49 protein-coding genes (2 of these 49 running past the window's edge) are annotated in these 57,671 nt (G+C 71.3%); 25 read left to right on the plus strand and 24 right to left on the minus strand.

Annotation, left to right across the window (positions count from 1 at the left end; all coding sequences use genetic code 11):
* Positions 1-239, plus strand: the end of a protein-coding gene (locus OG371_RS32220) for a nucleotidyltransferase family protein (protein WP_329059261.1). It extends 286 nt beyond the left edge of the window; 239 of the gene's 525 nt are visible here — the last part of the coding sequence; its start codon lies beyond the left edge, outside the window; it ends in the stop codon at positions 237-239.
* 9 nt (positions 240-248) lie between these two features.
* Here the strand turns inward: OG371_RS32220 and OG371_RS32225 are convergent, their stop codons facing one another.
* On the minus strand, positions 249-545 hold the full coding sequence (locus OG371_RS32225) for an FAD-dependent oxidoreductase (RefSeq protein WP_329059262.1): 297 nt from the start codon (positions 543-545) through the stop codon (positions 249-251).
* Between the two features lie 107 nt (positions 546-652).
* Between OG371_RS32225 and OG371_RS32230 the strand changes: the two genes are divergently transcribed.
* The 6 genes from OG371_RS32230 (at position 653) to OG371_RS32255 (ending at position 8,372) form a co-directional block, all read left to right on the plus strand.
* Entirely contained in the window at positions 653-1,591 is a 939-nt protein-coding gene (locus OG371_RS32230) for a GNAT family N-acetyltransferase (RefSeq protein ID WP_329073333.1), read from the plus strand.
* Between the two features lie 93 nt (positions 1,592-1,684).
* Positions 1,685-3,172, plus strand: coding sequence for an FAD-dependent monooxygenase (locus tag OG371_RS32235; RefSeq protein ID WP_329059264.1), 1,488 nt, complete (start codon positions 1,685-1,687; stop codon positions 3,170-3,172).
* Positions 3,169-3,789, plus strand: a complete 621-nt coding sequence (locus OG371_RS32240) for a TetR/AcrR family transcriptional regulator (RefSeq protein WP_329059266.1) — start codon at positions 3,169-3,171, stop codon at positions 3,787-3,789. The genes OG371_RS32235 and OG371_RS32240 overlap by 4 nt, the downstream gene beginning before the upstream one ends.
* Before the next feature lie 123 nt (positions 3,790-3,912).
* A complete protein-coding gene (locus tag OG371_RS32245) occupies positions 3,913-4,665 on the plus strand; it encodes an SDR family oxidoreductase (protein WP_329059268.1) in 753 nt (250 codons plus the stop codon).
* On the plus strand, positions 4,662-5,435 hold the full coding sequence (locus OG371_RS32250) for an SDR family oxidoreductase (protein ID WP_329059270.1): 774 nt from the start codon (positions 4,662-4,664) through the stop codon (positions 5,433-5,435). The genes OG371_RS32245 and OG371_RS32250 overlap by 4 nt, the downstream gene beginning before the upstream one ends.
* A 258-nt stretch (positions 5,436-5,693) precedes the next feature.
* A complete protein-coding gene (locus OG371_RS32255) occupies positions 5,694-8,372 on the plus strand; it encodes a lectin (protein ID WP_329059273.1) in 2,679 nt (892 codons plus the stop codon).
* A gap of 145 nt (positions 8,373-8,517) precedes the next feature.
* Here OG371_RS32255 and OG371_RS32260 read toward each other — a convergent pair whose 3' ends face one another.
* The gene (locus tag OG371_RS32260; protein WP_329059275.1) at positions 8,518-9,342 is read right to left on the minus strand and encodes an enoyl-CoA hydratase-related protein; all 825 of its coding nucleotides are present in this window, start codon (positions 9,340-9,342) and stop codon (positions 8,518-8,520) included.
* 261 nt (positions 9,343-9,603) lie between these two features.
* Between OG371_RS32260 and OG371_RS32265 the strand changes: the two genes are divergently transcribed.
* The 5 genes from OG371_RS32265 to OG371_RS32285 all read left to right on the plus strand — a co-directional run bounded on the left by OG371_RS32265 (position 9,604) and on the right by OG371_RS32285 (position 14,572).
* Entirely contained in the window at positions 9,604-11,040 is a 1,437-nt protein-coding gene (locus OG371_RS32265) for an MFS transporter (protein ID WP_329059277.1), read from the plus strand.
* Positions 11,040-11,270, plus strand: a complete 231-nt coding sequence (locus OG371_RS32270) for a hypothetical protein (RefSeq protein ID WP_329059279.1) — start codon at positions 11,040-11,042, stop codon at positions 11,268-11,270. Before OG371_RS32265 ends, OG371_RS32270 begins: the two co-directional genes overlap by 1 nt.
* Positions 11,271-11,349: 79 nt before the next feature.
* The gene (locus tag OG371_RS32275; RefSeq protein ID WP_329059281.1) at positions 11,350-13,008 is read left to right on the plus strand and encodes an AMP-binding protein; all 1,659 of its coding nucleotides are present in this window, start codon (positions 11,350-11,352) and stop codon (positions 13,006-13,008) included.
* 2 nt (positions 13,009-13,010) lie between these two features.
* Positions 13,011-13,985 carry a phosphotriesterase family protein gene (locus tag OG371_RS32280; protein ID WP_329059283.1) on the plus strand — a complete coding sequence of 325 codons (975 nt, stop codon included), beginning with the start codon at positions 13,011-13,013 and terminating at the stop codon, positions 13,983-13,985.
* The gene (locus OG371_RS32285; protein ID WP_329059286.1) at positions 13,985-14,572 is read left to right on the plus strand and encodes a TetR/AcrR family transcriptional regulator; all 588 of its coding nucleotides are present in this window, start codon (positions 13,985-13,987) and stop codon (positions 14,570-14,572) included. The genes OG371_RS32280 and OG371_RS32285 overlap by 1 nt, the downstream gene beginning before the upstream one ends.
* Before the next feature lie 81 nt (positions 14,573-14,653).
* Here the strand turns inward: OG371_RS32285 and OG371_RS32290 are convergent, their stop codons facing one another.
* Together OG371_RS32290 and OG371_RS32295 are read right to left on the minus strand one after the other, a co-directional pair.
* Positions 14,654-15,271 (minus strand): hypothetical protein, encoded by a 618-nt coding sequence (locus OG371_RS32290; RefSeq protein WP_329059288.1) that lies wholly within the window; start codon positions 15,269-15,271, stop codon positions 14,654-14,656.
* A gap of 285 nt (positions 15,272-15,556) precedes the next feature.
* Positions 15,557-16,855, minus strand: coding sequence for a helix-turn-helix transcriptional regulator (locus OG371_RS32295; protein ID WP_329059290.1), 1,299 nt, complete (start codon positions 16,853-16,855; stop codon positions 15,557-15,559).
* 56 nt (positions 16,856-16,911) lie between these two features.
* Here OG371_RS32295 and OG371_RS32300 point away from each other — a divergent pair, with 56 nt between their 5' ends.
* Both OG371_RS32300 and OG371_RS32305 read left to right on the plus strand, forming a co-directional pair.
* Positions 16,912-18,210 carry a helix-turn-helix domain-containing protein gene (locus OG371_RS32300; RefSeq protein ID WP_329059292.1) on the plus strand — a complete coding sequence of 433 codons (1,299 nt, stop codon included), beginning with the start codon at positions 16,912-16,914 and terminating at the stop codon, positions 18,208-18,210.
* 181 nt (positions 18,211-18,391) lie between these two features.
* Positions 18,392-20,566 (plus strand): protease pro-enzyme activation domain-containing protein, encoded by a 2,175-nt coding sequence (locus OG371_RS32305; RefSeq protein ID WP_329059293.1) that lies wholly within the window; start codon positions 18,392-18,394, stop codon positions 20,564-20,566.
* 124 nt (positions 20,567-20,690) lie between these two features.
* On the opposite strand, the gene OG371_RS32310 is transcribed toward OG371_RS32305, so the two are convergent.
* From OG371_RS32310 to fabG, 8 genes are all read right to left on the minus strand, one after another.
* Complete coding sequence (locus tag OG371_RS32310; RefSeq protein WP_329059296.1) at positions 20,691-21,284, minus strand: GrpB family protein; 594 nt, start codon at positions 21,282-21,284, stop codon at positions 20,691-20,693.
* Positions 21,285-21,342: 58 nt separating this feature from the next.
* Positions 21,343-22,194, minus strand: coding sequence for an alpha/beta fold hydrolase (locus OG371_RS32315; protein ID WP_329059298.1), 852 nt, complete (start codon positions 22,192-22,194; stop codon positions 21,343-21,345).
* A 166-nt stretch (positions 22,195-22,360) separates the two neighbouring features.
* A complete protein-coding gene (locus OG371_RS32320; protein WP_329059299.1) occupies positions 22,361-23,491 on the minus strand; it encodes an acyl-CoA dehydrogenase family protein in 1,131 nt (376 codons plus the stop codon).
* Complete coding sequence (locus OG371_RS32325) at positions 23,488-24,666, minus strand: acyl-CoA dehydrogenase family protein (protein WP_329059301.1); 1,179 nt, start codon at positions 24,664-24,666, stop codon at positions 23,488-23,490. Before OG371_RS32325 ends, OG371_RS32320 begins: the two co-directional genes overlap by 4 nt.
* Positions 24,663-25,886, minus strand: coding sequence for an acyl-CoA dehydrogenase family protein (locus tag OG371_RS32330; protein WP_329059302.1), 1,224 nt, complete (start codon positions 25,884-25,886; stop codon positions 24,663-24,665). The genes OG371_RS32325 and OG371_RS32330 overlap by 4 nt, the downstream gene beginning before the upstream one ends.
* On the minus strand, positions 25,886-26,911 hold the full coding sequence (locus OG371_RS32335) for a phosphotransferase family protein (RefSeq protein WP_329059305.1): 1,026 nt from the start codon (positions 26,909-26,911) through the stop codon (positions 25,886-25,888). Before OG371_RS32335 ends, OG371_RS32330 begins: the two co-directional genes overlap by 1 nt.
* An 84-nt stretch (positions 26,912-26,995) precedes the next feature.
* Positions 26,996-27,448, minus strand: a complete 453-nt coding sequence (locus OG371_RS32340) for a MaoC family dehydratase (RefSeq protein WP_329059308.1) — start codon at positions 27,446-27,448, stop codon at positions 26,996-26,998.
* Positions 27,449-27,453: 5 nt separating this feature from the next.
* Complete coding sequence (gene fabG / locus OG371_RS32345; protein WP_329059310.1) at positions 27,454-28,215, minus strand: 3-oxoacyl-ACP reductase FabG; 762 nt, start codon at positions 28,213-28,215, stop codon at positions 27,454-27,456.
* Between the two features lie 305 nt (positions 28,216-28,520).
* Between fabG and OG371_RS32350 the strand changes: the two genes are divergently transcribed.
* A complete protein-coding gene (locus OG371_RS32350) occupies positions 28,521-29,330 on the plus strand; it encodes an MOSC domain-containing protein (RefSeq protein ID WP_329059312.1) in 810 nt (269 codons plus the stop codon).
* Positions 29,331-29,411: 81 nt separating this feature from the next.
* Positions 29,412-30,971 carry a cytochrome c biogenesis protein CcdA gene (locus tag OG371_RS32355; protein ID WP_329059313.1) on the plus strand — a complete coding sequence of 520 codons (1,560 nt, stop codon included), beginning with the start codon at positions 29,412-29,414 and terminating at the stop codon, positions 30,969-30,971.
* On the opposite strand, the gene map is transcribed toward OG371_RS32355, so the two are convergent.
* Positions 30,958-31,752, minus strand: a complete 795-nt coding sequence (gene map / locus OG371_RS32360; protein WP_329059315.1) for a type I methionyl aminopeptidase — start codon at positions 31,750-31,752, stop codon at positions 30,958-30,960. The genes OG371_RS32355 and map overlap by 14 nt on opposite strands.
* A 99-nt stretch (positions 31,753-31,851) precedes the next feature.
* Here map and OG371_RS32365 point away from each other — a divergent pair, with 99 nt between their 5' ends.
* The 4 genes from OG371_RS32365 to OG371_RS32380 all read left to right on the plus strand — a co-directional run bounded on the left by OG371_RS32365 (position 31,852) and on the right by OG371_RS32380 (position 35,979).
* Positions 31,852-33,042, plus strand: a complete 1,191-nt coding sequence (locus OG371_RS32365) for a sensor histidine kinase (RefSeq protein ID WP_329059317.1) — start codon at positions 31,852-31,854, stop codon at positions 33,040-33,042.
* Between the two features lie 56 nt (positions 33,043-33,098).
* Complete coding sequence (locus OG371_RS32370; RefSeq protein ID WP_329059319.1) at positions 33,099-33,761, plus strand: response regulator transcription factor; 663 nt, start codon at positions 33,099-33,101, stop codon at positions 33,759-33,761.
* 101 nt (positions 33,762-33,862) lie between these two features.
* Positions 33,863-35,014, plus strand: a complete 1,152-nt coding sequence (locus tag OG371_RS32375; RefSeq protein ID WP_329059322.1) for a glycosyltransferase 87 family protein — start codon at positions 33,863-33,865, stop codon at positions 35,012-35,014.
* A 128-nt stretch (positions 35,015-35,142) separates the two neighbouring features.
* Positions 35,143-35,979, plus strand: coding sequence for an SAM-dependent methyltransferase (locus tag OG371_RS32380; RefSeq protein WP_329059324.1), 837 nt, complete (start codon positions 35,143-35,145; stop codon positions 35,977-35,979).
* Positions 35,980-36,024: 45 nt separating this feature from the next.
* On the opposite strand, the gene OG371_RS32385 is transcribed toward OG371_RS32380, so the two are convergent.
* Both OG371_RS32385 and ftsW read right to left on the minus strand, forming a co-directional pair.
* Positions 36,025-36,399, minus strand: a complete 375-nt coding sequence (locus tag OG371_RS32385) for a hypothetical protein (protein WP_329059325.1) — start codon at positions 36,397-36,399, stop codon at positions 36,025-36,027.
* Positions 36,400-36,436: 37 nt separating this feature from the next.
* The gene (gene ftsW / locus OG371_RS32390; RefSeq protein WP_442876011.1) at positions 36,437-37,807 is read right to left on the minus strand and encodes a putative lipid II flippase FtsW; all 1,371 of its coding nucleotides are present in this window, start codon (positions 37,805-37,807) and stop codon (positions 36,437-36,439) included.
* A 435-nt stretch (positions 37,808-38,242) separates the two neighbouring features.
* Here ftsW and OG371_RS32395 point away from each other — a divergent pair, with 435 nt between their 5' ends.
* Positions 38,243-42,019, plus strand: coding sequence for a Pls/PosA family non-ribosomal peptide synthetase (locus tag OG371_RS32395; protein WP_442876190.1), 3,777 nt, complete (start codon positions 38,243-38,245; stop codon positions 42,017-42,019).
* Positions 42,020-42,033: 14 nt separating this feature from the next.
* Here the strand turns inward: OG371_RS32395 and OG371_RS32400 are convergent, their stop codons facing one another.
* Positions 42,034-42,465 (minus strand): STAS domain-containing protein, encoded by a 432-nt coding sequence (locus tag OG371_RS32400; protein WP_329059329.1) that lies wholly within the window; start codon positions 42,463-42,465, stop codon positions 42,034-42,036.
* A gap of 237 nt (positions 42,466-42,702) precedes the next feature.
* Here OG371_RS32400 and OG371_RS32405 point away from each other — a divergent pair, with 237 nt between their 5' ends.
* The gene (locus tag OG371_RS32405; protein ID WP_329059331.1) at positions 42,703-43,122 is read left to right on the plus strand and encodes a hypothetical protein; all 420 of its coding nucleotides are present in this window, start codon (positions 42,703-42,705) and stop codon (positions 43,120-43,122) included.
* Between the two features lie 7 nt (positions 43,123-43,129).
* Here OG371_RS32405 and OG371_RS32410 read toward each other — a convergent pair whose 3' ends face one another.
* Positions 43,130-43,777, minus strand: coding sequence for a DUF998 domain-containing protein (locus OG371_RS32410; protein WP_329059333.1), 648 nt, complete (start codon positions 43,775-43,777; stop codon positions 43,130-43,132).
* A gap of 114 nt (positions 43,778-43,891) precedes the next feature.
* Entirely contained in the window at positions 43,892-44,983 is a 1,092-nt protein-coding gene (locus OG371_RS32415) for a J domain-containing protein (RefSeq protein WP_329059335.1), read from the minus strand.
* 303 nt (positions 44,984-45,286) lie between these two features.
* On the opposite strand from OG371_RS32415, the gene OG371_RS32420 reads away from it, so the two are divergent.
* Together OG371_RS32420 and tnpC (OG371_RS32425) are read left to right on the plus strand one after the other, a co-directional pair.
* Positions 45,287-45,928, plus strand: a complete 642-nt coding sequence (locus tag OG371_RS32420) for a TetR/AcrR family transcriptional regulator (RefSeq protein ID WP_329059337.1) — start codon at positions 45,287-45,289, stop codon at positions 45,926-45,928.
* A gap of 277 nt (positions 45,929-46,205) precedes the next feature.
* Positions 46,206-47,576 carry an IS66 family transposase gene (tnpC, locus tag OG371_RS32425; protein ID WP_329059339.1) on the plus strand — a complete coding sequence of 457 codons (1,371 nt, stop codon included), beginning with the start codon at positions 46,206-46,208 and terminating at the stop codon, positions 47,574-47,576.
* A gap of 25 nt (positions 47,577-47,601) precedes the next feature.
* Here the strand turns inward: tnpC (OG371_RS32425) and OG371_RS32430 are convergent, their stop codons facing one another.
* The 4 genes from OG371_RS32430 to OG371_RS32445 all read right to left on the minus strand — a co-directional run bounded on the left by OG371_RS32430 (position 47,602) and on the right by OG371_RS32445 (position 54,066).
* Positions 47,602-48,684: an IS630 family transposase gene (locus tag OG371_RS32430; RefSeq protein WP_329059341.1), complete on the minus strand. Its 1,083-nt coding sequence runs from the start codon at positions 48,682-48,684 to the stop codon at positions 47,602-47,604.
* A gap of 125 nt (positions 48,685-48,809) precedes the next feature.
* Positions 48,810-49,706 (minus strand): ROK family protein, encoded by an 897-nt coding sequence (locus OG371_RS32435; protein WP_329059343.1) that lies wholly within the window; start codon positions 49,704-49,706, stop codon positions 48,810-48,812.
* Positions 49,703-52,603 carry a glycosyl hydrolase 2 galactose-binding domain-containing protein gene (locus OG371_RS32440; RefSeq protein WP_329059345.1) on the minus strand — a complete coding sequence of 967 codons (2,901 nt, stop codon included), beginning with the start codon at positions 52,601-52,603 and terminating at the stop codon, positions 49,703-49,705. The genes OG371_RS32435 and OG371_RS32440 overlap by 4 nt, the downstream gene beginning before the upstream one ends.
* Positions 52,604-52,614: 11 nt before the next feature.
* Positions 52,615-54,066, minus strand: coding sequence for an APC family permease (locus OG371_RS32445; RefSeq protein WP_329059348.1), 1,452 nt, complete (start codon positions 54,064-54,066; stop codon positions 52,615-52,617).
* Between the two features lie 332 nt (positions 54,067-54,398).
* Here OG371_RS32445 and OG371_RS32450 point away from each other — a divergent pair, with 332 nt between their 5' ends.
* A complete protein-coding gene (locus OG371_RS32450; RefSeq protein WP_442876191.1) occupies positions 54,399-55,553 on the plus strand; it encodes an ROK family transcriptional regulator in 1,155 nt (384 codons plus the stop codon).
* A gap of 103 nt (positions 55,554-55,656) precedes the next feature.
* Here the strand turns inward: OG371_RS32450 and tnpC (OG371_RS32455) are convergent, their stop codons facing one another.
* Positions 55,657-57,027, minus strand: a complete 1,371-nt coding sequence (gene tnpC, locus OG371_RS32455) for an IS66 family transposase (protein WP_329059339.1) — start codon at positions 57,025-57,027, stop codon at positions 55,657-55,659.
* A gap of 154 nt (positions 57,028-57,181) precedes the next feature.
* On the minus strand, positions 57,182-57,671 hold the 3' portion of the coding sequence (locus tag OG371_RS32460; protein WP_329073335.1) for a LacI family DNA-binding transcriptional regulator. 509 nt of this gene lie beyond the right edge of the window; the window shows 490 of its 999 coding nt (coding positions 510-999); the start codon falls outside the window, past its right edge — the gene reads right to left on this strand; the stop codon is at positions 57,182-57,184.

The raw sequence follows: 57,671 nt of genomic DNA on the forward strand, positions 1-57,671 counted from the left end.
CGTCCACAGAGGACGCGATCGACTCCTTCGCCGCCACCACCTGCTGCCTGGGGATCCGCCTCGAACCCGGCGGGCGCTGGCGCGTCTACGCCCCGCACGGCCTGTCCGACGTGTTCAACCTCGTCGTCCGCCCGAACGCGGTCCTGGCCCCGCGCAGCGTCTACGAGGCCAAGGCCGGCCGTTGGCGTCGCCAGTGGCCCGAGCTCACCGTCCTGCCTTGGCCGAGCGCGGCGACCTGACCGCTGTGCTCAGCTGACTTTCGGGATGAAGCGGAGTCCGGGGTGGAGGCCCCGGGGCCGTCCTGGCGCGGCAGGAAGGTCGGTGAGAAGCCGGTGGTACTCGTCGGTGGCCGCCATCCGCAGATCGGCGGCGGGACCGGTCCGTACGCCGGAGGATCCGATCCAGGCAAAGGAATTCACCGTCACCCCGGCGCCCGGCTGCCCGGCGTCGACCAAGGTCACCGCCGCGCCCGCCCGGGCCGCGTGATAGGCCACCGACGCCCCGACAACGCCCGCGCCGACGACTATCAGGTCCCTGCCCGGCATCCTGGCGACGCTAACAGCCGGGTGCGCTCGCGGCGATCGAAAATGGGTTGGCGCGGGAAGGATGATCGACTAGGACTGGGACCCCGTCCCTGGAGGGTGCCTTGACCGTGGAACCGAACGAGCTGACCCTGCGCCCGATCAGCGGGCCCGGGGAACTCGCCCTTTTCTCCCGGCTGCCCTACGTCCTCAACGAGGAGCTGGCAGACGACCTGGCCGCCGGCCGCCGCCGGGCCGAGTGGATGTGGGTCGCGCTGCGCGGCGATCGCCTGCTGGCCAGGCTGGCCTGGTGGGGTCCGGCCGGCGAGGACACCCCGTTCCTCTTGGACATTTTCGACATCGACGACAGCGATGCCGATCTCGATCGGGTGGACCTGGGCACGCGGCTGCTGCGGGCCGCCATGGCCGAAGTGATCCCCTCAGGCACCCGTCCGCCCGAGTACATCCGCAATGTCCCGCCCGAGTGGCGTGAGACCGACCGGCGCGTCGTCGAGGAGCGCATGGAGGCCTTGGAACGGGTCGGCGCGCACATGTTCGTCGAACGGCTTCGCTTCGAGTGGCGCGCCGGCACACCGATTCCCGAGCCGCGGGGACGGCTGAAGTTCCGGCCGGTCCGCGACACCGAGGAAGTCCTCACCCTGATGACCCAGGTCATGGCCGGGACGCTCGACGCGCACAGCCGCGACGACCTGACCCGCATGTCCGCCCGCGAGGCGGCGCTCAAGCACTACGAGAGCGAACTCGCGCACTACCGCAGTCCGCAGGAATGGTGGCGAGTCGCGACGCTGCCGGACGGCGAGCCGGTGGGGTTCGTGACCCCGGCCCGCAACGCCTACAACCCGGTCATCGGCTACCTCGCCGTCCTGCCCGAGCACCGCGGCAACGGCTACATCGACGAGATCCTCGGCGCCGGCACCCGATTCCTGCGCGCCCAGGACGCGCCACGCATCCGGGCCGCCACGGATCTCGGCAACACGCCCATGGCGAACGCCTTCCACCGCGCGGGATACGTCAACTTCGAGCGCACGATCAACCTGACCTGGCACTGATCCCGGCGTCAGGCCGGCGCACGTCTTGCGACGCCTGCTTCTCGGGCGTAATTTGTTAACAGTACTGTACTGTTAACAAATGAGGAGGCGGTCATGGTGGAGGTGCTGGTGGTCGGGGCCGGCCCGACCGGGCTGACCGCGGCGTGCGCGCTGCTGGCCCGGGGGATCCAGGTCCGGGTGGTGGACGGTGCGGCGGGCCCGGCGACCACGTCGCGGGCGCTCGGCTTGCAGCCGCGCGGGCAGGAGGTGCTGCGGCGCGTCGGCGCGCTCGGCGATCTGCCCGAGCGGGCGCTGGACATCCGGGCGACCGGGATCCACGTCGCCGGCCGAAAGGTCGTCGAGGTCGGCGCGGCGATGGGGGACGGCGGGCCTCGGATGTGGTGGATTCCGCAGACGGAGGTGGAGGAGCGGCTGCGCGCGCGGCTGGCCGAGCTCGGCGGCTCGGTCGAGTGGGGCACGACGGTGCGCGCGCTGACGCAGGACGCGGACGGGGTCGATGCGGAACTCGGCGACGGGACGCGGCTGCGGGCCGGGTGGGTGATCGGCTGCGACGGCGCGCACAGCCAGGTCCGCAAGAGTGCCGGGATCGGCTTTCCCGGCGCGCCGGTGCTCGAACGGTTCCTGCTCGCCGACGTGCACCTCGACCGGTCCGGCGATACCGCGGCGGGGACCTTCCTCGGTGCCGGTGGCCAGTTCGTCGCCATGCCGCTGCCGCATCCGGACGGTGATCTGTGGCGGCTGATGGCGCCCGCTCCGGCCGGGCTGGGCGACGATCCGGACGAGGCCGCGATCCTGCGGCTGCTGACCGGGTTCGCGGTCGAACGCGCGGGCTTCTCCGGGCTGCGGATCACGAGTCCGGAGTGGACTTCGGTCTTCCGCTTCCACCGCCGGCTCGCCGACACCTACCGGGCCGGGCGGATGCTGCTCGCCGGGGACGCGGCGCACATCCATTCCCCGCTCGGCGGACAGGGCCTGAACACCGGCGTCGGCGACGCGGAGAACCTGGCGTTCAAGCTGGCGCTGGTGATCTCCGGGCACGCGGGCGAGGCGCTGCTGGACACCTACACCGCCGAACGCCGGCCGATCGCGGAGTCGGTGCTCCGGGCGACGAGCTTCGGCACCAAACTCGGCTTCGCCGAAACCCCCGCCGGGCAACGGGTTTTCGCGGCGGTCGCGCCCGTGTTGCGGCTGCCCGTCGTGCAGCGGCGGCTGCTGCACGCCTCGTCCCAGCTGGGGATCAGCTACCGGCGTGGGCCGCTGGCCGGGCGGCGGTTCCGCGCGTGGCGTGGCCCGGGCGTCGGCGATCGGGTGCCGGACCTGCCCACGCGTGACGCGGACGGCGGCCGGGCGTCGTTGCACGAGCGGTTGAAGACCGGCTGGGCGCTGCTCGCCGGCGGCGCCGCCGGGGACTACCTGCGCGCCGCCTCGGCCCGGCTGGGCGCCGGCAACGTCCGGGTGCTGGCGCCGGAAAACGGTGCGGCACAAGAGGTCTGGCTCGTCCGTCCGGACGGGCACCTGGCCTGGCGCGGGCGCGGTGTCGCCGGGCTGGACGCGGCGCTGAGGCGGGTGACCTGCGCATGACACCGGCCGAAAGCGGCTCACGGGGGCGGCCGCGGGACCCTCGCACCGACCAGGCCATTCTGCGGGCCGCGCTGGACTTGTTCCTGGAGCACGGGCCCGACGGCGCGAGCATCGAGCAGATCGCGAAACGGGCCGGCGTCGCCCGGCTCACGGTCTACCGGCGGTGGGCGACCAAGGAGGACCTGCTGCTGGCCGCCGTCGACCAGGCCCGGGAGATCGACGAGTTCACGTTGTTCGAAGACTTCCAGCCGACGGGTGACGGGCTGGCCGCGCTGCTCGAGACCGCCGTCGAGCACCTGGTGCGGCTCGCCGCCGATCCGCGCTCGAAACAGCTGGTGTTACGCCTGATCGGCACGTCGTCCAGCCATCCGGACCTGCTGCGTGCGTTCTGGGACACGTATCTGTGGCCACGCCGGGAGCGCGCGAACGCCCGGGTCCGCGAGCTCGCCGAGCATGGCGCACTGCCCGCGGACACCGATCCCGACGCGCTGATGGACGCCGTGCTCGGCGCCCTGCTCTACCGGATCCTGCTGTACCCGGACCCGCCCACGGCCGATGAGCTGCGCGAACGCGCCCGTGCCGTGCTCCGGCAGGTCGGCGCCTACCGGACCGGGTGAAGGAGACCGCACGGTGTCATTCGGCTGCGGCGAGAACTGGCGGTGCGAGGAACGACGCGTCCTGCATAATGGCGACTAAGCGCGCGCTTAGCGCAGGCCGCGAGAGGACAGGAGACCAGTGTTGTGAACTCGTTCAAGGATCGCGTGGCGATCGTCACCGGGGCCAGCCGCGGGATCGGCCTCGGCATCGCCAAGGAGCTGGTCGAGCGCGGCGCGAAGGTGTGCATCACCGCGCGCAAGCCGGAGCCGCTGGCCGAGGCCGTCGCGGAGCTGGGCGGCGGCGACTTCGCCATCGCCGTGCCCGGCAAGGCCGACGACGTCGAGCACCAGGGCGAGGCAGTGGCCAAGACCGTCGAGCGGTTCGGCCGGGTCGACATGCTGGTCAACAACACCGGGATCAACCCCGTGTTCGGCCCCACCCTGGACATCGACCCGGCGGCCGCGGCCAAGATCCTCGGCGTCAACGTGCTCGCGCCGCTGTCCTGGATCAAGCACGCCCGCGACGCCTGGATGGGCGAGCACGGCGGCTCGGTGGTCAACATCGCCTCGGTCGCCGGCATCCGGGCCTCACCCGGCATCGGCATCTACGGCGTCAGCAAGGCCGCGCTGATCCGGCTCACCCAGGAGCTCGGCGCCGAGCTGGGGCCGAAGATCCGGGTGAACGCCGTGGCGCCCGCGGTGGTCAAGACCAAGTTCGCGACGGCGCTGTACGAGGGCCGCGAGGAGGAGGTCGCCTCGGCCTACCCGATGAAGCGGCTCGGCGTGCCCGCCGACATCGCCGGCGCGGTGGCGTTCCTGCTGTCCGAGGACGCGGGCTGGATCACCGGCCAGACCATCGTGCTCGACGGTGGCGTGACGCTGGTCGGCGGCCTGTGAGCGCCGGGGTCGTCGTCACCGGGGGTGGTGGCGGGATCGGCGCGGCGCTGGCCCGGCGGTTCGCCGCCGACGGCGCCCGTGTGGTGGTCGCGGACCTCAACGGGGACACCGCCGCCGAGGTGGCGGCTGAGGTCGGAGGGACCGCGTTCGCCGGGGACGTCGCGAGCGAGGACGGCGTCACGAAGCTCATCGCCGCCGCGCGCGAAACGCTGGGCGAGATCGACGTCTTCTGCGCGAACGCGGGCATCGCGCCGTTCGGCGGGGAGCAGTCGACCGAAGAGGACTGGGCGCGCACCTGGGACGTCAACGTGATGTCGCACGTCCGCGCGGCCCGGCTGCTGCTGCCGGCCTGGCTCGAGCGCGGCAAGGGGCATTTCATCGCGACGGCGTCCGCCGCGGGCCTGCTGACCAGCCTCGGCTCCGCGCCGTACTCGGTGACCAAGCACGGCGCGCTGGCCTTCGCCGAATGGCTTTCCGCGACCTACCGCCACCGCGGCCTGACCGTGCAGGCGATCTGCCCGCAGGGCGTGCGTACGGCGATGCTGGAGAGCACCGGCGAGCGCGGCAAGCTGCTGATGGAAGCGTCGGCGATCGAGCCGGCGCAGGTGGCCGACGCGTTGTTCGCCGCCATCGAGGAGGGCCGTTTCCTGGTGCTGCCGCACGAAGAAGTCGCCCAGTACTACGCGGCGCGCGCCACCCAGACCGACCGCTGGCTCGGTGGTATGAACAAGTTGCAGCGCAAGATGGAAGAGCTGCCCGAACAGGGCTGACCCGCCTTGCCGTCAAGGCCTCCGTACCCGCGTCGGACGCGGGTAAGGAGGCCTTGACGGCGTTCACCGGCCGATTCCCGGGCCGCTGCCGGAATTCTTTCCTTCGCCTTCGGCCGGGCAGCGCAGGCGCGTTGATCCACTGCTGTCCGGAACACGACAGGAAACCGGGCTGATCTTGACACCGCCCGCGCGCCCCGAGGACCGTCTCGTTCGCACTTCGGCGAAACAACTCGGCTCCGGAGCGAAGGACGAGCAGACATGGGCAAGCGTCGACTATTACTGAGATTGTCGGGCGCGGGCCTGCTGGCCGCCGCGCTCGCGATTCCCGTTTCCGCCCCGGCCGGGGCCGCGACCCTGGTCTCCGATCCGGCGTCGCTGGTGAACCCGTTCATCGGCACTTCCAACCAGGCGGACGACTTCCCGGGCGCGGACGTGCCGTTCGGCATGGCCCAGTGGAGCCCGGACACCCCCAGCCGGCCCAGCGGCGGCGGCTACGAATACAACGACAATTCCATCACCGGATTCAGTTTGACGCATTTGTCCGGTCCGGGCTGTGGCGCGGACGGCGACGTCCCCATTCTGCCCACCGTCGGCGGGGTGGACGCCGGGGCCAGGGATTCGTTTTCGCACGCCAATGAGTCCGGGACCGCCGGGTATTACTCCGTCGGCCTCGACAATGGCGTGAAAACGGAGCTGACCGCCGCCCTGCGCTCCGGCATGGCCAAGTTCACCTTCCCGTCGAGCACCCAGTCCAATCTGGTCTTCAAGCTCAACGGCAGCCAGAACGGCACCTCGGACCAGACCTGGAACGTGGTCAGCCCGACCGAGGTGTCCGGCTCGGTGACCTCCGGGCACTTCTGCGGCGCCGGCTTCACCTACACGCTCTACTTCGACCTGGTCTTCGACCGGCCGTTCGCGACCAGCGGCACCGCCGCGGCGCCCGCCGTCACGCCGAAGGCCGAGCCGGGCAAGCTGCACGGCCAGGCCGCCGCGGCCAAACCGGCGGCTCCGGCGGCCGGGCCCGCCAGCTCGTACGTCCGGTTCGACACCACCTCCAACCCCACCGTGCAGGCGAAGGTCGGTGTGTCCTACGTGTCGGTGGCGAACGCGGTGGCGAACCGGGCGGCCGACCTGCCGTCGTTCGACTTCAACGGCACCAAGCAGGCCGCGCACGACTCGTGGAACTCGATGCTCGGGCGCATCCAGGTGGGCGGCGGCACGGCCGCGCAGCAGCGGATCTTCTACACCGCGCTGTACCACTCCCTGTTGCACCCCAACGTGTTCTCCGACTCCAACGGCCAGTACATCGGCTTCGACAACCAGGTGCACACCGTCGCGAGTGGACACAAGGCGCAGTACGCCAACTTCTCCGGCTGGGACATCTACCGCACCCAGGCGCAGCTTTCGGCGCTGGTCGCACCGGCCGAGACCAGTGACATCGCGCAGTCCATGATCACCGACTACGCCCAGGGCGGCACGCTGCCCAAGTGGGCGCAGAACAACGGCGAGACCGACGTGATGGTCGGGGACCCGGCCGCGCCGATCCTGGCGAACTACTACGCGTTCGGCGCCCGCGGGTTCGACACCGCCGCGGCACTGGCCGCGATGGAGCACCAGGCGAGCGAGCCGAACAACGACCGGCCCTGGCTCGCCGACCTGAACTCGCCCGGCTACATCCCGGGCAACGTCGACAGCAACTACGAATGCTGCAACGCCTACGGCCCGGTCTCCACGCAGCTGGAGTACGACTCCGCGGACTTCGCGGTCTCGGCGTTCGCCGGGGCGCTGGGGGACACGGCGAACCAGGCCTTCTACGCCGGCCGCGCGCAGAACTGGAAGAACACCTTCAACCCGGCCAGCGGTTTCATGCAGCCGAAGGACTCCAGTGGCGCGTGGAGCGGCGGGTTCGACCCGAAGAGCCAGTCCGGCTTCGTCGAGGGCACCTCGTGGCAGTACACCGGCATGGTGCCGTTCAACGTGGCCGGTCTCGCGAAAGCGCGCGGCGGCAACGCTTCGCTGGTGAGCTACCTCGACAGCGTGCTGTCGGACTTCCACTACGGCGACGGCAGCAAGTCCGACCTGGGCAACGAGCCGAGCCTGGAACTGCCGTGGGAGTACGACTACGTCGGGCAGCCGTACAAAACACAGAAGGTCGTGCGGCAGGTCCAGGACCAGATCTGGACCGACGCCCCCGGCGGGCTGGCCGGCAACGACGACCTCGGCGCGATGAGCGCGTGGTACGTCTTCTCCGCACTCGGCTTCTACCCGATGACGCCGGGCACGGCGGACCTCGCGCTCGGCAGCCCGCTGTTCACGCAGTCCGTGACCACGCTGCCCAGCGGGAAAACGCTGACCGTCAACGCGCCGACCGCCGCCGACAACGCGCCGTACGTGCAGAGCGCCACCTGGAACGGCGGGGCGTGGAACAACGCGTACGTCCCGACGTCGGCGATCACGGCGGGCGGCACGCTCGCGTTCACCTTGGGCACCACGGCCAACACGGGCTGGGCGGCCTCCAGCCCGCCGCCCTCGTACGAGAGCGGGAGCTTGCCGCACCTGGGCACGCTGACCTCGGGGATCGCCGGAAAGTGCGCCGATGTCGACCACAGCGGCACGGCGAGCCCGACGAAGGTCCAGATCTACACCTGCAACCCGACCGGCGCCCAGCAGTGGTACGCCGCGCCGGACGGTTCGTTGCAGGCCGAGGGCGGCTGCCTCGACGTCTCCAACAGCGGCACCGCCGAGGACACCCTGGTCCAGCGGTGGCACTGCAACGGCAGCGTCGCGCAGGTCTGGCAGCCCGGCGCCAACGGCTCGCTGGTGAACCCGAATTCCGGGCGCTGCCTCGACGATCCGCAGTCCACCACGGTCGACGGCACCCAGCTGCGGATCCACACCTGCAACGGCACCCCGGCGCAGAGCTGGACGCACAACTGAGCTGAACCGGTCGGCTCCACTGTGGCGTTCGGTGCGCTGGACGCACCGAACGCCACATTGGGTGCGTGGAATGAGGGCTGGGCGCGCGGCGTCTCCGTTGAGGGCGGTGGCGGGGCAGGGCTGGAGCAACCAAGGCTGGGGCGGATCAGTCTCCGGTGTGGGGCGGGAACCGGGGCGGCCGCCGTTCGTTCCAGCTGGCCACGCCCTCGACGACTTCCGGGTGGGCAAAGGATTCCAGCATCAGCCCGGTCGACGTCACGGCTGCCTGTTCCAGCGGCATCGCGGGTTCGCGGGTGACCTGGTCCTTGATCGTCGCCATCGAGCGCGGGGCGCTGTACGTGGCGAGTTCGGTGGCGTACGCGTGCGCGCGCAGCGCCAGCTCGCCCGCGGGCACGACCGCCTGCACCAGCCCGTATTCCAGCGCCTGCTCGGCGGTGAACGTGCGGGCCGAGAGCAGCAGGTCCAGCGCGCGGCCGCGGCCGATGAGTTCCGTCAGCAGCTTCGCGACACCGTACTCGGCGATCAGCCCGCGGCGCGCGAACGCCGTGGTGAACTTCGCGCCCGCGGCGGCGAACCGCACGTCGGCGGCGCACGCGATGACAAAACCGAGGCCCGCGCAGCCGCCGTTGATCGCGGCGACGACCGGGACCCGAACGAACGCGGCGGCGAGCACGTCGCGGTAGCCCTCCCGGTCGGCCTCGGTCACCGGCGGCGCCTCGGCGGTGTTGTCCAGCAGGCCCAGGTCCGCGCCGGGGCAGAAGGCGCGCCCGGCGCCGGTCACCACCACCGCGCGGACGGCCGGGTCGGCGTCGGCCTCGCGCAGCCGGGCGCCGTAGCGCACCTGCATGGCGCGGTCCATCGCGTTGCTCCGCTCGGGCCGGTCGAAGGTGAGCGTGGCGACCGGCGCGGCCACCCCGTACCGGACACCATCCACAGTGGACTCTTCAACAGTGGACTCTTCAGCGGGCAACACGGCCTCCTCGTCGCGGCGTTCCCGGCGGTGCACGGGCCCGGCCGAGCGTACGCGCGGACGGCTGCCGGGCCGAGTGATAACGGGCAAATTTTTCCGGCATAACCCCGCAAACAGATCGAATCGGGCGGACTGGCCCGGCAGGTTCCGGCCGGTACCGGCAAGATCACGCTGCGAAGTCATCGGCTTCGAAGGTGTAACCGCAGCGGACCGTGGGTAGTCATCTTCGAATCGATCAGCGGTACCGAAAGGCAGAGCTTGATGTCCGACGCGGGAGACACATCCGGGAAACTGACCGTGGAGGACGTCCACGTCACCGATCCGTCGGTGATCAGACGAGCCGTCGGCGCGGCCGCGGTCGGCAACATCACCGAGTGGTACGACTTCGGCGTCTACGGCTACCTGGCCACGACCATCCAGAAGGTGTTCTTCACCGACCTGCCGACCGCGACCGGGCAGATCGCGACGTTCGGGGTGTTCGCGGTCTCGTTCCTGATCCGGCCGTTCGGCGGGCTGATCTTCGGGCCGCTGGGGGACCGGATCGGCCGCAAGCGCGTGCTGTCGCTCACGGTCATCCTGATGGCGCTGGGCACGCTCCTGCTCGGCGTCATCCCGAGCTACGGCGCGATCGGCATCGCCGCGCCCATGCTGGTGCTGCTGGCCCGGCTGCTGCAGGGCATCTCGACCGGCGGCGAGTACGGCAACGCGATGACGTTCATCGCGGAGTACGCGCCGGACCGCCGCCGCGGGTTCTTCGGCAGCTGGCTGGAGTTCGGCACGCTCACCGGGTACGCCTTCGGCGCGACGATCGCGACCGTGCTGAGCGCGGTGCTCACCGAGCAGCAGCTGCTCACCTGGGGCTGGCGGATCCCGTTCCTGATCGCGCTGCCGCTGGGCGCGGTCGGGCTGTACCTGCGGCAGCGGCTGGAGGAGTCGCCCGCGTTCGCCCAGCTGCAGAGCTCGGAGGAGCGCAAACCGGTGCAGTCGCTGGGCAGCGAGCTGCGCGCGGTGTTCACCAAGCACTGGCCCGCGATGCTGCTGTGCGCCGGGCTGGTGCTCACCTGGAACGTCACGAACTACATGCTGACCAGCTACATGCCGACGTACCTCACCGAGGCGCTGCCCGCGCACGGCGCCGGCGTCGGCACCACGTCCTCGGAGATCCTGCAGATCGTCGTGCTGGTGGTGCTGATGTTCGTGATCACGTTCGTCGGACGGCTGTCGGACAAGGTGGGCCGCCGCCCGGTCGTGATGGCCGGCTGCGCCGGGCTGGTGGTGCTCTCGCTCCCGTCGGTGCTGCTGGTGCGGGCCGGCGGCGACGTCGCCACGTTCTTCGGCCTGCTGCTGATGGGCCTGGTGCTGGTGCTCTTCTCCGCGGTCCTGCCGTCCACGCTGCCGGCGCTCTTCCCCACGCACATCCGCGCGGGCGGGCTGTCGATCGCGTTCAACATCTCGGTTTCGCTGTTCGGCGGCACGACCGCGACGGTGATGAGCGCGCTCGTCTCCGGCACCGGCGACCTGAACTGGCCCGCGTACTACCTGATCATCGCCGGGGTGATCGGCGCCGTCTGCACGTACTTCATGCGCGAGACCGCGCGCCGGTCGCTGTCCGGCTCCGGACCGACGGTGGAGACCGAGGAAGAGGCGCGCGAGCTGGTCGCGGCCTCGGCCAACGGCACCTGGCCGGAGAAGAACTGATGGGGCACGACGGCGGCGCCGGCGGCGGGCACCACGGCGGGGGGCACTACGGCGGCGGGCATCACAATGGCGGGCACCATCACCACTACACGCCCGCCGACGGCGGTGGTTTCATCCCCGCCGGCCGCCGCCGCGGGGGCGGCGGTCCGCCCAGCTCCGGCCGGGTGATCGTGGCGATGCTGGTCGCGTTCGCCGTCATCGTGCTCCTGCTGGTGCTGAGCCACCACTGATCCCGTGCTTGACACCGCTGGCGGCGGCTCTCTAGCGTCCTGGCATACCGACTGGTCGGTGTCCAAAGGAGGTCACGCGATGGGCTGGTACGACACGAAACCGTGGCTGGCGAGCTATGGGGACGAGGCCGTCCCGGAGGTCACGCCGACCACGCTGCCCGACACCTTCCGGCGGACCCTCTCGGCGGTGCCGGACACCACGGCCATCGCGTACTTCGACGCCCGCCTCAGCTATCGCGAGGTGGACGAGCTGTCCGACGGCGTCGCCCGCCACCTGCTCGCGGCCGGCTTCGGCCGCGGTGACCGGATTGCCCTGGTGCTGCAGAACATCCCGCAGTTCGTGCTGGCGCTGCTCGGCGCGTGGAAGGCCGGCGGCATCGTGGTGCCGGTCAACCCGATGTACCGCGCGGGCGAGCTGACCCACGTGCTCACCGACGCCGGGGTCAAGGCGATCGTCTGCTCGCAGCGCGGCTGGCACGACTACATCGGCGCGCTCGTGCCGGACAGCCCGGTGGAGATCGCGTTGACCACCAGCGAGCTGGACTTCCAGACGCGGGACGACGAACGGGTGCTCGGCCAGTCCACCCGGCGGGAGACACCCGGCGCGGACGACCTGCTCGAGGCTGCCCGTTCGGCGACGGGCGAGCTCGAGCCCGTTCACCCGGCGCTCGACGACGTCGCGTTGATCAGCTACACCTCCGGAACCAGCGGGAAGCCCAAGGGCGCCACCAATACCCACGGCAACATCGGCACCAACGCGGCGCTGCTCGCCGGCTCCGCGGGCACGGCCCCGGGCGCGGCGCTCTTCGCGCTGGCGCCGCTGTTCCACATCACCGGCATGGTGTGCGAAATCGCCTACGCGATCGAGCTCTCGGGGACTCTCGCGCTCGCCTACCGGTTCGAGCCCGGCGTGGTCCTCGACGCGCTGCTGGAGCACCGGCCGGTGTACATGGTCGGCCCGTCGACCGCGTACATGGCGCTGATGGCGCACCCGGCGGCCTCGCCCGCGCACTTCGAATCGTTCGACGCGCTGTACTCCGGTGGCGCGGCGTTGCCGCCGGCTGTGGTGACGGCGTTCCGGGAGCGTTTCGGGCGCTATATCCACAATGGCTACGGCCTCACCGAGACCACCGCGGGCTGCGTGGTCGTGCCGCGGGGCGTGGAGGCGCCCATCGACCCGGCGTCCGGCACCATCTCGATCGGCCTGCCGATCCCCGGCACCATCGTGCGGATCCTCACCGACGACGGGGCCGAGCTGCCGCCGGGCCAGGCCGGCGAGATCGCCGTCGAGGGACCGATGGTGGTGCCCGGCTACTGGAACGCCCCGGACGCCACCGCCGCGGCGCTGCCCGGGGGCCGCCTGCTCACCGGCGACATCGGCTTCATGGACGAGCGCGGCTGGGTTTACGTGGTGGACCGCAAGAAGGACATGATCAACGCGGCCGGGTTCAAGGTGTGGCCGCGTGAGGTGGAAGACGTGCTGTACGGCCATCCCGCGGTGCGCGAGGCCGCCGTGGTGGGCGTGCCGGACGAGTACCGCGGCGAGACCGTGAAGGCGTACGTCAGCCCGGCGCCGGGGCAGCGGGCGGACCCGGCGGAGCTGGTGGCGTACTGCAAGGAACGGCTGGCCGCCTACAAATACCCGCGCACGGTCGAGGTGCTGCCCGAGCTGCCGAAGACCGCCAGCGGCAAGATCCTGCGGCGCGAACTGCGTGCCCGCGGCCCGGAAGGAGCGTGACGGTGGTCGACACAGTGCGTGGCGAGGTGGCGCCCGGGGCCCTGGGCAAGGTGCTGATGCACGAGCACATTTTCGTGCTGAGCCCGGAATTCGTGGCCAATTACCCCGAGCACGACGGGTTCGACGAGCTGGTGCACGTGCCGGAGGCGATCGAGAAGCTGCGGGCGCTCAAGGCCGCGGGGATCGACACGATCGTCGACCCGACCGTGATCGGGCTGGGCCGGTACATCCCGCGGGTGCAGAAGATCGCCGCCGAGGTCGACCTCAACATCGTTGTGGCGACTGGGTTGTACACGTACAACGAGCTGCCGCACTACCTCTCGCTGCGCGGCCCCGGCACGATGCTGGGCGGCGACGACCCGATGGTCGCGATGTTCGTCGGCGACCTCACCGACGGCATCGCCGACACGGGGGTGAAGGCCGGGGTGCTCAAGTGCGCCACCGACGAACCGGGCGTGACGCCGGGCGTCGAGCGGGTGCTGCGGGCCGTCGCGAAGGCGCATCGCGAGACCGGCGCGCCGATCATGACGCACACCCACGCGGGCACCCGGCGCGGGCTGGAGCAGCAGGACGTGTTCGAGTCCGAGGGCGTCGACCTGGCCCGGGTGCTGATCGGGCACAGCGGCGACACGACGGACCTGGACTACCTGACGGCCCTGGCCGACCGCGGCTCGCTGCTCGGCATGGACCGGTTCGGGATCGACTCGTTCCTGCCGTTCGAGGACCGCGTGGCGACGGTCGCGGCCCTGTGCGAGCGCGGGTATGCGGGCAGCATGGTGCTTTCGCAGGACGCGTCGTGCTACATGGACTGGCTGGAGGCGCCGGTCCGCGAGGCGGTGCTGCCCAACTGGCACTACCTGCACATCACCGAAGACGTGCTGCCGGCCCTGCGCGCCCGCGGCGTCGCCGAGTCCGACCTGACCAAGATGCTGGTCGACAACCCGCAGCGGTTCCTGACCCGGGGGAGCGGCTACTGATGGCGAGCGCGCAAGCCGACGTCCCGCGCCGCCTCCTTCAGCACGCGACGAAGCTGTTCGCGAAAAAGGGCTTCGACCGCACGTCGGTGCAGGAGATCGTGGAGGCGGCGGGCGTCACCAAAGGCGCGATGTACCACTACTTCGACTCCAAGGACGACCTGCTTTACGAGATCTACGCCCGCGTCCTGCGCGAGCAGACTGCCCAACTGGAAAAGGTCGCCGACAGCGACGCCCCATTGCGCGCCCGCCTGGCCACCGCCGCGTCCGATGTGGTCGTCAGCAGCATCGAAAACCTGGACGACAACACGATTTTCCTGCAGTCCATGCACCAGCTGAGCACGGAGAAGCGCAAAGCGGTGCGCGCGGAACGCCGCAAGTACCACGAGCGTTTCCGCCGGCTGATCGAAGAAGGCCAGGCGGGTGGGGATTTCCGGGCGGACAAGCCGGCGGATCTGGTGGTGGACTTCTTTTTCGGTTCGGTGCACCACCTGGGCAGCTGGTATCGGCGGGGTGGGCCGTTGGGGGCGCGTGAGGTGGGGGACCAGTTCGCCGATCTGCTGTTGTCGATGTTGAGACCGGAAAGCTGATTCCCTTGCTGGTTACCGGGTGACCAAGTGCCCTCGGCCCGGTACCTTGTGGCGGCGTGGTTGCCCGCCCGCGTGGTGCGGTCAGAGGAACCAGGTGTCGTCGCTGTGGCGGAGGTACCACCAGAGGGCGGCGTCGACGCCGGCGAGGAAGTCGCGGTCGCCGCCGGATAGGTGGAGACGGCCGGTGACGAGGTGGTGCTCGGCGACGACACGGTCGGCAGTGGGGCGCGGGCCGGGCCAGGGGTGGTTGCTCACAGGCGTCCTTGCGACGAGGCCTTGTGCCCAGCCCAGGGCATGGATCGCACCTTGGTCCAGGCGGGTTTTCCCTTGCTTGTTCACGCCAGGTCGCAGCAACTCCATGACCTGGTCGTCGGGACGCAACCGAGGTTTCGGGTCGGCGAGGCCCAACGCCGTGACGACCGCGGCCGGGTCAGCGCCGAGCTTGTCGACGATCTCCACGACGATGCACGAGGCCTGGGAGTAATGGGTGCTTATGCCGCTGAGCCACAGGTCGGGTTCGTCGCCGCGGTTGCCGTTACGCCACAGCTGGGCGAAGAAACTCCCGGCGTGGTCCCAACCCCAGATGCTTTGCTGCTCCCAACCGGGCAGGTCGACCATGTCCCGGAAATCGTCGCCGGGGAGACGATCCTGATTACGCGACGTCCACGCCGATTGCCGTATCCTGCCGAAGATGCCCATGGGTCAGCCCTCCACTAGGCCGTTGTAGGTGTCGTTGAGGCTCTTGATGATGGCGTGCGGTGTGCCGGTTGTCATGACGTTGGCCCTCATTGATCAGTGACCTGCGGGGAGCGCTCGGGGTGACCGGGTTGAATCCAGACCCGAGCTCGTCGCAGGCTTCGTGGAGCGGCGCCCCGACCCGCGGACGTCGCCGCGGTCCACGGTGGATACCTCGGTCTGATTGGCGCTCTGCCAAGCAGCTCAATCGTCTGGTCGGAAAGTGCTTGCCCCGCTGGAAAACCGGGGCTATCCGGTCGCCGAGCGGGCCATGCGTTCGACGCTGCGCAGGCCCGCGCTGAGTGCTTCGGCCGCGGCGGCGGGGGCCAGGACGTCGGACAGGTCGAGCAGGGCCCGGGCCAGGTCGTGGCCGGGGCCGGTCCGTTCGAAGATCGACACCGCGGTGCGGAGGGAGCGTTCGGCGGCCGTGCTTTCGTTGACCAGCAACAAAAGCAGCCCGAGCTGACGGTGGGCGCGCGCGGCCGTGCGTGTGTCCGGCTCCGCCGTGGCGAGGACGTCTTCGAGCAAGGCCCGGGCACCCGTGACGTTGCCCAGCTCGCGGTGCACGCCCGCCAGCTCGGTGCCGACGTCGGCGGCTGCCTGGTGTTCGCCGCCTGCCGTGAGCATGGCGCGGGACTGGCCGAGATCCGCGGCGGCGCCCGAGAGGTCGCCCGCGGACTGGCGGGCGCGGGCCCTGGCCTGGTGGCACAGCGCGAGTTCGGCCCGCAGGCCCAGCTGCCGGTGCGCCGCGCGCGCCTGCGCCACGGCCAGGCGGGCGTCGTCGAACCGTCCAGCGGCCAGCAGCGTGCGGGCGAGCCGCAGGTGCAGGTCGCGGCTGAGTTCCGGGCTCGGCAGGGCCAGCGCGAGGGCTTCCGCGGCGGCCGGGGAACTGTCGTCGCCGACCTGGACGTCGCAGGCCGCCAGGTGCGCATCGACGAACACGAGCGCGGCCGGGTCGGGATGGCCGGACTCGTGCAGCTCGTCGCGGATCGTGCGCAGCAGGTGCCGGGCGTACCGGAACTCGCCGGACCGCCGCAGCCGCACGGCCCGTCCCGCGTTTGCCTCGACGCGCAGGTGGGGTGGCTCGTCGGTGAGCAGGGTGGTGGCTTCTTCGTACAGCGTGGCCGCGTCGGGTGTCCGTACTGCCCGGCCCGTGTTCGACTGGGCGAGCAGGGCGGCTTCGTCGTGCAGTGTGGCTGTGTCGGGTGTCAGGGCGGCGAGGTCCGTGAGCGCTCGCGCCCTCAACGGGCCACTCGCGTGAGTGGCGATCCGCCGCCGGTCGCCCGCGATCACGGCTTCCAGCAGGGCCAGCTCCTGGGCGGCGAGGGGGTCCGCGGTCCGGCCGGTGGCCAGTTCCTCCAGATCCAGCCCGAGCCGGAAGGCGAAGTGCCGCATCGCTTCCGCCGAGGGCGTGCGCCGGTCGCTCTCGACTGCCGAGACGTAGCCGGGGGTGTAGGTGGGCGCCGCGAGTTCGCGTTGGGTCAGGCCGAGCCCGGTGCGCAGCCGGTGGATCCGGCGGCCCACCGACTCCTCGTCTCGTTGCGCCATCTTCGGCCCCGTCCCGGCTAGCCTGGGTGTTTCCGACCGCGGCCAGGATAACGGTGATGAGCATGGAGGGCGTGGGGCAACGGCTTCAGCGACTGCGCGTCGAGCTGGGCCTGACCCAGCAGCAGCTCGCCGCTCCCCAGTACACCCGCGGGTTCCTCGCGACCGTCGAGGCGGGCGGGCGGGAGCCGTCGGCCGAGGCGCTGGGCTATTTCGCCACCCGGCTCGGCGTTGATCCCGACGATCTGCGCCACGGCCGGCCCGCGGGCGCTGCCGAAGAGCTGACGGCCGAGCTCGAGCGCGGGCGCCGGTCGCTCTCACGGGGCGAGGTCGAGGCGGCGGCCGAGGTGTTCGGCACGGTCGAGCGCACGGCGCGGCGCTACCGCCTGCCGGTCGTCGAATGCCGGGCCCGGATCTGCCTCGGCGAGGTCGAGCTGCACCAGGGCCGGATGCGCGCGGCGCTGCTCGCGTACGAGCGCGCGGGCGAACTCGCCGACGGGGCACCGGCTTCCGTGCGGGCCTCGATCGTCCGGCGGCGGGCGCAGTGCCTGCTCAACGTCGAGTCCGCGGCCGCCGCGATCACCCACCTCGAAGAGGGCCTCGCCGAGGTCCGGGCCGAGACGCCGGCCGACCCCGACGCCGAGCTGTGGCTACTGGCCGGCCTGATCACGCCGTACCACGAGCTGGGCGCGCTCGGCCGGATGCACGAGACCATCGAGGAGGGGCTCGCGGTCGCGCGGCGGGCGTCGCGGCGCGAGTGGATCGCGACCTTCTACGACCTCGCCGGGCAGCGGGTGCTGGAGACCAAGGGGTTCGCCGAGGTCGACCGCTGGTGGGGGATCGCGCGGCGCACGTTCGCCGAACTCGGCCTCGACAGCGAGTCCGGCAGCGTGCACTGGTCGCGGGGATACGCGCTGAGCCAGGCCGAGCGCCTCGACGAGGCCGGCACCGAATTGGGCCTGGCGCTGGAGATCTTCGACGCGGTGGGCCGGCTCCACGACGCGGCCGGGGTCGCGCTCGAGCTGGCTGACGTCTGCCGCCGGCTGGGGGACCGGGACCGGGCGGTCGCGCTGGCCACCCGCGCGGGTGAGGCGTACGCCGGGTTCGACCTGCCCGCGGGGATGGCCGAGGCGGACCGGATCCTGGGCCTGCTGGCCGGGGCGGACGGCGACCTGGCCGAGGCGGGGCGCCTGCTGGAGCGCGCGCTCGAGCGCTACGCCCAGGCCGGGATCGTCTACGACCTCGGCCGGACCTGCCGGCTGTACGGCGATTTGCTGCTGCGCAACGGAAAAACCGCCGAGGCCCTGGAGGTGCTGCGCCGCGGCGCCCGCAGCGTCGCCTCGCAGACCCGCGCCTGACCGGAACCCTCCGAAGGTCTGTTGACGTCTTCGGCCGGTATGACCTTTACTGCGTATGCATCAAGTTAGTTAACACAAGTCAACTCTAATGATGCGCTACTCCCCGAACACCCCTTCCCGTCGCTGACCAGGTCGGCGGGAAATGCGTTGTGCCCGCTCAACCCCATCGGGAGAGACCACCATGAACAAAAGACTCCGCGCGCTCGGGCTCGGAATCGCGCCATTACCCATATTGGCCGCCGCCTTCACCGGAACGGCCTATGCCGCGGACGCGCAGGTCGCGCTGCCCGGCGGCGTCAGCCCCGCCCTCGCGCACAGCCAGCGCGTCGGCGACCTGCCCGCCGCCCAGCAGGTCCCGGTCGCCGTGGCGCTGAAGCTCCACAACGCCGCGGGGCTGGACAAGTTCCTCGCCGACGTCGCGAACCCGGCTTCGCCGGTGTACGGCCATTACCTGACGCCGCAGCAGTTCGGCGCGGCCTACGGCCCGACCAAGTCCGACCAGGACCGCGTCGCCGCTTATCTGCGGGGCAAGGGATTGCGGGTCACCGGGGTGTCCGGCCAGGTGGTCGACGCGACCGGCACCGAGGCGCAGCTGGCGAGCGCGTTCTCGACCTCGATCGGCGTCTACGACGACCCGGCCCAGCACCGCCGGTTCTTCGCGAACGACGGCGCGCCCTCGCTGCCCGCCACGGTCGCAGGAGTGGTCCAGGGCGTTTCCGGGCTGGACAACTATGCCGTCCGCAAGCACGACGAGGTGTCCGTGCCGAAGGCGAATCCGAACATTTCGGGCCTCGGGCCGACGGCGTTGCGGTCGATCTACAACACGAACCCGATCGGCGCCGACGGAACCGGGCAGACGGTCGCGCTGTACGAATTCGACGGTTACAAGAAGTCCGATATCGCAGCTTATGACCAGAATTACAACCTGGGTTCGTCGGCGCCGGTGACGGTGCCGGTCAACGGCCAGAACTACGACTCGAACCCGGGCGGCGGCGAGGCCGAGGTCGACCTCGACATCGAGCTGGTGCAGGCGATGGCGCCGAAGGCCGCCACCCTGGTGTACGAGGCCGCCAACGACGACGGCGGCGAGCTGAACATGGTCAACCAGATCGTGCAGGAGAACAAGGCGCCGGTGGTGTCGATCTCCTGGGGCATCTGCGAAAAGGACATCTCCAGCTCGCAGATGACCAATGTGGACAACGGCTACAAGCAGGGCGCGGCGCAGGGCCAGAGCTTCTTCGTGGCCACCGGCGACGACGGCTCGCGCGGCTGCACCCGCAGCACGTCCGGCTCGGGTGTGGTTTCCGCGGGCTGGCCGGGCACGTCGCCGAACGTCACCGGCGTCGGCGGCACCACGCTTACCGTGGGCAGCAACAACACCTACGGCTCGGAAACCGGCTGGAGCGGCTCCGGCGGCGGCACGTCCACGCAGTTCCCCGCGCCGAGCTGGCAGACCGGCGTCGGCGGCAAGCGCACCGAACCGGACGTGGCCCTCGACGCCGACCCGCAGACCGGTTACGCGGTCTACACCAACGGCGGCTGGGCGCAGTACGGCGGCACCAGCTGCGCCGCGCCGATGTGGGCGGGCTGGGCCACGCTGTACAACCAGAAGGCCGGCGCCAAGCTCGGCAACCCGGACGCGGCGATCTACGGCGTCGGCAAGGGCAGCTCGTACGCCTCGGCGTTCCACGACATCACCTCCGGCAGCAACGGCGACTTCTCCGCGAAAACCGGCTACGACCAGGTGACCGGCTGGGGCACGTACGACGGAAACGGCCTGTTCACCGCGCTCGGCACCAGCACGCCGCCCACCGGCAACACGGTGTCGGTGACCAACCCGGGTGACCAGTCCAGCCAGCCGGGCGACACGGTCAGCCTGCCGATCAAGGCGACCGACTCGGCCGCGTCGGCCAAGCTGACCTACGCCGCCTCCGGCCTGCCCGCCGGGCTGGCCATCGACCCGGCCACCGGCGTGATCACCGGAAAGCCGACCACACAAGCGGTTTCGAACGTGACGGTCACGGTCACCGACGACACGAAGGCCTCCGGCAACACCGCGTTCAAGTGGACGGTCGGCACCCCGCCGACCGGCACCGTCTCGGTGGCGAACCCCGGCAGCCAGTGGGGTTTTGTGAACTTCCCGCTGTTCCAGACGGTCCAGCTGACCGCCACCGCCAGTGACAACGGCCCCGTCACCTTCTCGGCGACCGGCCTGCCGCCGGGCTTGTCCATCAGCCCGTCGGGCGCCGTCACCGGCACGCCGACCAAGGCGGGCACCTACTCGGTGACCGCCACCGCGACCGAGGCCAACGGAGCCCACGGCTCGGTGACGTTCGGCTTCCAGATCTACGGCTGAAGGACTCGTGAGTGTTTATGACGGTTAGAACCGTCATAAACACTCACGAGTCAGGGGTGCTGCGCGGGGACCGGATTCCGCGCGGCGCCCTTTTTCCTGGCTGCCCAAGGGTTTCCGGGGCGCCCTAGACTTCCCGTCGCAGGGCCAGGACCCGTTGCACGAACTCGCTTTTCCCTTGGGTATAAGCCTCCCGATCGCTCTCGGTGCGGGTCAATTCGCGTTTCAGGGTCGCGTATTGCGCGGCCAGGGCCGGGTCGGCGCGGAGGGCGTCACGGAAGGTCAGCTGGGCGGTCCAGCGGGGGTGACCAGCCGGGATGACATGAAGGTGGGCCCGCCGGTGCCGGCCCGTTTCGTCTGGCTGGACGAAAAACCGCCGCCACGGGGCACCGACATCCAGTTCCGGTGGGACATAACACCAGCCCTCACGTTCCAGGTGGGCGCGAGCGGCAGCCACCACCTCGTCGACATCGTGGACCGAGGCCATCACGTCGATCACCGGTTTGGCGGGCAGGCCTGGTACTGACGTCGAGCCGATGTGAGCGACGCCGTCGGCCAGCCACGGGGCGAGCAGGTCCGCGATCCGGGCGCGCACGGTTTCGCCCCGCGCCGACCACGTGGGGTCGGGCGGGTGGATCTCGGGCTTTTCGTAGGCCCAGGCCGGAGCTTCCGTCACGCCGCGCACGTTACCGGCGACCACCGACAGGAACGTCGCCGTCACCGAACTCGTGAGTGGCTACGCCGGTTAGAACCGTCATAAACACTCACGAGTCAGGAACTCAGTGCTGCTTAAGATGATCCAGCATCAACGGCAAGATCGCCTCACTCGCCTCCTGTGGCAGCCAGTGACTGGCACCCTCGATCACCACGAACCGGTACTCCCCGTCCACGAAACTCGCCGTGAGATCAGCGGCCACCCGGCCGAAGCGCGGGTCCTCGGCGCCCCACAGGTACAGCGTCGGGACGGCGATGCGGCCGCCCGGGAGGTCGAACTCGCCGTCCGGGCCGCGGTACCAGTTCAGGGTCGCGGTGAGGGCGCCCGGTTCGGTCAGCCGCGCCAGGTTGCGTTCGACCTGGGCGGTGGGCAGGCGTTCGCCGTACAGGGTGCGGAGCTGGGCGCAGTCGTCGGTGAGCAGGTAGGACTCGGCGCGGCCGTCGGGGCGGCGGAAGAACTTGAGGTACGACAGCGTGCGCTGCTGCTGCTCGTCCACCTCCGCGGCCTGCCGCAGGGCGGCCGGGTGCGGGGAGGTCAGGGCGGTGAACGACCGCAACCGGTCCGGGTGCGCGCTGGCCAGCGCCCAGCCGACCATCGCGCCCCAGTCGTGCCCGACCAGGTGGAACCGGTCGGTGCCGAGCGCGGCGGCGAACGCGATGACGTCCGTGACCAGGTGGCGGACCGAGTACTGGTCGACGTCCTGCGGCCGGGCGGCCGAGGCGTAGCCACGCTGGTCGACGGCCACCGCGCGGTAGCCCGCTTCGCCCAGCGCGGTCAGCTCCGCGGTCCACGAATCGGCGAATTCCGCCCAGCCGTGCAGCAACAGCACCAGATCCCCGGCCTCCGGACCGGCCGCGAGCGCGCTGTGCCGATGCGTGCCGACGGTGATCGTCAGCCGCTCGAGATCCGTGACCATGATCGCCAGGCTACGAACCCCGGGCCGGTGGCGCTACCGGAAAAAGTGCAGTCTTGCCGCCTGTTCGGACGTGTCCGGCCCACCACTGTCCACAATAGCCACAATCGCCCCGCGCCGGATGACGCTTTCCTCGCACCGCGCAAGGAAAGCGTCATCCGTCACGGGCTCAGGCGGGCAGGTCGACCAGGTCGGCCAGCCGCGCGCGGTGCCGGCCGGGAGTGCCGAAGGCCAGCTCGTCGCTCTTGGCGCGCTTGAGGTAGAGGTGGGCCGGGTGCTCCCAGGTCATGCCGATCCCGCCGTGCAGCTGGATCGCCTCCTCCACCGCGTGCACCGCGATCGGCGCCGCGCGGGCCTGCGCCACGGCGACCGCGATCGGCACGTCGAAGCCGCCCGCGAGCGCGTCGGCGGCGTACCGGGCGGTCGCGCGCGCGTTGACCAGGTCGGTGTACAGGTTCGCCAGCCGGTGCTTGAGCGACTGGAACCCGCCGACCGGGCGGCCGAACTGGTACCGGCCTTTCAGGTACGTCACCGTGGTGGTCAGCGCCCAGTCGGTGAGCCCGGTCTGCTCCGAGGCCAGCAGCCCCGCGGCCGTGGTCAGCGCGTTGTCCAGCGCCGCGACCGCCTGGCCGCCGGAGGTGAACCGGCGCGCCGGCGCGTTTTCCAGCACGACGTCGGCCACGCGGCGGGTCAGGTCCAGCGACACCAGCTCGGTCACCGTGGCCGAAGCCGCTTCCACCGCGTACAGCCCCGGCCCGTCCGGTCCGGTCGCGGGCACCACGAGCAGCTCGGCCACGGACGCGTCGACGACCGTGCCCACGCGGCCGCTGAGCGTGCCGTCCGCGTTGACCGTGACCGTCGCGGGGAACTCCGCCCCCGGCGCGGTCGTCAGCGGAACGGCCAGCGCCCCGGTCAGCTCGCCGCCGGCCAGCCGGGGGAGCAGCTCGCCGATCACCGGGTCGGCCGAGTCGGCGCCGAGCAGCGCCGTCGTCGCGAGCACCGCGCTGCCGAGGAACGGCACCGGAGCGACGCTGCGGCCCAGTTCCTCCAGCACGACGGCGGCCTCGCGCGCCGTGGCGCCGTGACCGCCCAGCTCCTCGGGCACCATCAACCCGGCGGCGCCGAGGTCGGCGGCGAGGGTCTTCCACAGCTTCAGGTCGTACGGCTCGGCCGTCTCCACCCGCGCCAGCAGCGCCGCCGGGGCGGCCCGGTCGGTGAGCAGATCGCGCACGGACGAGCGCAGGTCTTCCTCGACCTCCGAGTACAGCAGGTCCGGCGTCGGCAACTCAGTCGAAGTCATCGGGGCAGGTCCTTCCAGGCGACGTCCTTGTCGACCCGCGGCTCGGACGGCAGCCCCAGCACACGCTCGGCGATGATGTTGCGCAGCACCTCCGAGGTGCCGCCCTCGATGGAGTTGCCCTTCGCGCGCAGGTAGCGGTAACCGGGCTCACGGCTGGTGAAGTCGACGACCTCCGAACGGCGGAAGGTCCAGTCGTCGTAGCCCAGGCCCTCCTCGCCGAGCAGCTCGATCTCCAGCCCGGTTAGTTGCTGGTTCAACTCGGAGAACGCCACCTTCATCGCCGAGCCCTCGGGCCCGGGCGCGCCGGCCGTCAGCTGCTGGCGCAGCCGCGATCCCGCCAGCCGCAACGCTTCGGACTCCACCCAGTGCTGCACGAGCCGGTCACGCAGCTCCGGCGTGCGCAGCTCGGGCCGCTCCCGCCAGGTCTTGGCGACCAGGCCGATCAGGCCGCCCTCGCGGGGCACGGCGCTGCCGCCGATGGCCACGCGCTCGTTCATCAGCGTGGTCTGCGCGACCTTCCAGCCCTCGCCGACGGCGCCGATGCGCAGGCTGTCCGGGATCCGGACCTCGGTCAGGAACACCTCGTTGAACTCGGCCTCGCCGGTGATCTGGCGCAGCGGCCGCACCTCGACCCCGGGCGCGGTCATGTCGCACAGGAAGTACGTCATGCCCTGGTGCTTCGGCACGTCCGGGTCGGTGCGGGTGACCAGGATGGCCCACTGCGCGTGGTGCGCGCCCGAGGTCCACACCTTCTGCCCGGTGACGATCCAGTCGTCGCCGTCGCGCACCGCGCGGGTGGCCAGCGCGGCGAGGTCGGAGCCCGCGCCCGGCTCGCTGAACAGCTGGCACCACACCTCCTCGCCGGTCCACAGTGGACGGAGGTAGCGCTGCTTCTGCTCCGGCGTGCCGAACGCGAGGATGGTCGGCGCGGCCATGCCGAGGCCGATCACGTTCCGGCGCGGGTCGTTGTCCGGCGCCCCGGCCGCGGCGAACGCGGCGTCGACCCCGGGCTGCAGCGCGCGCGGGGCGCCCTGCCCGCCGAGGCCTTCGGGGAAGTGCACCCAGGCCAGCCCCGCGTCGAAGCGGGCGCGCAGGAATTCCATCCGGTCGGTGGTGTCGTGCGCGGCGAGGAACCGTTCGACCTGCCCGCGCAGGTCCTCGGCGGTGACGGTCATCGAGCGGTCTCCGTGCGGTACTTCTTCAGCTCGCGACGGGCCAGCGAGCGCTTGTGCACCTCGTCCGGGCCGTCGGCCAGCCGCAGCGTGCGCACGCCAGCCCACAGCTCGGCCAGCGGGAAGTCCTGGCTGACGCCGCCGGCGCCGTGCGCCTGGATCGCCTTGTCCAAGATCCACTCGACCTGGATCGGGGTGGAGATCTTGATCGACTGGATCTCGGTGTGCGCGCCCTGGTTGCCGGCGGTGTCCATCAGCCACGCGGTTTTGAGCACCAGCAGCCGCTGCTGCTCGATGCGCACGCGGGACTCGGCGATCCAGTCCTGCACCACGCCCTGGTCCGCGATGGGCTTGCCGAACGCCTGCCGCGAAAGCGTGCGACGGCACATCAGCTCCAGCGCGCGCTCGGCCATGCCGATGGCGCGCATGCAGTGGTGGATACGGCCCGGGCCGAGGCGGGCCTGCGCGACCGCGAACCCGGCGCCCTCGCTGGCGATCAGGTTCTCCGCCGGCACGCGCACGTCGTCGAACAGCACCTCGGCGTGGCCGCCGTGGTCGCCGTCGGTGTAGCCGAACACGCGCATGCCGCGCTTGATCGTCAGGCCGGGCGTGCCGCGCGGGACCAGGATCATGCTCTGCTGCTGGTGCGGGGCGGCCTCGGGGTCGGTCTTGCCCATCACGATGAAGATCTTGCAGTTCGGGTTCATCGCGCCGGAGATGTACCACTTGCGGCCGTTGATCACGTACTCGTCGCCGTCACGCCGGATGCTGGTGGCGATGTTGCGCGCGTCGGAGGAGGCCACCTCGGGCTCGGTCATCGCGAACGCGGAGCGGATCTCACCGTCCAGCAACGGCTGCAGCCACTGCTTCTTCTGCTGCTCGGTGCCGAACATGTGCAGCACTTCCATGTTGCCGGTGTCCGGCGCGGCGCAGTTCACCGCGGTCGGCGCCAGCCGCGGGCTGCGGCCGGTGATCTCGGCCAGCGGCGCGTACTGCAGGTTGGTCAGCCCCGCCCCCTGCTCGCCGGGCAGGAAGAAGTTCCACAGCCCGCGCTTGCGGGCCTCGGCCTTGAGCTCCTCGACGATCGGCGCGGTGGCCCACGGGTCGTCGCTCGCGGCGAGCTGCTCTTCGAACACGGCTTCGGCGGGGTAGATGTGCGAGTCCATGAACTCGAGGAGCTTCCCCCGAAGCTCCTCGGTGACGGCGTCGTACGCGAACTCCATTACTTCTCCTCTTTGAGCGACTCGTTGCCGTGCGCGATGAGGGGGACGACGCCGGACCCGACGTTCTCGAAGCCCGCCCCGACGGTCTGGCCCTTGCTGTAGCGGAAGTAGATGCCTTCCAAGATCACTGCCAGCTTGAAGAACGCGAAGCTGACGTACCAGTTGAGCGCGGAGACGTCCCGCCCCGAACGCTCGGCGTAGCGGGCCACGACCTCGTCGGTGCTCGGGTAGCCGGGCGCGGAGCTGGCGTTGGACACCATCTGCAGCGACACCTTGTCGCGCTCGGCGTACGCGACCAGCAGAGCGACGTCGGTGAGCGGGTCGCCGAGGGTGGACATCTCCCAGTCCAGCACCGCGGTGATCCGGTCGTCGCCGTCCACCAGCACGTTGTCCAGCCGGTAGTCGCCGTGCACGATCGACGGCGGGCCGGAGACGGGCAGCTTCGCCGCCAGCCGGTCGTGCAGCGTGTCGACGCCGGGCAGGTCGCGGCTGCGCGAGCCGTCGAGCTGCTTCTTCCAGCGCCGCAGCTGCCGCTCCAGGAACCCTTCCGGGCGCCCGAAATCGCCGAGCCCGGCCGCGGCCGGATCGACCGCGTGCAGGTCGACCAGGGTGTCCACCAGCGCGTCCGCGATCGAGCGGGTGCGCGCCGGGCCGAGCTCGGCCAGCTGCTTGTCACTGCGGTACGGCGTGCCCGGCACGAACTCCATCACGTAGAACTGCGCGCCGAGCACGTCGGCGTCCTGGCACAGCACGACGGTGCCCGGCACCGGCACCGCGGTGCCGTGCAGGCCCGAGATCACGCGGAACTCGCGGGCCATGTCGTGCGCGGTCGGCAGCACGTGGCCCAGCGGCGGGCGGCGCACCACCCACCGCCCGGCCCCGTCGGTGACGATGTAGGTGAGGTTCGACCGGCCGCCCTGCACCACCTCGGCGCTCAGCTCGCCGGTGACCAGGCCGGGCCGCTGCTCGTCCAGGTACGCGCGCAGCCGGCCGAGGTCGAGGCCGGGCGGGTCGGTCGGGGTCATCAGGGCTCCTCGGGTTTCGGGTCACGGTACCGACTAGTCGGTATGTCGTACAGCGGCCGGGACCGGCCCCGGCCGCGGCCCGGCTCAGGCGATCAGCCGGGCGACCATCTCGGCGACGCAGGCGGGCTTGGCCTCGCCCTCGATCTCGACGGTCCAGCGCACCACCGCCTGCTTGCCGCCGGGCACGTCGGTGACCTCGGCCAGGTCCGCGCTGCCGCGCACCCGCGAGTCGACCTTCACCGGCTGCGGGAAGCGCACCTTGTTGAGGCCGTAGTTGATGCCCATCTTCAGCCCGTCGACCCGGTAGATCTCCGGGCCGAACATCGGGATGAGCGACAGCGTGAGGAACCCGTGCGCGATGGTGGCGCCGAACGGGCCCTGCGCCGCCTTCTCGGCGTCGAGGTGGATCCACTGGTGGTCGCCGGTGGCGTCGGCGAACAGCTGCACCCGGTCCTGGCCGATCGTGTGCCAGTCGCTCTCGCCGAGGTGCTCGCCGACCGCGCCGGCGAATTCGGAGATGTCGGAGAACACGCGCATGGCCCTCAGTCCTTCGGTCCGCCGGCGACGTAGATGACCTGGCCGGAGATGAAGCCGGCGCCGTCGCTCACCAGGAACGAGGCCAGGTTCGCGATGTCCTCGGGGGTGCCGACGCGCTGCACCGGGATCTGCGCGGCGGCCGCGGCCTTGAACTCCTCGAAGCCCATGCCGATCCGCTCGGCGGTCGCGGCGGTCATGTCCGTGGCGATGAAGCCCGGCGCGATCGCGTTCGCGGTGACGCCGAACTTGCCCAGCTCGATGGCGAGGGTCTTGGTGAAGCCCTGCATGCCCGCCTTGGCCGCGGAGTAGTTGACCTGCCCGCGGTTGCCCAGCGCGGAGGTGCTGGACAGGTTGACGATCCGGCCCCACTTCTCCTGCGTCTGGTACTTCTGCACCGCGCGGGCTATCAGGAACGAGCCCTTGAGGTGCACGCCCAGCACGGAGTCCCAGTCCTGCTCGGTCATCTTGAACAGCAGGTTGTCGCGGGTGATGCCGGCGTTGTTGATCAGCACCGTCGGCGCGCCGAGCTCCTCGGCGACGCGGGTGACGGCGGCGTCCACCTGCTCGGCGTCACTGACGTCGAGCGGCACGCCGACGGCCTTCCCGCCGTCGGCGACGATCGCTTCCGCGCCTTGTTTCACCCCGGCCTCGTCCAGGTCCAGCAGGCCGACGGCGAACCCGTCGGCGGCGAGCCGGCGCGCGACCGCGGCGCCGATGCCACGGCCGGCCCCGGTCACGATGGCCACGCGGGAGGGGGAATCGGTCACGGGGACCTCCTCGTCGTTGAGAAAGAGCGGTTTCCGCTGCTGCCGGGACCGTGCTGACGTTCGCCGGGAGGACAACCCGGTGCCCCGCCCCGCAAGCCGCGGTGGTGGTGCCCGGATCGTAGCCAACCGGCGCCGCCGTCGCCCGGGGCAGCGGCGGTAAGCGTACGCTTATCATGCGAATTACGCGAGGGTCTGAATGAGGGGCCCGCTGCTCCATTCCGGCCACTGGCTAACTGGTCGACAACACTTGACAGGTTAGGTCGACAGGTTCACCCTTGACCCCGGGGAGAGCCGGGAGAAGACCGATGCAGATCGCGAAGATGTGGCGCTATCCGGTGAAATCGATGCTCGGCGAGGAAATCGGGGAGGCCGGCTTCGCGGCGAGCGGTCTTGACGGCGACCGGCGGTTCGCGCTGATCGACGAGGTGACCGGGCTGGTCGCGACAGCCAAACATCCGCGGCTCTGGCGGGACCTGCTCAAGTTTTCGGCGACGGTGGACGGCGGCAGCGCCCGGATCACCTCCCCGTCGGGCTGGACCGTCGACGCCGAGGACCCGGCGGCGGACGGGCTGCTTTCGACCGCGTTGGGGCGGGCGGTCCGGATGTCCGCCGAGCGGCCCGAGGCTGCCACTGTGGAGCGGCCCGAGCCGGAAGACGTGCTCGCACAAGGGGTTGAAGCCGAAGTGGCGGCCGCGACCCTGGAGATCGGGCAGGGCTCGCCGGGGGAGACGTTCGTCGATTACGCGCCGGTGCACCTGATCACCACGGCCACGGTGGGCGCGGTCGGCACGGAATATGTCCGCTACCGCCCGAATCTCCTGATCGAAACCCCGCCCGGTACCCCGCCGTACGTCGAAAACGACTGGGTCGGCGAGGGAATCCGGCTCGGCGGCGAGGTGGTCCTGCGGATCGTCCTGCCGACGCCCCGATGCGCGGTCCCGACGCTGGAGCACGGCGGGCTGCCCCGCGCCCCGCACGCCGTGCGCGCGCTGCTGGCCGGCAACCGGATCGACGTGCCCGGGTTCGGCGTCCAGCCTTGTGCTGGTTGTTACGCGGAAGTCGTCCGTGGCGGCCTTGTCCGGGCCGGCGACGCCGTGGTTGTTACGAATCCCTGACCACCACGCGGCGACCCGCCGCGGGACTCCTCCGGCCGCTTAAGCTCCGGTGGTCGTTCCGAGGAGGTCACCCTGATTACGTTGGCGCTGATCGGGTTGGTGGGCGGCCTGATCACGGGCATTTCCCCTTGTGTGCTCCCGGTCCTGCCGGTCCTGTTCATGACCGGCGGCGCGGGCATCGAGCCGAGCCGGCGGCGGCCGTTCCTCATCGTCGCCGGGCTGGCGCTGAGCTTCACATTCGTCACGCTGCTCGGCACGCTGGTGCTCGCCGCGCTGCACCTGCCGGGGGATGTGCTGCGGTGGGCCGGGCTCGCGGTGCTGGTCGTGCTCGGGGTCGCGATGATGTTCCCGCGCGTGCAGGACCTGCTGGAACGGCCGTTCGTGCGGCTGGGCCGGAAATCCGTGCCGGGGCAGCGGGGCGCGTTTGTGCTCGGGCTCGCGCTCGGCACGGTGTACGTGCCGTGCGCCGGTCCCGTGCTCGCCGCGATCACGGTGGCCGGGGCGACGCGCACCATCGGCGTCTCCACCGTCGCGCTGACCGTCGCTTTCGCTGTCGGCACCGCGATTCCGCTGCTGTTCTTCGCACTCGCCGGGCATCGGGTGGCCGAGCGGGTCAAGGCGTTCCGGGACCGGCAGCGGCGGGTCCGGTTCATCTCCGGCCTGGTGGTGATCGCCCTGGCAGTGGCGCTCACCTTCAACATCACTGACGTGCTGCAGCGCGCCGTCCCCGATTACACCGCCAGCCTCAACCAGGCGCTCGGCGCCGACCGGCTCGGCGGCGGCAGCCTCCAGCAGTGCCAGCCGTCCGCCGAGCTCCAGGACTGCGGCGCCACCCCGCAGACCGCCGGGATCAGCCAGTGGCTCAACACCCCCGGCGGCAAACCCCCTGCGCTGCAAGGGAAAGTCGTGCTCTACGACTTCTGGGCCTACTCCTGCATCAACTGCCAGCGCGCCATCCCGCACGTCGAGGCGTGGTACCAGCGCTACCGCGACGCGGGCCTCGAGATCGTCGGCGTGCACACGCCGGAGTACGCGTTCGAGCACGTCGCGGCCAACGTCGCCGACAGCGTCGCGCGCCAGCACATCTCCTACCCGGTGGCGATCGACAACGACTACGCCACCTGGAACGCGTTCGGCAACCAGTCCTGGCCGGCCGAGTACCTCTCCGATGCCAACGGGCAGGTCCGGCACGTATCCGTCGGCGAGGGCGATTACGACGGCACCGAATCCCTCATCCGCGACCTGCTCACCGCGGCCCGGCCGGCGCAGACCCTCCCGCCGCGCACGGACCTGCCGGACACCACGCCGTCGAATCCCTTGCAGACGCCCGAAATCTACCTGGGCTCCAGCCGTGGCGGCAGCCAAGACGTGACGCAGCACGGGGAGTGGACCGCCACCGACGAGTACCTGGCCGCAGGGAAGGGCGCTTCGCTGACGCTGGACTACGACGCCGCCACGGTGTACCTCGACGTCGGCGGCACGGGCACTGTCACTGCCTCGGCCGGCGGGGTCACCCGCAGCATCAAGGTGTCCGGCACTCCGGACATCCACCCGGTCGTCCAGACGCCGACTCCGAACCAGGGCACCGTGACGCTGACGCTGAGCCCCGGCTTGCAGGCCTACTCGTTCACTTTCGGCTGACCGGCGGCTCTTCCGCCTCGCGCCGGGTCAGCACCAGCGGCCCGTCCTCGGTGATGGCGACGGTGTGCTCGGAGTGGGCGGTGCGCGAGCCGTCGGCCGAGCGGATGGTCCAGCCGTCCTCGTCGTAGATGATCCGGTCGGTGGTGCGGGCGAACCACGGTTCGAGTGCGAGGGTCAGGCCCGGCCGGAGCTTCAGGCCGCGGCCCGGGCGGCCCTTGTTGGACACGTGCAGGTCCTCGTGCATGGTGCGGCCGATGCCGTGCCCGCCGAACTCGGTGTTGACCGGGTAGCCGTACGCCTCGGCCACCGCCCCGATCGCGGCGGAGATATCGCCGAGCCGGTTGCCCGCGCGGGCCGCCTCGATCGCCGCCTCCAGCGCCTCCTCGGTGGCGCGGATGATCCGCTGGTCCTCTTCGGCCGGCGTGCCGACGATGACCGTGCGCGCCGAGTCGGCCGCCCAGCCGTCGATCATCACCGCGAAGTCCGCGGTGAGCACGTCGCCGTCGCGCAGGACGTAGTCGTGGGGCAGGCCGTGCAGGACCGCGTCGTTCACCGACAGGCAGATGACGTTGCGGAACGGGCCCTCGCCGAAGGACGGCGAGTAGTCCCAGTAACAGGACTCCGCGCCACGCCGCTTGATCATGCCGCGCACGTGGTGCTCCAGGTCCATGAGGTTGACGCCCACGTCGGCGATCCGGCCGACCTCGGTGAGCACCTCGGCGACGAACCGCCCGGTCACGTGCATGCGCTCGATCTCCGCAGGCGTCTTGATTTCGATCACGAAAACCTCGCGTACCTCAGGGTGCCGGTGTAGGTATACCCGGCACGTTAGCAGTTGCCGGTATAACTATACCGGCCCGAGTGGGTAGGGTCGCCGTCGATGAAGATATCGAGTGCGCCCCTGGCCGCCGCCGGGCGCGGGGCGGCGAGCGCGTTGTGGCAGGCGGTCGCGGGCGGCAGCAAGCCGGCGGCGGCGCCCGGCAAGGCCCACCGGGCGCTGATCGGGCTGTTCGCCGTCGTGGCCGGGGTGCTGGCGTTTTTCCCGAACGGCCGCGCCGACGTGGGAGTCCTGTTCCTGGCCGTCGCGCTCACCGCGTTCTCCGTGGCGCTCACGCTGGTGCACCCGTTGTGGTCCTGGCGGGTGCTGATCGTCGTGGTGGCGCTGGCGGACCAGTTCTACGGGCACCACGCGCGGTTCGGCTGGCCGTGGGCCGGCGGCCTGGCCCTGGCGGCGATCCCGGTGTTCACCGCGGTCGGCCGGAACCACCGGCCGGGGGTGCTGGCCTGGGTGTGGCTGATCTCGGTCGGGGTCAGCACGCTGCACGCGAACCTGCCCGACGAGCTGTTGCCGATCGCCGTGCTGTTGGCCATCCCGCTGGTGTTCGGCTGGCTGGTCTCGCGGCTGCGCGGCACCCAGCGCGACCTGGCCGAGGAGGCCGCGCGCCGGGCGGTGCTCCAGGAGCGCACCCGGATCGCCCGTGAGCTGCACGACGTGGTCGCCCACCACATGTCGGTGCTGGCTATGCGCGCGGACTCCGCGCGCTACCGGTTCCCCGGGCTGGACGACGGGCTGCGCGAAGAGTTCCAGGCCATCCAGGACACCGCGCGCACCGGGATGACCGAAATGCGCCGGATGCTGGGCCTGCTGCGCGACGGGCAGGCCCAGCCGGAAACCGAGCCGCAGCCCGGCGCCGAGCGGATCGAGGAGCTGGTGGAACGGGTCCGCGCGGCCGGCACCGACGTCCGGTTCGAGCGCGACGGCGAGTACGGCGTCCTGCCCGACGGTGTCGCACTGTCCGCCTACCGGATCGTCCAGGAAGGACTGAGCAACGCGGTCCGGCACGCGCCCGGGGCGCCGGTCGAGGTGTTCGTGCACATCGGACCGGGGGAGCTGCGGCTGACGGTGCAGGACACCGGCGCCGTCACGAGCGCGCCGGAGGAGACCGGCGGCCGCGAGAAGCACGGTCTGCTCGGCATGCGCGAACGGGCGGCGGCGCTCGACGGTACGTTCACCGCGGGACGGCGGGACGGCGGCGGGTTCGCGGTCACCGTGACCGTCCCGCTCGACTAGCGTCCAGTGACGGGTTTGCGACACTGACCGGACTGAACGGACCCAGGGGGAACACGATGGCCGTGACGGTGGTGATCGCCGACGACCAGACCATGGTGCGGCAGAGCTTCCGGGCGGTGCTGGACGCGCAGCCGGACATCGAGGTGGTCGGCGAGGCGGGCACCGGCACCGAGGCCGTCACGGTGTGCCGGCGGCTGCGGCCGGACCTGGTGCTGATGGACATCCGGATGCCGGAGCTGGACGGGCTGGCCGCCACCCGGCAGCTCCTCGGCGGGGACCCCGAATCCGGGCCGCGGGTGCTGATGCTGACCACCTTCGACGCCGACGAGTATGTCTACGGCGCGCTCGGCGCGGGCGCCAGCGGGTTCCTGCTCAAGGACTCCCCGCTGGACGACCTGGTCGCCGCGGTCCGGATGGTCGCCGCGGGCAACGCGCTGTTCGCCCCCGCCGTCACCCGCCGGGTGATCGCGGGCTTCGCCGGGCGGCGGCCGCGGACCCAGGACGCGGCCCGGCTGGCGGACCTGACCGCGCGCGAGCTGGAGGTGCTGCGGCTGATTGCCCAGGGACTGTCCAATCTGGACATCGCCGGGCAGCTGGTGATCGCCGAGCAGACGGCCAAGACCCACGTCAGCCGGGTGCTGGGCAAGCTGGGCCTGCGCGACCGCGCGCAGGCGGTGGTGCTGGCCTACGAGGCGAAGCTCGTGGTGCCGGGCGAGTGATACCCGGGTAGCACGAACCTCGCGTCATGCTACCGCGGAGGCAGCCGAAGATGGCTCTCCGGACCGATGACCGGATGGCCGTTTCTGCCTAGTTTTTCCTTGTGGAACAAGGGAAAAAGGCTTCGATCGGGTTGTTCGCGGTGATCGCCGGGCTGACCGGGATCGCCGGCTACCACTGGCTGCGCGGCCTGCCGCTGGGGGTGGACAGCGCGGTGTACCGTGCCGGGGCGCTGGCGGTCCTGCACGGACAGCCGCTCTACGAGCCGTTGCTCGCGCTGGACCCGAAATCGGCGCTGGAGCTGCCGTTCACCTACCCGCCTGCCGCGGGGCTGCTGTTCCTGCCGCTGGCGGTGCTCCCGGCGCAGCTGGTCTGGCTGCTGTTCGCGGTGGGCACGGTGCTCGCGCTGTGGTCGGTGCTGCGCCGGCTGTCCGGGACCGAGCCGGTGCTGCTGCTCGGCCTGCTGGTGGTGCTGGAACCGGTGTGGCGCACGATCGGGCTGGGCCAGGTCAACGCGTTGCTGATGGTCCTGGTGGTGTGGGACGTGCTGCCGACGCGAGACCGTCGTTACGGCGGGGTGCTGATCGGGCTGGCCGCGGCGGTGAAGCTGACCCCGCTGATCTTCATCCCGCACCTGTTCCTGACCGGCCGCCGTGCCGACGGATTCCGGGCGCTGGGGGCGTTTTCCGGCGCGAGCGCGCTCGGGGCGCTGATCCTGCCCGGCGACTCGGTGCGGTACTGGACCTCGGCCGTGGTGGACAACCGCAACGCCGATTCCGTGGGCTGGGTGCTGAACCAGTCGTTGCACGGGGTGCTCGCGCGGTTCGGCGTGACTTCGATGGCCTGGTACGCCGCGCTGGCCGCGCTGTGCCTGCTGCTCGGCGCGGTGCTGGTGCGCGAGTTCCACCGGCGCGGCGATCCGCGGGCCGCGCTGCTCGTGACGGCGGGCTGCGCGCTGGTGGTGAGCCCGCTTTCCTGGACGCACCACTGGATCTGGGTGGTGGCGCTGGCCGGCTACCTCGCGGGCCGGTGGGCGGCGCTGGCCGGGGTCGCGGCGGTGTTCACCGGCGTCGCGACGGCCTCGGTCCCCGAAGGCGGATCCCGGGAACTGTCCTGGAACCCGATCCAGATGGTCCTGGGCAACGCGTACGTCTTGGCCGCGCTGGCCGCGGGCGCGGTCCTCGCCGTCCGGCTGCTGATCCGGTCGCCCGAGCGTGGCCGGACCGTCCCGGACCAGCTCGCGGCCCGGCCGTGACCGCCGCCGGAGTTCCGGGCCGCGGCTACTGCGTTCGGCTGAAAGCCCGGCGGGTCCGGGTTCGCCCGGTTGCCCCACCGGGCTACTCTCGGTGCGACTGCCGCCACGCACTCAGGAGGGTCCTGGAAATGCCGTCGAACGATGTCGCCGACCCGAACACCCCGGTCGGCGTCGACCAGAACCGGGCCAGCGTCGCGCGCGTCTACGACTACCTGCTGGGCGGCAAGGACAACTACGAGATCGACCGCAAGACCGGCGACGAGATGGCCGCGGCCCTGCCGGACGTCATCGAGGTGGCCCGCGAGAACCGGATGTTCCTGGTCCGCGCGGTGCGGTTCCTGGCCAACCAGACCGGCATCACCCAGTTCCTCGACTGCGGCTCCGGCCTGCCGACCGCGGAGAACGTGCACCAGGTCGCGCAGCGGATCAACCCGCTGACCAGGGTGATCTACGTGGACAACGACCCGCTGGTCACCGCGCACGGCCGCGCTTTGCTGGAGGAGAACGAATTCACCCGCTACGTCGAGGGTGACGTCTTCAACCCGCGCAGCATCCTGGACAACGAGACCACGCGCAGCCACCTGGACTGGAACCGGCCGCTGGCGCTGTCGTTCGTCGCGACCCTGCACCACCACAAGGGTGACCGGCACGCACCGGCCGAGGTCATGCGCGAGTACATCGACGCGCTGCCGTCGGGCTCGTACGTGCTCATCTCGCACCTGCTCGACCCGGAAGAGCCCGCCGACAGCGACGCTGCCCGCCAGCTCTCGGACGCCGTCGCCCGCGGCTCCCTCGGCGGCGCGACCTGGCGCACCCAGGCCGAGATCGCCGAGCTGTTCGGCGACCTGGAACTGGTCCCGCCGGGTATCGTCCCGCTGTACCAGTGGTGGCCGGACGGGCCGCAGCTCAAGCCGATCGGCGTCGCGCACCGCATCATCGCCGGTGGGATCGCCCGCAAGCCCTGATCTTTTCGGGACCGGCGTGCTCCTTTGTGGACGGACGCGCCTGGTTCATGCGAGCCGGCAGGGGACGTCCGTGTCGTCGCCGAGGTGATACGACGCGCAGACGCGGTGGTAGCCGTCGGCGATCACCAGCGCGCCGGTACCGAGGATCGGGTGGCTGCCACCGCGGACCAGCAGGACCGGGGACAGGGCCGTGCCGTGCGCGGCCTTGTGCAAGTCCTTGCGCACGTGCGCGTCGGTCTCGTCGAGCAGGGGCAGGCCGCTGGCCCGCAGGATGTCCTTCGCCTTGCGGTGGACGAGATCGGCGGCGCGCAGGAGCGCGACCAGCTCGGCGGCCGCGGGCTCGGGGATGAGCAGGCTCAGGTAGTCCTGCGCGGCCGGGAAGTCGTGCTCGTCGGGTTCGCTCTTCCAGTTTTCCGGCATCGCTGCCCCTTCCGGCTGATGGACGGACGCGCGCCGGTCAGGTGCGGGCCGGACGGCGGCGAGGCCGCGACGGGGCGCGCCGCGGGAGTTCGGGGGCGGGCAGGCGCAGCAGGCCACCGAGCCGGCCCGGGCCGAGGGTGCGCAGGGCCGCCGCGGCTTCGGGCTCGTGGCGGGCGGCGTTGGCGAGGATCCCGAACAGCAGCGTGGTGACGACCAGTGAGGTGCCGCCGTACGACACCAGCGGGAGCGTGACGCCGGTGACCGGGAGCAGGCCCACGACGTAGCCGATGTTGATCGCCGCCTGGGTGGTCAGCAGCACGGTCAGGGTGCCGGTGACGATGCGGATCCACGGGTCCCGGTTGCGCAGCGCGATCCGCAGCCCGACCACCGCCACCGCGGCGAACAGCGCCAGCACCACGGCGCAGCCGACGAATCCCAGCTCCTCGCCGATCAGCGCGAAGATGAAGTCGTTCTGCACGTTCGGCAGGTAGTTCCACTTCGACTGGCCCTGCCCGAGCCCGAGGCCGAACAGGCCGCCGTCGGCGAGGGCGTACTGCGCCTGGCGGGCCTGGTAGGCGGCGCCGCTGTAGTCCTGGTCGGGGGACAGGAACGACAGCACGCGCGCCAGCCGGTACTGCGCGACCAGCGCCAGGACCAGGATCCCGGCGAGGCCACCGGCCAGCAGGATCGCGAACAGCCGTTTCGGGGCGCCGGCGAACCACAGCAGCGCGAGCACCACCACGGCCAGGGTGATGGTGCCGCTCAGGTTCGGCTGGGCCATCACCAGGGCCACGGTCAGCAGGGCCGCGGGCACGAGCGGGACCAGCAGGTGCCGCCACTGGTGCAGCACGGCGGCCTTGGTGACCAGGATGTGCGCGCCCCACAGGGTCAGCGCGACCTTGGCGATTTCCACCGGCTGCAGGGAAAACGGGCCGAGCACGAACCACCGCTGCGCGCCGTCCGCGCTGGCGCCCAGCGGCGTGAGCACCAGCACCAGGCCCGCGAGCCCGGCCACCATCGCGCTCGATGCCGCCCGCCGCAGCCGCCGCAACGGCAGGCGCAGGCCGATCCAGAAGGTCACCCCGCCGAAGCCGACGAACATCAGCTGCTTCAGGAACTGCGCGTAGACCCCGCCGCCGGTCGCCGGATCGCCGGAGGACACCGACGAGGCCGAAAGCACCATGATCACGCCGAGCAGCACGAGCATCCCGCACAGCGCCATGATCAGGTGGAACGAGGCCAGCGGCCGGGAAAGCCACGCGACCAGCGCCGCGGGGATGGCACGGGGCCCGCTTTCGGCGGCCTTCCCCTTTTCCCGGCGGGCCGGGGCAGGCCGGGCGGGAGATGTGCCGAAAACCACGTCGCGGCCGTGTTCACGGCGAATACCGGCCGGGCGTGGAATGGGCACGGGGCGACGATATACCGATGCTCCTGAGTGGACGCTGAGTGAAAACCGGGTGTGCTGCGGGGCGGGGTAAAAACGGGCAAGGTTGCGGAGTGTGTCATGCTGCCTTGGCGTTCACTCATTAGTGGATGCACTGGTGTGCGTAGCATCACGGCAATCGAAACGGCTTTGCGGAGTCGCGGACCGGGTCTGGGCTCGATCGTCCGTTTTCCCTGTGACCAAAGGATTAGCGGCGGCGGATCCGGGTGATTCACCAGTAATCCGGTGCTATCGTCGGCGGCCGGTCCTCGGGGTGAATTGTTCAAGGGAAGGTAATCCGTGTCGGTCGAAGAGCGGGAAAGAAGGCTGGATACCGCACCCGCCGAGTGGGTTGGGGAAAGCGGTTCAGCGGTCTATTCCGGTGTTGAACCGCCGCCGTCGCGGACCCTGCTGAGCGTGCTGGGCGAATCGGTTTCCCGGTACCCGCAAGCGCCCGCGCTGGACGATGGTGAACAACTGCTGTCCTACGCCGGGCTGGATCGTGAAGTCCGGCGGCGGGCGGCCGTGCTGCGGGACGCCGGGGTCCGGGCGGGCGACCGGGTCGGGGTGCGGGTCCCGTCCGGCACGGCCGAGCTGTACGTCGCCATTCTCGCGGTGCTGGCCGCCGGGGCGGCGTACGTCCCGGTCGACGCCGACGACCCGGACGAGCGGGCCGAGCTGGTCTGGCGCGAAGCGCAGGTGTACGCGGTGATCGGCGCGGGCGGGAAAGTCGTGCTGCGGCACGGGAATCAGCCCGGCGGCACCGGCGCCACGCCGAGCCCGGAGGACGACGCGTGGATCATCTTCACCTCCGGCTCCACCGGCCGGCCGAAGGGCGTCGCGGTGACGCACCGGGCGGCGGCCGCGTTCGTCGACGCCGAGGCCCGGCTGTTCCTGCCGGCCGCCCCGATCGGCCCCGGCGACCGGGTGCTGGCCGGGCTGTCCGTCGCGTTCGACGCCTCCTGCGAGGAAATGTGGCTGGCCTGGCGCAACGGGGCCTGCCTGGTCCCGGCGCCGCGCGCGCTGGTGCGCACCGGGGCGGACCTCGGCCCGTGGCTGCGGCACCGCGGCATCACCGTGGTTTCGACCGTGCCGACGCTGGCCGCGATGTGGCCGGTCGACGACCTCGCCGCCGTCCGGCTGGTGATCCTCGGCGGTGAAGCCTGTCCGCCGGAGGTGGTGCGCCGCTTCGACGACGGCGTGCGCGAGGTCTGGAACACCTACGGGCCCACCGAAGCCACGGTGGTCTCCTGCGCCGCCCGGCTGCGCGCCGGCGAGCCGGTCGGCATCGGGCTCCCGCTCGACGGCTGGCGGCTGGCCGTGGTCGACGCGGCCGGTCTGCCGGTGCGCTGGGGCGAGACCGGCGAGCTGGTGATCGGCGGCGCCGGGCTGGGCCGGTACCTCGACGCGGTCAAGGACACCGAGAAGTTCGTGCCGCTGCCCGCGCTCGGCTGGAACCGCGGCTACCGCAGCGGGGACCTGGTCCGCGCGCTGCCGGACGGGCTGGTGTTCCTCGGCCGCGCCGACGACCAGGTCAAGCTCGGCGGCCGCCGGATCGAGCTGGGCGAGATCGAGGCGGCGCTGCTGGAGCTGCCTTCGGTCGCGGCGGCGGCCGCGGCCGTGCGGCGGACGGCCGGCGGGATCGACGTGCTGGTCGGTTACGTCGTCGGAAATGGCGACTTCGACCAGGCGGAGGCCACGCGTCTGCTGCGCGACCGGCTGCCGGCCGCGCTGGTGCCGCGGCTGGCGGTGCTGGCGGACCTGCCGACGCGGTCCTCGGGCAAGGTGGACCGGGACGCGCTGCCGTGGCCGTTGCCGCGGGCGCGCGAGGCGGCCGTCCGCGCGGACCTCGACCGCGACACCGCGCGGCTGCTCGCCGTCTGGAGCGAGCTGCTCGGCGTCGAGGCCGGTCCGGACGACGACTTCTTCGACCTCGGCGGGACCAGCCTGGCCGCCGCACGGCTGGTTTCCGTGCTGCGCGAGCACCATCCGGGGATCTCGGTGGCCGACGTCTACCGTCATCCCACTCCGGCCCGACTGTCCACAGTGCTCGGTGCCGGACCCGGCGAAACGGCCGCGGCGCCCCGTTCCTTCGAGCGGACGTCCCGGCACTCCGGCTGGATCCAGTGCGCGATCCAGCTGGTCCTGCTCGGTTTCGGCGGCCTGCGGTGGCTGCTGATGATCGCCCTGATCGGCAATCTGCTGCCCCTGTTCGTCGCTGAGTCTTGGCTGCCGACGATGTCGTGGTGGGCGTTGATCCCCGCGTGGCTGGTGCTGTTCAGCCCGGCGGGCCGGATGCTGCTCGCCGCCTTCGGGGCGCGGGCGCTGCGCGGCCGGATCAAGCCGGGGGAGTACCGCCGCGGCGGGCGGACTCACCTGCGGCTCTGGGCAGCGGAACGGTTCGCCGCCTCGTTCGGGCCGGCCGCGATCACCGGCACTCCGCTCGCTGCCCGGTACGCGCGCCTGCTCGGTTGCACGGTGGGCGAAGACACGGACCTGCACTCACCGCCGCCGGTGACCGGGCTGGCCACCTTCGGCGACGGCTGCGCGGTCGAGCCGGAGGCCGACCTGGCCGGGTGGTGGCTCGACGGCGACGTGCTGCACGTCGGCGAGGTCCGCATCGGCGAGCGGGCCCGGGTCGGCGGGCGGAGCACTCTGCTTCCCGGCGCCGTGGTCGGTGCGGACGCGACCCTGCTTCCCGGCAGTTGCCTCGGCGGCGTCGTGCCGGACGGCGCCACCTGGGGTGGCTCGCCCGCGGCCCCACACGAGCGCCCGTCAGACGACCGCTGGCCGGCCGTGCCGCCCTCGCGTTCCCGCGGATGGGCCGCGTTGTACCTGGTCAGCGGCGCGCTGCGGACGCTGCTGCTCGCCGCCGCCGCGGTCCCGCCCGCGGTGCTCGCGGTCCTGGTCCTGCCGTCCGGCACGACCCTGGGCACCGCGATGGTCGACGTGCTGTGGTGGGTGCCGCTGATGGTGCTCGCCGGCCTGCTCGGCCACGCGCTGCTCGTGCTGGCCCTGACCCGCCTCGCCGGCGTCGCGGTCAAGCCGGGGGTGCACCCGGTGCACAGCCGCGCGGGCTGGGCCGCCTGGCTCGTGCACGACCTGATGGACCTGGCCCGGCGGACCCTCTTTCCCTTCTACGCCAGCCTGTTCACCCCGGTCTGGCTGCGCTGCCTCGGCGCGCGCGTCGGCCGTTCGGTCGAGGCGTCGACGGTGCTGGCGCTGCCCGGGATGCTGCGGGTGGCGGATTCGGCGTTCCTCGCCGACGACGTGCTGGCCGCGCCGTACGAGCTGCGCGGCGGCTGGCTCCGGGTCGGGCCGGCCGAGGTCGGCGCCCGCGCGTTCGTCGGGAACTCGGGCATCGTGGGACCCGGCCGGTCCGTCGGCCGGGGCGCGCTGATCGGGGTGCTGTCCGACACCCCGGAGCAGGTCCCGGACGACAGCTCGTGGCTCGGCCGCCCGCCGATGCGGCTGCGGCGCGAGGCCGAAACCCCCGACCCGGCGCGGACTTTCGCCCCGCGTAAGGCTTTGCGGGTCGCCCGGGCCGCGGTCGAGCTGTGCCGGATCGTCCCGCTGATCGTGGCCGGGCTGCTGGGCACCGCGACCTTCGTGGCGTTCGACTACCTCTACGAAAGCGCCGGCTTCTGGCTCGCCGCCGCGGCCGGCGGGTTCCTGCTCACCGTGTCGGGCCTCTGCGCCGGCCTGCTCACCACCGGCGCGAAATGGTTGCTGGTCGGGCGTTTCCGCGCCGGGCGGCATCCACTGTGGAGTTCCTTCGTGTGGCGCAACGAGCTGTTCGACGTGTTCGTCGAGACGCTCGCGGTGCCGTCGCTGGTCCAGCCGTTCGCCGGCACGCCGGTGCTGAACTGGTGGCTGCGCAGCCTGGGCGCCCGGATCGGCCGCGGGGCCTGGTGCGAGAGCCACTGGCTGCCCGAGCCCGACCTGGTCACCATCGGCGCGGGGGTGAGCGTGAACCGCGGCTGCGTGCTCCAGACCCACCTGTTCCACGACCGCGTCATGCGCCTGGAGCCGGTCACCCTGGACCGCGACGCGACCCTCGGCCCGCGCACGATCGTGCTGCCGGGCAGCCACGTCGGCCCCGCGGCCACGATCGGCGCCGGCTCGCTGGTGATGGCCGCGGAAGCCGTGCCCGGGCACAGCCGGTGGCAGGGCTCACCGATCGCCGCGGCGAGGTAGGGCTGGGCTCCGGGCTACCGGGCGGGCGCGGCGACGGCGGCGGCCCGTGAGGCGTGGATGACCAGGTGCTCGTGCGCCCGGGTGATCTGCAGCGGGCGCCAGGTCGCGCGGGTCGTGGCGACCAGCCGTAGATCGGTGTGCGCGGAGCGGTGCCCGTCCAGCAGGACCGTGAGCCCGGCGCAGTTCAGGAACCGGACCGCGGCCAGGTCCACCACGAGCCGCCGGGGCCGGCGGGCCAGGGCCGAATCGAGCGCGGCCCGCACGGCAGGCGCGGTGTGCAGATCGACGTCGCCGTCCAGGACGAGGACCAGCGTCCGGCCGTGCCACTCGGTGGTGATTGTCAGGGTCGGCGGTCCGGCCCGGCCCCGGGCCGCGGGAATGGCCACCGCCGCGGCGGGCGGCGGGGGGCGGCGTAAACGACGGGGATCGAGGGTGCCGAGCTTCACGGTCGGGCTCCTGCTCTGCCGGCCGCGGACCGGGCCGCCAGCACACGCGGCCCGGGACCGGAGGCGGCCTCGGAATGACGGTCGATCGTCGCGAGGGCAAGGGCTGGGCGCTCCGGCGCTGTCGGCCCGAAGTCTACGGGGACGGCGGCCCGCACGACCCGCTCTCGGGCAGGGTCGCACCCGATGGCGGACGTGGCGGCCCCGCGCCGGACCGGATGGTCTGGTTAAGCTGGCGCCATGGGCGATGGGGTTGAGACGGTGACGGCGGCGCGCTGGGCCGAAGTGGTCAGCTATGTGCGGCTCCGCTACGAGGTCCTGGAGGAGGTCGACGGCTGGGTGCGCTTCCGGCTCGGCACCAAGGACGGCCGTAGCCAGCAGGTCACCGTGCACCTGGTGCCGGACCTCGACGGGACCGCGTGGGCCGAGATCTCCTCGCCGGTCGGCTGGGCCGACCGCATCGACCTGCGCCGGCTGCTGGAGCTGGTGGGCTCGTCGAACGTCGGCGGGGCCGCCGTGGTGGACGGGATCGCGCTGGTCAAGCACACCGTGCCGCTCGGCGCGCTGGACCTGGAGTTGGAGTTCGAACGGCCGCTGCTGGCGGTCGTGGCCCGCGCGGACGAGCTGGAGCAGCAGCTCGCGCAGGCCGACGCGTTCTGAGCGCCGTTCAGGAGAGTTGACGCGCGGGGGCGGCCAGCGCCGCCAGCGCGACGAGTTCGGTGAGCGCCATCCCGCGTTCGACCAGGCCGAGCGGGATGATCTCCCACCAGCGCCCGTCGGTGAAGGCGGCGACGGCGATGGCGCCGAGGATGATCGCGAACCAGCCGAGCGAGAGCGCGGCGAGCAGTCGCGCGGCGAAGCGCCGCTGGGGTGAGTGCGGGAACGCCGTGCGCGCGGCGAGCAGGACGGCCAGCGGCAGGCAGACGAACGCGAGCACGCTGGCCGCGCGGTGGAGCGTGCCGCCCGCGCCGGAGTCGGCGCCCGCGGCCCAGTCGGTCTTCGGGAACGCGACGATCACCAGCAGCCCGATCGTCCACAGCCCGCCGAAGATCGCGGAGACGACCGGCAGCCGCCGTTGCAGGCGCAGGACCGCGAGGCTGACGGCGGAGCCCAGGGCCACGAGCACCACGGCGAGGTCGAAGACCCATTTGTTGTCGCTGAGCCCGTATTCGCTGATCGTGCGGCGGGTGACGCTGATCTGGTCGGTCGGCGGCACGAGCCCGAGCACGAGGACGCCCACCGCGCCGAGGGCCAGTGCGGCGATGCCGGCGATCGCGAGCCGGGCGGGACGGCGGTCCTGGGCGAGGGCGGTCATCCTTCGAGATTAACCAAGCCGGGTTCGGGTCCGTGTGAGCAGAAGATCCGCTCGGGCCCCGTGGCTCCGGCCCCGTCGCTGGGCCGCCCTGGCCCGTTCCGCGGCCGGTGCCGGTTAGGCCGCCCGTCCGCTGCCGACCACCTGGCCGCGGACCGCGCGCAGGGCGTGATGGTCCACAGTGGACGGGTCGGCCGCCAGCCAGCCGCCGATCTCGTGCAGGAACTGCTCCGGCGTCATCGGCGGGCCGGGCTCGCCGTCGGGGTCGGCGGTGGTGACCTCGCCCTCGCGGCTGGGGTACACGATCATCGCGCCGCGCAGGGCCACGCCGGGCAGCAGCTCGCGGTAGGCGTCGAGGCTCTCGGCCAGCCGGCTGCCGCCGCCGCGGAAGGCGCGGCCGTTACGCAGCAGGCGGCCGTCTTCGGCGGTCTCGTAATGGCCGGGCAGCCAGAGTTTCGACTCGACGAGCACCAGGCGCTTGCCGCACAGCACGGCGTGGTCGACGTCGGCGAACACCGAGCCCGGCCAGGACAGGCCGTGGAAGATGCGGGCGCCGGGCAGGCGGGTGAGGTAGCGCTCGAGCAGGTCGGCGGTGAGCCGCTCGGCCAGCTCGTCGGCCTCCACACCCGGGTGGCCGAACACGGGGGTGCCGCCGAACTCCTCGGCGAATTCGGTGCGGGCCTTGCGCGCCGCGAGGTAGCCGCGCGCGAGGCGTTGCACGAGCAGTGCGGTGCCCGCGGTGAGCAGCAGCCAGACGATCAGCACCGGCGGCGTGAAGTCCACCCCGGCGAGCAGCGGCAACAGCACGAGCACCATGCCGGCGACCGCCGCGACCACCGGCGTGTGCCCCGGCCCGCGGCGCCGGCCGTGCCGCATGCGCGTGTCCTCACCGGCGAAGACCCACCAGTCGAGGTCCTCGGGCGCCAGGTCCAGCGGCTCCGGCACGAAGCCGGGCTCCTCGCTGAACCGCCGCCGCTTCGGCCGCGCCGCCGGGCGCGTGTGCACGGCGGGGATTCCCGCGTCGTACCCGGTGCGACGCCGGGGGTCACTCAGCGTGTCGTAGGCCTCGCGGAGCAGCTGGAACGTGCCGACGGTGCCCCCGGCGTCGGGGTGCAGCGTCTTGGCGAGCCGCCGGTAGGCCGCCTTGACCTCCGCGGGCGAGGCCGTCTTCCCCACGCCCAGCACCGCGTAGTAGTCGACTTCGGGCACGACGCGTTCCACCTCCGGATGGCTGGCGCGGCAACACTATGGGGTCCCCGATCGGCGCCGCCAACCGCCTCCGCGGCGCGCCGGGGTGAATCGGTTCCGTGGTGCTGCCGTTGGGGAGCCGTCCCGGGGAACGCGCCGGTACGCCGAGTGCGTAGTGACCACAGTGGACAGTGACGGATGGGTCCGTTCCAGTGTATCGGTTCGGGGCTGGTCGTGACTGTCGGTGGTTGTCGGTCGCTCGATCGGGTTCCGCTCGGCCTTCCGGGCCGCGGGGGACGGGATCGGCCCCGCAGACTCGGGGCCGTGCGGAAACTGAAGGCCGCCCGTCGTCCGGAGATCGTCGGGGCGGCGGTGGAGCTGGCGGGGGAGCGGGGTGCGGCCGCGGTGTCGATGCGCGCGGTCGCGGCCCGGCTCGGCCTCACGCCGATGGCGCTGTACGGCTATTTCCGCAGCAAGGACGACCTGCTGGACGCCGTCGCCGGCCACCTGCTGGGCCTCCTGCCCGAGCCGGCCGCGGACCTCCCGCCGCTGGAACGGCTGCGCCGGCTGGCCGGGGGATTGCGCGGCGTGGCCCGGGCGCATCCGGCGCTGGCGGGCCTGCTGTTCACGGCGGGTGCGTCCGCGGCCGACGAGGCTCTGGTGGTCACCGACCGCTGGTACACGGCCCTGCTCGACGCGGGCGTACCGCCTGCGGACGTGCCCCGCTTGGAGCGGCTGCTGACCACTTTTGTGGCGGGCTTTGTGCTTTCGGAGGCCGAAGGCCGCTTCGCGGCGGCCCGCCGTGCCGCACGGTCCCGCCGAGCCCGCTTCGCCCCGTCCGACCTGCCCGGCCACCACCGCCTCGGCCCCCGCCTCGACCCCGACGTCACCTGGGACACCGAATTCGAGGATGACTTGGCTGCCCTGCTGGGTCTCGTTGAGGCGCGCGCTTTGCGGGGCTCGTGAGTGTTGGTGACGGTTCTAACCGGCATGGCCACTCACGAGTCCCTCGGGCTGGAGTCGGTGAAGGCCTCGTTCGCGGGCCTGGCCGGTCTGGCGCCCTGCTGGGTCCCGTTGAGGCAGCTGCTGTGCGGGACTCGTGAGTGTTCATGCCGGGTAACTAGTCAGGTCCCCGTTCATGTGGTGATCGTCGCTCTGCGATGATCACCACGTGAGCGGGGATGGGCGTCCGTCGTATGACGAGCTTGCTGCTCTGGTGGTGTCTCAGGCCGCGACGATTGCGATGTTGCGTGATGAGGTCGAGCGGCTCACGCTGCGGGTCGCGGAGCTGGAACGGCAGCTGAAGACCAACTCGCGGAACTCGTCGAAGCCCCCGTCGCAGGACGTCTACGCGAAACCGGCGCCGAAGTCGCTGCGCGGCAAAACAGGTCGTGGGCAAGGGAAGCAACCCGGTTCGGCGGGTGCGAGCCTGAAGCTGGTCGAGGACCCCGGCGCCGTCGTCGATCACATCCCGTCGGCGTGTTCGGGCTGCGGAGCCGGTTTGCGGAACCGGCCCAGCGTGGACGTGGTCCGCCGCCAGGTGCACGACCTGCCCGAGATCGTCCCGGTGGTGACCGAGCACCGGCTGCACCGGCGGCGCTGCCGGTGCGGGGTCCTCACCACCGCGGCCGCTCCGGCCGAGGCGACCGCCCCCGCGTGCTACGGGCCGAACATCACCGCGTTGGCGGCTTATCTGCTGACGTATCAGCACATTCCGATCGCCCGCGCCGCGGAACTGCTCGCCGAGGCGATGAGCATGGCAGTGTCCACCGGCTGGGTCTCCTCCGTGCTGAGCCGGGTCGCACCGCAGCTGGAGCCATTCGTCGACGCGACCCAGGACGCGCTGCGCCGAACGCCGGTGGCGCATTTCGACGAAACCGCGCTACGCGCGGGAGGCGCCCGGTTCTGGTTGCATTCGGCCTCCACCGACCGGCTCACGACCTACCTGCTGCACCCCAAACGCGGCCGCGGCGCCATCGACGCCTTCGACATCCTGCCCCGCTTCACCGGCATCGCCGTGCACGACGGCTGGCACCCCTACCGCACCTACGACGTCACCCACGCGCTCTGCAACGCCCACCACCAGCGCGAACTGGTCGCGGCCGCCGACGCCCACCCCGAGCAGGACTGGCCCGCGCAGCTGCGCGGCGTGCTCGACGAACTCAACACCGCCGCCCACACCGCCCGCGAGCTCGGCCTCGACGAACTGCCCGGCGAAGTCCTCGACCCGATGACCAGCCGCTTCGACACCCACCTCGCCACCGGACTGCAGCTGCACACCCGCAACCACACCGGACACCCCCAAGGCGGCAGACCCGCCCAAACCAAAACCCGAGCCCTGCTCGAACGACTGCACCGACATCGCGACGACGTCCTGCGATTCGCGTTCGACCTGACCGTTCCCTTCACCAACAACCAGGCCGAACGCGACATCCGCATGACCAAAACCCAACTCAAACTCGCCGGCTGGCGCACCACCCCCGGCGCCACCACCTGGCTCACCGTCCGCTCCTACATCTCCACCCTCCGCAAAAACGGCATCCACGTCCTCACCGCACTCCGCGACGCCATCACCGGAAACCCCTGGCTACCAACACACCCAGCAACCACCTGACTAGTGTCTCGTGATTCTGTTGGCTTTACTTAGTGTTGTTGTCGACGAGTTTCTTGATGTTGGCTTGGACGAGGCGGACTTTGGCGAGGATGTCCTCGGTGGTGGCGGTCCAGGTGAACGGTGTGGCGTCGGTGTTCCAGTGGATGATGTAGTCGCGGATCTGCTTGATCAGGACTTTGACGCTGGTGAAGGTGCCGCGGCGGATGGACTGGCGGGTGGCGATGCTGAACCAGGTTTCGATCTGGTTGAGCCAGGAGGAACCTTTGGGGGTGAAGTGGAAGCGCACGTGCGGGTTTTTCTCCAGCCACGCCATGACGTCGGGCGTGGTGTGGGTGGACAGGTTGTCCAGGACGACGTGGATCTCGGTGCCCGCGTGAGGTTTCACCGCCTTCTTGAGGAAGGCGAGGAAGTCGGCACCGTTGCGGGTGGGGGTGCACTCGCCGAACACCTCTCCGGTGCTCACGTTGAGTGCGGCGAACAGGTTCGTGGTGCCGTGCCGGACGTAGTCGTGGGTGCGTTTCTCGCTCGCGTCGAACTCGATCGGCAGCAGCGGCTGAGTGCGGTCCAAGGCCTGGATCTGGGTCTTCTCGTCGATCGAGAGCACCACGGCCCCGCCCGGCGGGTCGAGATACAGCCCGACGATGTCAGCGACCTTCTCGGCGAAGGCCGGGTCCTTGCTGATCTTGAACGTGCCCTGACGATGCGGCTTCAACCCGTTCTCGCGCCACAGCTTCGCCACGTAATGATGCGACACCGACACCCCCTCAGTGCGCGTGATGAACACGGCCATCTCCCGGCTCGACCAGTGCGACAACCCCAACTCACCAGGCGGACTGGTGCGCGTGGCCGCCAGGATCCGGGCCCGGATCGACGCTGGAACCTGCTCCCGGCCAGCCCCACGCGGCCGCTCCAGCAACCCCGCGATCCCTTCGGTGCCATAGCGGGACAACCAGAAATTCACCGTCGGCCGCGACACCCCCGCCAACGCCGCGATCTCCTGCTTCTGCCGCCCCTCCGCCCACCACAACACGATCCGCGCCCGCGTCGCCACCGACGCCGGCACGTCCGAACTGTTCACCAGCGCCCGCAACTCAGCACGCTCGTCCACCGTCAACTCCATCCGACAAGTAGACCACACGTAAACTAAACAGCATCACACGACACTAGTTACCATGCCGGTTAGAACCGTCATGAACACTCACGAGTCATCGGAGTGGTTCCGCCCGGGTGTCTCTAACCCTCCCCCAGCGCCAGCGCGACGGCGCCGAGCAGGGAGGCGTCCTGGTCGAACCGCGCCGGGACCAGTTCGGGCGGGAACGGAACCGCCGCGGCCAGGCGGTCGCGCAGGGCGGGCAGCAGCACATCGGCCGAGCGGACCAGGCCGCCGCCCACCGAGACGCGTTGCGGGTCGAACGCGATGGCCAGGTTGGCCACGTGCATGGACAGCTCGTCGAGGGCCGCCGTGACCAGTTCCTTGGCCTGGGTGTTCTCCCGGGCCAAGGCGAACAGCTCGCCGGCGGTGACCGGGCGGCCGAGCAGCGCGCTCGCCCGGCTGCCCAGCCCGCGCCCGCCCACGGCCTCCTCCAGCGGCGCCGCACCGCTGGCGAAACCGTCGGTGTCCGGCGGGGCGAGCAGGTTGTAGCCGATCTCGCCCGCGGCCCCGTTGGCGCCGGTCAGCAGGCGGCCGCCGACCAGCACCGCCGCCGCGATGCCGGTGCCCAGCGAGAGGAACACCGCCGGGTCGGCCCCGGCGAGCGTGCCCCACTTCCACTCCGCCAGCGCCGCCGCCTTCGCGTCCGTGCCGACCGCGATCGGCAGGTCCGGGAATTCGGCGGCCACCAGCTCCTTCAGGTGCAGCCGCTCCCACCCCGGCACGTTCGGCGCGAGGAGGATGCGGTCCGGCAGCACGATCCCGGGGCTGACCACGCCCACCGAGCCCAGGTGCGCGCGCTCGTCGGCGACCAGGGACCTGGCCCCGGCGAGCGCGCGCGTCACCACCTGCTCGGCCCCCGCCGCCGCGTCGGTGTCCAGCCGGCGCGTGGCCAGCAGGGTGCCGTCACGGCGGGCGAGGCCCAGCGCCACCTTCGTGCCGCCGAAATCGATGCCCAGGACCAGTTCTTCGGACGTCACTCGCGGGTCCCCTCGACCTTCGGCGGAATGGCCGCGTGCGGCCCGCGATGCCCACCGGCCGGCACCACGACGCTGCCGGTGTTGAACCCGGCCACGCTGATCACGGCCGGCGCGCCGTGCAGGTCCGCCGCCTTGTAGCTGACGGTCAGCGTCTGCGACTGCCCGGGCCACAACGTGATGTCGTTGTCGTCCCAGGTCGCCGCGGCCAGCTGGTTGTCACCGGCCGCCGCGTGCCCGTCCGGCGTGCCCCGGCGGACGTCGGCCCGCAGGAAGAACCCGACGGCCGGGGTCTTCGACGTGTTGGTCACCGTCACCGTGGTCGCGGTGTCGGCGCCGTCCGGACCGGGCGCGGCCTTCGTCGAGGCCGTCACGCCGACCTGCGACTTCGGCAGGTCCCGCAGCGCCGTCAGGTCGCCGTACTGGCTCAGCGTCGCCTGCGGCTGGCCCAGGGTCTTGCCCCAGTCGACGACGTCCTTCTGCGTGGACATCCAGTAGACGTTGCGGTCGACCACCTTGCCGCCCTGGCTGACCTGCAGCTCGACGAAGTACACCTGCGCCTTGGCCGGCGCCTTCGTCTCGGCCGGCACCTTCGGCTTCAGCACGCCGGTCACCACGCCCTGGCTGCCGAGCGAGAGGTTCTTCGCGGTCTGGTCGTCGAGCACCTTGCCCGCGGTGTCGTAGACCTTCGCCTGCACCGAAAGCCCGGACTCCCCGGTGGCGCCGAGGTTGTCGACGGTCACCTGCCCGGTGTCGTAGCCGTAGATCGCGTGCAACGGCTTGTTGGCCTTCTTCGCGCCGAAGAACGCGCCCGGCTGGTCGCCGTCGTCGTTGTACAGCGACCAGAGCAGCGTCGGCCAGCCCTTGTTCAGCTGCCAGTAGACGACGCCGGTGGACGGGTTGTTCTTGTCCGTGGAGTGCGCCAGGAAGGACTCGAACTGCGAGCGGGTGTTCTCGTAGTTCGCCAGCTGCGCGGACTCCACATAGGACTCGAGCGAGTCCCAGGCGCCGTACCGGTGGGTGATGGAGTTGTCCAATGTGTACAGCGTGCCGAAGGCGTAACCGCCGTGGTCGGGCTCGAAATTGGCGTGGTACTGGTTGTACGCCGGGTCCTGCCACAGCTTCGCCTGCTCGGCCGGGGAGAGGAACCGCTTGATCGAGTCCAGCGTCGGCACGGTGTGCCCGGCGCTCTGCTCACTGGCGAAGCCCCACGAGCCGCCCGCGTTGGTGCGGCTCGAATCGGTCTTGTCGAAGTGCGAGGTGTCGTACCAGTAGGACGGCGGGACCCAGTCGTACGGCCCCTCCTTCTCCCCCGAGCTGCCCAGCGTCGGCGTGCTCTTGTACTCCGCCGAGGCGATGATCGGGACCTGGAAGTCCGCGTCCTTGAAGGCGTTCAGGCTCTCGGTCTCCTGGCGCGCGACCGGCGCGTTGTCGCTCCAGCCGTAGACGATGACGCTCGGGTGGCTGCGCTCGCGCTGGCCGATCGAGTAGGCCGAGTCGTGCATGATCGTGTAGTCGCGCTCGGTCAGCTTCGAGACGTCCTCGGGCTGCCAGGCGTCACAGCACAGGAAGCCGCCGAGTACCAGCAGCCCGGCGCGGTCGGCCTGGTCGTAGAAGTCCTGCGGCATGTCGTGACCCTCGAGCCGGACGCCGGACAGGCCCATGTTCTTGATCAGCGCGAGCTGGTGCGCGGTGTCGGCCTTGTCGTAGTGCAGGAACAGGTCCGGCGCGAAGCCGCCGCCGCGGAACACGAAGTCCTTGCCGTTGACGGCGAACTTGCGCGCGCCGTCGGGCAGCGGGGTGGACTTGCCGATCAGCTTCGAGGTCACCGTGCGGATGCCGAAAGTGTCCGAAGAGGACGTGGACAGCACGCCGCCCTGGGAAACCGCCGTGCCCAGGGTGTACAGCGGCTGTGCGCCCATCGAGTACGGCCACCACGCCTGCGGCTTACCGATCTTCAGCTGCGGGAACTTCGCCGGCGTGAACGTCACGGTCTGCTTGCCGTGCGCGGGAACCGTGACCGGCTGCTCGGCCACGACCGGGGCACTGGCACCCCCAGGCGGGGTGACGGTGGCCGCGACATCACCGGTCTGCGCGGTCGCCGCGTTGTTCGTGACGTCCACCTTCACCGTGAGCGAGGACGTGGACAGGTCGGCCGCGTTGTCTTGCACCACGTGGGCGTTGTCGCCGGTGAGCGCGCCGGACAGCTGCAGCGTCGGCGGGTACTGGAGGCCGGTGTTGTTGTCCGGTGGGATCTGGCTCCAGTCGGCGTTGTCGAGGGTGTACATCTTGGTCGGGTCGTTCGGGTAGACCTTGATCGCCAGGCTGTTCTTGCCCGGCTTCAGCAGCTTCGAGACGTCGAAAGTGTGCCCGGCGAACGCGCCGCTCACCACGTCCTTGCCCGCCACCAGCGTGCCGTTGACCCAGACGTCGCCCTCGCCGACGATGCCCGGGATGGTCAGCTTGCCGGACTGGCCCGCGGTGAACGACGGGTCGAAGTCCGTGCGGAACCACCACGGGTCGGAGAACGGCTTGGTCACCACCGGGCCGAGCTTGTCCACGTAGCCGAAGCACTTGCGCAGGTTGTCGGAGTAGAAGACGTTGGGGCACTTGCCGTTCTGCACCAGCGCGTTGATCTCGGTGCCGGGCGCGCCGGCGTCGTCCGGCTTCACCGGCAGCCAGCCCGCGGTGGAATAGCCGGGAGCGGACACCTTGGCGCCGCCGTCCTTGACGCTCGCGGTGGTGAGCACCTGCCAGCCGGCCAGCCCGATCGTGGACAGCCCGTGCGGCCGCGCGGCGGCGGCCTGCGGCTGCGGCGTGACCTGGGCCGAGGCCGGCGTGGTCGCGCTCAGCACCCCGGGCACCAGGATCAGCGCGGCGGCCGCGGCGATCCTGGCCATGGGCGGTTTCCTCATGCCTGAGCCCCTTCGGTGGTCGTGGTGCCCGCCGAGGCGAACGCATCGCGGATTTCCTTCGGCCCGAACGGCCAGGTCTTCTCGGCCGCCGCGTAGATCAGGAAGGCGACGACGCCGAGCAGGATCCAGGCCACGGACAGGATGATCGAGAGCCAGGTGCTCGAGACGTAGATGTACACCCAGCCGGCCAGCGCGATGATCGTCGGGACCGGGTAGAGCCACTGCCGGTACGGCCGGTTGAGCCGCGGCTGGCGGTGGCGCAGCACCACGATGGCGGCGACCTGCGCGATCGACTGGATGATCACGAGCACCGTGACGGCGGCGTTGATGACGTCGGTCAGGGTGAACAGCGAGCCGACCGCGGTGATCACGCCCATGGTGAGCACGCCCGCCGTGGGCAGGTTGAGCCGCGGGTGCAGCTTGGCGAAAACGGGCAGGAAAACCTTGTCACGCGCGGCTTCGAACGGCACGCGCGAGCCGCCGAGCAGGCCGGCGAACACCGAGCCGATGGCGGCGATGACGATCAGGACGGTGATCACCTTCGCGGTGACCGAGCCCCACGCCTGCTCCAGCACGCTGGAGGCGACCGACGTCGCGCTCTTCAGCTCGTCCAACGGGATCGAGCCGAGCACGCCCACCTGGAGCAGGAAGTAGAGCGACATGATGCCGAGGATGGAGTAGATGATCGAGCGGGGCAGTGTCCGGCCGGGGTTGCGCACCTCGCCGCCGAGGTAGGCCGAGGTGTTGTAGCCGAGGTAGTCGTAGATCGCGATGACCAGGCCGGCGCCGAGGCCGCCCCAGAACGCGCCGCCCGAGCCGAACGCGCCGGGTGTGAAGGCGAACGCCTGCGCGCCGCTGAAGTGCGAGAAGGCCGCGATGATCACGGCCAGCACGGCGAACAGCATGATCACGAACAGCCCGGTGGTGAGCTTGCTGATCTGCCCGATGCGGCGGAACAGCGCGAGCACGATCACCACGACGATGGCGATGCCGATGATCTTGCCGAGCGGGGTGGTGCCGCCGTCGCCGGTCACGCCGGGGATCAGGTAGCCGAGGTACTGGACCAGGCCGATGATGCCGGTGGACATGATCAGCGGGATGAACAGCACGGCGCTCCACGCGAACAGGAACGGCATCAGCCGCCCGGTGCGGTACTGGAACGCCTCACGGAGGTAGACGTACGTGCCGCCGGCGCCGGGCAGCGCGGCGCCGAGCTCGGCCCAGACGAGGCCGTCGGCGAGGGCGATGATCGCGCCGATGATCCAGCCGAACATCGCCTGCGGGCCGCCCATGGTCGCGACCATCGCGGGGATGGTGACGAACGGGCCGATCCCGCACATCTGCGTCATGTTGATCGCCGTCGCCTGCAGCGGCCCGATCTTGCGTTCGAGGCCGGTGGGCGAAAGGTCCGCCGCCCCCGGGCCCCCCGAACGGGTGGGTGAGCTCACGTCGTGCCTCCATCCGATAGTTAGTAAAGCTTCTTAACATAAGATGTACGGGGCGGGAAGGGATCCGTTTGTAAAGTTGTGGAAAGTTGTGGAAACACGAGCAGAACGAGGACGGGGCAAGCGTGGTTGCGGACGGGGCGCGCGGGGACGAGCCGCAGGTGGCGGAGGTGGCACGGGAACCAGTGTCACGCCTGGGCACGGATACGGCGGGCTGTGGCGGCGCGGGCGGTGGGGCGCAAGGAGGACGTATGGCGCGCGAGCTGCGAGCGATCACCGCGGCCGAGCCGGGACGGCCGATCGGGCCGGCCCCGCAAGTCGGGACGCCCGCGAGTATGCGGGCGTTGAACCAGCGTCTGGTGCTGCAACGGTTGCGCGATCACGGCGAGGCGACCCGTCCGCAGATCGCCGGGGACACCGGGTTGTCGAAGCCGACTGTCGGGCAGGCGTTGCTCGATCTGGAGCAGTACGGGCTCGTCCGGGCGGCCGGGCACAGCCTGTCCGGGCCGGGGCGCGCGGCCGTGGTGTACCGGGCCGCGCCGGAGGCCGGGCACGTGGCCGGGGTGGACATCGGGCGGCGGTCGATCCGGGTGGCCATCGCGGATCTGGACGGCAGCATCGTCGCGCGGCTGGACGAGCCGAACCGCTGCCGTTCGGCCGGCGCGCTGGTGCGGACGGTCAGCGAGGCCGTCTCGCGGGCGGTGGCTTCGGCCGGGTTGGCGCCGAGGGACGTCGTCGCGACGGTCGTCGGCACGCCGGGCATCCCGGACGCGCGCACCGGCACCGTGCACCGCGCGCCGAACCTGCCCGGCTGGGAGCGCAAGGGCCTGCTGCACGAGCTGGCCGACGAGCTGGGCGCGCACGGCTCGGAACTGGTGGTGGAGAACGACGCGAACCTGTGCGCGGTCGGCGAGCACGCGCTCGGCGCGGCGCTGGGGGTCGACGTGCTGGTGTGCCTGACCGTCGGCACCGGCATCGGAATGGGCGTGCTGGTGGACGGAAAGTTGTTCCGCGGTGCCCACGGCGCGGCCGGCGAGATCGCGGACCTGCCGGCGGGCTCCGGCGGCGCCCGTGCCAAACGCCCGGGCCCGATGGAGGACGCCGCGGCGGCGCACGCCGTGGTCGCGCACGCCCGAGAGCTGGGAGTCACCAAGGCCCGCACGGCAAAGGACGTCTTCCGCCTCGCCCGCGAAGGCGATCCGTTGGCCCTGCAGGTGGTCGAGGCGGAGGCCGTGCACCTGGCACACGTGGTGGCCGCGGTGACCGCCGTGCTCGACCCGGGCCTGATCGTCCTGGGCGGCGGCATCGGCGGCAACGCGGACCTCCTCGCCGCCCCGATGCGCCGCACCCTGGCCGCGACAACGCCATTCACCGCGGAGATCATCGCCGGCCAACTGGGCTCGGAAGCCGTCCTGGCCGGCGCGATCACCACCGCCCTCAGCACAGCCCGCGACCTGGTCTTCGACCGCCGCGAACCACGCCGCGCCTGAACCCCCGCGACTCACCAGACCCGACGGCGCCCGACGCGCCCCCACCGACTCCACCAACGGACTCGTGAGTGCCGGTGCCGGTTAGAACCGTTCTGGTAACTAGTCAGGTGGTTGCTGGGTGTGTTGGTAGCCAGGGGTTTCCGGTGATGGCGTCGCGGAGTGCGGTGAGGACGTGGATGCCGTTTTTGCGGAGGGTGGAGATGTAGGAGCGGACGGTGAGCCAGGTGGTGGCGCCGGGGGTGGTGCGCCAGCCGGCGAGTTTGAGTTGGGTTTTGGTCATGCGGATGTCGCGTTCGGCCTGGTTGTTGGTGAAGGGAACGGTCAGGTCGAACGCGAATCGCAGGACGTCGTCGCGATGTCGGTGCAGTCGTTCGAGCAGGGCTCGGGTTTTGGTTTGGGCGGGTCTGCCGCCTTGGGGGTGTCCGGTGTGGTTGCGGGTGTGCAGCTGCAGTCCGGTGGCGAGGTGGGTGTCGAAGCGGCTGGTCATCGGGTCGAGGACTTCGCCGGGCAGTTCGTCGAGGCCGAGCTCGCGGGCGGTGTGGGCGGCGGTGTTGAGTTCGTCGAGCACGCCGCGCAGCTGCGCGGGCCAGTCCTGCTCGGGGTGGGCGTCGGCGGCCGCGACCAGTTCGCGCTGGTGGTGGGCGTTGCAGAGCGCGTGGGTGACGTCGTAGGTGCGGTAGGGGTGCCAGCCGTCGTGCACGGCGATGCCGGTGAAGCGGGGCAGGATGTCGAAGGCGTCGATGGCGCCGCGGCCGCGTTTGGGGTGCAGCAGGTAGGTCGTGAGCCGGTCGGTGGAGGCCGAATGCAACCAGAACCGGGCGCCTCCCGCGCGTAGCGCGGTTTCGTCGAAATGCGCCACCGGCGTTCGGCGCAGCGCGTCCTGGGTCGCGTCGACGAATGGCTCCAGCTGCGGTGCGACCCGGCTCAGCACGGAGGAGACCCAGCCGGTGGACACTGCCATGCTCATCGCCTCGGCGAGCAGTTCCGCGGCGCGGGCGATCGGAATGTGCTGATACGTCAGCAGATAAGCCGCCAACGCGGTGATGTTCGGCCCGTAGCACGCGGGGGCGGTCGCCTCGGCCGGAGCGGCCGCGGTGGTGAGGACCCCGCACCGGCAGCGCCGCCGGTGCAGCCGGTGCTCGGTCACCACCGGGACGATCTCGGGCAGGTCGTGCACCTGGCGGCGGACCACGTCCACGCTGGGCCGGTTCCGCAAACCGGCTCCGCAGCCCGAACACGCCGACGGGATGTGATCGACGACGGCGCCGGGGTCCTCGACCAGCTTCAGGCTCGCACCCGCCGAACCGGGTTGCTTCCCTTGCCCACGACCTGTTTTGCCGCGCAGCGACTTCGGCGCCGGTTTCGCGTAGACGTCCTGCGACGGGGGCTTCGACGAGTTCCGCGAGTTGGTCTTCAGCTGCCGTTCCAGCTCCGCGACCCGCAGCGTGAGCCGCTCGACCTCATCACGCAACATCGCAATCGTCGCGGCCTGAGACACCACCAGAGCAGCAAGCTCGTCATACGACGGACGCCCATCCCCGCTCACGTGGTGATCATCGCAGAGCGACGATCACCACATGAACGGGGACCTGACTAGTTACCCGGCATGAACACTCACGAGTCATCGCTTACGCCGGGCGAACGCGGGTCGATTCGCGGACCACGAGTTCCGGGGTGAAGACGACCTGACGGCGTTCCGGTGGCTCGTCACCGGTCTCCGCGACCAGGAGGCTCGCGGCGGTGCGGCCGAGGCGCAGGGCGGGCTGGCGCACCGACGTCAGCGGGACCGCCGCCGCGCCGGCGAACTCGATGTCGTCGTAGCCGACGATCGCCATTTCGGCCGGGACGCGGACGCCCGCGCCGACCATCGCCTGCAGCACGCCGAGGGCGAGCAAGTCGTTGGCGCAGAACACGGCCGTCGGGCGGGGGCTCATGCCGAGCAGACGCGCGCCGGCGTCGCGGCCCGAGGTGACGTCGAGGCCGATCGCCTCCAGCACGGACAGCTCGGCGCCGGAGCCGGCCAGCCCCGAGCGCACGCCGCGGTCCCGGTCGCGGCACTGGGTGAGCAGCATCGGGCCGTTGACGAACGCGATCCGCCGGTGCCCGGTCTCCAGCAGG

The sequence above is a fragment of the Amycolatopsis sp. NBC_01480 genome, assembly GCF_036227205.1.
Classification (GTDB): domain Bacteria; phylum Actinomycetota; class Actinomycetes; order Mycobacteriales; family Pseudonocardiaceae; genus Amycolatopsis.

What these genes read in the sequence shown, in the direction of transcription:
- OG371_RS32410 (WP_329059333.1), bottom strand. Translation starts at nt 43,777, where the DNA reads ATGACCGCCCTCGCCCAGGACCGCCGTCCCGCCCGGCTCGCGATCGCC.
- OG371_RS32380 (WP_329059324.1), top strand. Translation starts at nt 35,143, where the DNA reads ATGCCGTCGAACGATGTCGCCGACCCGAACACCCCGGTCGGCGTCGAC.
- OG371_RS32290 (WP_329059288.1), bottom strand. Translation starts at nt 15,271, where the DNA reads ATGGGCATCTTCGGCAGGATACGGCAATCGGCGTGGACGTCGCGTAAT.
- OG371_RS32405 (WP_329059331.1), top strand. Translation starts at nt 42,703, where the DNA reads ATGGGCGATGGGGTTGAGACGGTGACGGCGGCGCGCTGGGCCGAAGTG.
- OG371_RS32270 (WP_329059279.1), top strand. Translation starts at nt 11,040, where the DNA reads ATGGGGCACGACGGCGGCGCCGGCGGCGGGCACCACGGCGGGGGGCAC.
- OG371_RS32340 (WP_329059308.1), bottom strand. Translation starts at nt 27,448, where the DNA reads ATGCGCGTGTTCTCCGACATCTCCGAATTCGCCGGCGCGGTCGGCGAG.
- OG371_RS32335 (WP_329059305.1), bottom strand. Translation starts at nt 26,911, where the DNA reads ATGACCCCGACCGACCCGCCCGGCCTCGACCTCGGCCGGCTGCGCGCG.
- OG371_RS32255 (WP_329059273.1), top strand. Translation starts at nt 5,694, where the DNA reads ATGGGCAAGCGTCGACTATTACTGAGATTGTCGGGCGCGGGCCTGCTG.
- OG371_RS32305 (WP_329059293.1), top strand. Translation starts at nt 18,392, where the DNA reads ATGAACAAAAGACTCCGCGCGCTCGGGCTCGGAATCGCGCCATTACCC.
- OG371_RS32330 (WP_329059302.1), bottom strand. Translation starts at nt 25,886, where the DNA reads ATGGAGTTCGCGTACGACGCCGTCACCGAGGAGCTTCGGGGGAAGCTC.
- OG371_RS32365 (WP_329059317.1), top strand. Translation starts at nt 31,852, where the DNA reads ATGAAGATATCGAGTGCGCCCCTGGCCGCCGCCGGGCGCGGGGCGGCG.
- OG371_RS32265 (WP_329059277.1), top strand. Translation starts at nt 9,604, where the DNA reads ATGTCCGACGCGGGAGACACATCCGGGAAACTGACCGTGGAGGACGTC.
- OG371_RS32240 (WP_329059266.1), top strand. Translation starts at nt 3,169, where the DNA reads ATGACACCGGCCGAAAGCGGCTCACGGGGGCGGCCGCGGGACCCTCGC.
- OG371_RS32315 (WP_329059298.1), bottom strand. Translation starts at nt 22,194, where the DNA reads ATGGTCACGGATCTCGAGCGGCTGACGATCACCGTCGGCACGCATCGG.
- tnpC (WP_329059339.1), bottom strand. Translation starts at nt 57,027, where the DNA reads ATGTTGCGTGATGAGGTCGAGCGGCTCACGCTGCGGGTCGCGGAGCTG.
- OG371_RS32450 (WP_442876191.1), top strand. Translation starts at nt 54,399, where the DNA reads ATGCGGGCGTTGAACCAGCGTCTGGTGCTGCAACGGTTGCGCGATCAC.
- OG371_RS32350 (WP_329059312.1), top strand. Translation starts at nt 28,521, where the DNA reads ATGCAGATCGCGAAGATGTGGCGCTATCCGGTGAAATCGATGCTCGGC.
- OG371_RS32385 (WP_329059325.1), bottom strand. Translation starts at nt 36,399, where the DNA reads ATGCCGGAAAACTGGAAGAGCGAACCCGACGAGCACGACTTCCCGGCC.
- OG371_RS32235 (WP_329059264.1), top strand. Translation starts at nt 1,685, where the DNA reads ATGGTGGAGGTGCTGGTGGTCGGGGCCGGCCCGACCGGGCTGACCGCG.
- OG371_RS32295 (WP_329059290.1), bottom strand. Translation starts at nt 16,855, where the DNA reads ATGGCGCAACGAGACGAGGAGTCGGTGGGCCGCCGGATCCACCGGCTG.
- OG371_RS32225 (WP_329059262.1), bottom strand. Translation starts at nt 545, where the DNA reads ATGCCGGGCAGGGACCTGATAGTCGTCGGCGCGGGCGTTGTCGGGGCG.
- OG371_RS32370 (WP_329059319.1), top strand. Translation starts at nt 33,099, where the DNA reads ATGGCCGTGACGGTGGTGATCGCCGACGACCAGACCATGGTGCGGCAG.
- OG371_RS32285 (WP_329059286.1), top strand. Translation starts at nt 13,985, where the DNA reads ATGGCGAGCGCGCAAGCCGACGTCCCGCGCCGCCTCCTTCAGCACGCG.
- OG371_RS32440 (WP_329059345.1), bottom strand. Translation starts at nt 52,603, where the DNA reads ATGGCCAGGATCGCCGCGGCCGCCGCGCTGATCCTGGTGCCCGGGGTG.
- OG371_RS32300 (WP_329059292.1), top strand. Translation starts at nt 16,912, where the DNA reads ATGAGCATGGAGGGCGTGGGGCAACGGCTTCAGCGACTGCGCGTCGAG.
- OG371_RS32320 (WP_329059299.1), bottom strand. Translation starts at nt 23,491, where the DNA reads ATGACTTCGACTGAGTTGCCGACGCCGGACCTGCTGTACTCGGAGGTC.
- tnpC (WP_329059339.1), top strand. Translation starts at nt 46,206, where the DNA reads ATGTTGCGTGATGAGGTCGAGCGGCTCACGCTGCGGGTCGCGGAGCTG.
- OG371_RS32325 (WP_329059301.1), bottom strand. Translation starts at nt 24,666, where the DNA reads ATGACCGTCACCGCCGAGGACCTGCGCGGGCAGGTCGAACGGTTCCTC.
- OG371_RS32275 (WP_329059281.1), top strand. Translation starts at nt 11,350, where the DNA reads ATGGGCTGGTACGACACGAAACCGTGGCTGGCGAGCTATGGGGACGAG.